The organism is Bacteroides sp. D22 (assembly GCF_000163675.1).
GTDB lineage: Bacteria > Bacteroidota > Bacteroidia > Bacteroidales > Bacteroidaceae > Bacteroides > Bacteroides xylanisolvens.
This window is the reverse complement of the sequence record NZ_GG774800.1, coordinates 205549-258178: the sequence shown is the minus strand read 5'-3', so window position 1 is coordinate 258178 and position 52630 is coordinate 205549. Positions and strand designations below refer to the sequence as shown.

At 41.9% G+C, this 52630-nt stretch carries 43 protein-coding genes, 1 tRNA gene and 1 pseudogene; 32 read left to right on the top strand and 13 right to left on the bottom strand.

Annotated features, from left to right (window positions below):
• The 12 genes from HMPREF0106_RS17155 to HMPREF0106_RS17210 form a co-directional block, all read left to right on the top strand.
• On the top strand, positions 1–189 hold a 189-nt coding region (locus tag HMPREF0106_RS17155; protein ID WP_009039460.1), incomplete at its 5' end, for a transposase domain-containing protein.
• 670 nt (positions 190–859) lie between these two features.
• Positions 860–1975: a hypothetical protein gene (locus HMPREF0106_RS17160; RefSeq protein ID WP_032851152.1), complete on the top strand. Its 1116-nt coding sequence runs from the start codon at positions 860–862 to the stop codon at positions 1973–1975.
• Complete coding sequence (locus tag HMPREF0106_RS17165) at positions 1968–3422, top strand: lipopolysaccharide biosynthesis protein (protein WP_009039457.1); 1455 nt, start codon at positions 1968–1970, stop codon at positions 3420–3422. Before HMPREF0106_RS17160 ends, HMPREF0106_RS17165 begins: the two co-directional genes overlap by 8 nt.
• A gap of 41 nt (positions 3423–3463) precedes the next feature.
• Complete coding sequence (locus tag HMPREF0106_RS17170; RefSeq protein ID WP_008775881.1) at positions 3464–4591, top strand: glycosyltransferase family 1 protein; 1128 nt, start codon at positions 3464–3466, stop codon at positions 4589–4591.
• A 28-nt stretch (positions 4592–4619) separates the two neighbouring features.
• Entirely contained in the window at positions 4620–5795 is a 1176-nt protein-coding gene (locus tag HMPREF0106_RS17175; RefSeq protein WP_008775882.1) for a glycosyltransferase family 4 protein, read from the top strand.
• Positions 5792–6544, top strand: a complete 753-nt coding sequence (locus HMPREF0106_RS17180; protein ID WP_008775883.1) for a glycosyltransferase family 32 protein — start codon at positions 5792–5794, stop codon at positions 6542–6544. The genes HMPREF0106_RS17175 and HMPREF0106_RS17180 overlap by 4 nt, the downstream gene beginning before the upstream one ends.
• An 18-nt stretch (positions 6545–6562) precedes the next feature.
• Positions 6563–7420, top strand: coding sequence for a glycosyltransferase family 2 protein (locus tag HMPREF0106_RS17185; RefSeq protein ID WP_009039456.1), 858 nt, complete (start codon positions 6563–6565; stop codon positions 7418–7420).
• A 27-nt stretch (positions 7421–7447) separates the two neighbouring features.
• Entirely contained in the window at positions 7448–8224 is a 777-nt protein-coding gene (locus HMPREF0106_RS17190) for a class I SAM-dependent methyltransferase (protein ID WP_008775885.1), read from the top strand.
• Positions 8208–9764, top strand: a complete 1557-nt coding sequence (locus HMPREF0106_RS17195; RefSeq protein WP_009039455.1) for a CotH kinase family protein — start codon at positions 8208–8210, stop codon at positions 9762–9764. Before HMPREF0106_RS17190 ends, HMPREF0106_RS17195 begins: the two co-directional genes overlap by 17 nt.
• A gap of 30 nt (positions 9765–9794) precedes the next feature.
• Positions 9795–11009 carry a glycosyltransferase family 2 protein gene (locus HMPREF0106_RS17200; protein ID WP_009039454.1) on the top strand — a complete coding sequence of 405 codons (1215 nt, stop codon included), beginning with the start codon at positions 9795–9797 and terminating at the stop codon, positions 11007–11009.
• Between the two features lie 70 nt (positions 11010–11079).
• Positions 11080–13737 carry an ATP-binding protein gene (locus HMPREF0106_RS17205; RefSeq protein WP_009039453.1) on the top strand — a complete coding sequence of 886 codons (2658 nt, stop codon included), beginning with the start codon at positions 11080–11082 and terminating at the stop codon, positions 13735–13737.
• Between the two features lie 45 nt (positions 13738–13782).
• The gene (locus HMPREF0106_RS17210; protein WP_009039452.1) at positions 13783–14880 is read left to right on the top strand and encodes an endonuclease/exonuclease/phosphatase family protein; all 1098 of its coding nucleotides are present in this window, start codon (positions 13783–13785) and stop codon (positions 14878–14880) included.
• A 47-nt stretch (positions 14881–14927) separates the two neighbouring features.
• On the opposite strand, the gene HMPREF0106_RS17215 is transcribed toward HMPREF0106_RS17210, so the two are convergent.
• Both HMPREF0106_RS17215 and ettA read right to left on the bottom strand, forming a co-directional pair.
• Positions 14928–18173: a TonB-dependent receptor domain-containing protein gene (locus tag HMPREF0106_RS17215; protein ID WP_004311593.1), complete on the bottom strand. Its 3246-nt coding sequence runs from the start codon at positions 18171–18173 to the stop codon at positions 14928–14930.
• 216 nt (positions 18174–18389) lie between these two features.
• Positions 18390–20081 (bottom strand): energy-dependent translational throttle protein EttA, encoded by a 1692-nt coding sequence (gene ettA, locus HMPREF0106_RS17220; RefSeq protein ID WP_004311592.1) that lies wholly within the window; start codon positions 20079–20081, stop codon positions 18390–18392.
• 121 nt (positions 20082–20202) lie between these two features.
• Here ettA and HMPREF0106_RS17225 point away from each other — a divergent pair.
• Positions 20203–20275, top strand: a tRNA-Lys gene (locus HMPREF0106_RS17225).
• A gap of 73 nt (positions 20276–20348) precedes the next feature.
• Here HMPREF0106_RS17225 and HMPREF0106_RS17230 read toward each other — a convergent pair.
• Complete coding sequence (locus tag HMPREF0106_RS17230) at positions 20349–22220, bottom strand: PAS domain-containing sensor histidine kinase (RefSeq protein ID WP_032851149.1); 1872 nt, start codon at positions 22218–22220, stop codon at positions 20349–20351.
• Positions 22221–22411: 191 nt separating this feature from the next.
• Positions 22412–23797 (bottom strand): GDSL-type esterase/lipase family protein, encoded by a 1386-nt coding sequence (locus HMPREF0106_RS17235; protein ID WP_008643879.1) that lies wholly within the window; start codon positions 23795–23797, stop codon positions 22412–22414.
• Between the two features lie 91 nt (positions 23798–23888).
• Here HMPREF0106_RS17235 and HMPREF0106_RS17240 point away from each other — a divergent pair, with 91 nt between their 5' ends.
• The 3 genes from HMPREF0106_RS17240 to mtgA all read left to right on the top strand — a co-directional run bounded on the left by HMPREF0106_RS17240 (position 23889) and on the right by mtgA (position 26841).
• The gene (locus HMPREF0106_RS17240; protein ID WP_008643882.1) at positions 23889–25241 is read left to right on the top strand and encodes an MATE family efflux transporter; all 1353 of its coding nucleotides are present in this window, start codon (positions 23889–23891) and stop codon (positions 25239–25241) included.
• 162 nt (positions 25242–25403) lie between these two features.
• Positions 25404–26120: an OmpA family protein gene (locus tag HMPREF0106_RS17245; RefSeq protein WP_004311588.1), complete on the top strand. Its 717-nt coding sequence runs from the start codon at positions 25404–25406 to the stop codon at positions 26118–26120.
• Positions 26098–26841, top strand: coding sequence for a monofunctional biosynthetic peptidoglycan transglycosylase (mtgA, locus tag HMPREF0106_RS17250; RefSeq protein WP_004311587.1), 744 nt, complete (start codon positions 26098–26100; stop codon positions 26839–26841). The genes HMPREF0106_RS17245 and mtgA overlap by 23 nt, the downstream gene beginning before the upstream one ends.
• 270 nt (positions 26842–27111) lie before the next feature.
• Here the strand turns inward: mtgA and HMPREF0106_RS17255 are convergent, their stop codons facing one another.
• Complete coding sequence (locus HMPREF0106_RS17255; protein ID WP_004300346.1) at positions 27112–27615, bottom strand: RNA polymerase sigma factor; 504 nt, start codon at positions 27613–27615, stop codon at positions 27112–27114.
• Between the two features lie 240 nt (positions 27616–27855).
• Here HMPREF0106_RS17255 and HMPREF0106_RS17260 point away from each other — a divergent pair, with 240 nt between their 5' ends.
• The 3 genes from HMPREF0106_RS17260 to HMPREF0106_RS17270 all read left to right on the top strand — a co-directional run bounded on the left by HMPREF0106_RS17260 (position 27856) and on the right by HMPREF0106_RS17270 (position 30104).
• Positions 27856–28416, top strand: coding sequence for a LemA family protein (locus HMPREF0106_RS17260; RefSeq protein ID WP_004311585.1), 561 nt, complete (start codon positions 27856–27858; stop codon positions 28414–28416).
• A gap of 45 nt (positions 28417–28461) precedes the next feature.
• On the top strand, positions 28462–29424 hold the full coding sequence (locus HMPREF0106_RS17265; protein WP_008643886.1) for a M48 family metallopeptidase: 963 nt from the start codon (positions 28462–28464) through the stop codon (positions 29422–29424).
• Between the two features lie 182 nt (positions 29425–29606).
• Complete coding sequence (locus tag HMPREF0106_RS17270; protein WP_008022096.1) at positions 29607–30104, top strand: DUF4251 domain-containing protein; 498 nt, start codon at positions 29607–29609, stop codon at positions 30102–30104.
• A 204-nt stretch (positions 30105–30308) separates the two neighbouring features.
• On the opposite strand, the gene HMPREF0106_RS17275 is transcribed toward HMPREF0106_RS17270, so the two are convergent.
• A complete protein-coding gene (locus HMPREF0106_RS17275; RefSeq protein ID WP_004311582.1) occupies positions 30309–30932 on the bottom strand; it encodes a trimeric intracellular cation channel family protein in 624 nt (207 codons plus the stop codon).
• A 92-nt stretch (positions 30933–31024) separates the two neighbouring features.
• Between HMPREF0106_RS17275 and wecB the strand changes: the two genes are divergently transcribed.
• The 4 genes from wecB to HMPREF0106_RS17295 all read left to right on the top strand — a co-directional run bounded on the left by wecB (position 31025) and on the right by HMPREF0106_RS17295 (position 37417).
• A complete protein-coding gene (wecB, locus tag HMPREF0106_RS17280; protein WP_004311581.1) occupies positions 31025–32110 on the top strand; it encodes a non-hydrolyzing UDP-N-acetylglucosamine 2-epimerase in 1086 nt (361 codons plus the stop codon).
• 366 nt (positions 32111–32476) lie between these two features.
• A complete protein-coding gene (locus HMPREF0106_RS17285; protein ID WP_004311580.1) occupies positions 32477–35053 on the top strand; it encodes a DUF5686 and carboxypeptidase-like regulatory domain-containing protein in 2577 nt (858 codons plus the stop codon).
• Positions 35054–35059: 6 nt separating this feature from the next.
• On the top strand, positions 35060–36331 hold the full coding sequence (locus HMPREF0106_RS17290; RefSeq protein WP_004316871.1) for a replication-associated recombination protein A: 1272 nt from the start codon (positions 35060–35062) through the stop codon (positions 36329–36331).
• Positions 36332–36460: 129 nt separating this feature from the next.
• Positions 36461–37417, top strand: coding sequence for a D-2-hydroxyacid dehydrogenase (locus HMPREF0106_RS17295; protein WP_008017346.1), 957 nt, complete (start codon positions 36461–36463; stop codon positions 37415–37417).
• Between the two features lie 248 nt (positions 37418–37665).
• Here HMPREF0106_RS17295 and cydB read toward each other — a convergent pair whose 3' ends face one another.
• Genes cydB through HMPREF0106_RS17310 form a run of 3 tightly spaced genes read right to left on the bottom strand, consistent with a single transcriptional unit; the run spans position 37666 to position 40646 of the window.
• Positions 37666–38808 carry a cytochrome d ubiquinol oxidase subunit II gene (gene cydB, locus HMPREF0106_RS17300; RefSeq protein ID WP_009039448.1) on the bottom strand — a complete coding sequence of 381 codons (1143 nt, stop codon included), beginning with the start codon at positions 38806–38808 and terminating at the stop codon, positions 37666–37668.
• 33 nt (positions 38809–38841) lie between these two features.
• Positions 38842–40389: a cytochrome ubiquinol oxidase subunit I gene (locus HMPREF0106_RS17305; protein WP_004313358.1), complete on the bottom strand. Its 1548-nt coding sequence runs from the start codon at positions 40387–40389 to the stop codon at positions 38842–38844.
• A 20-nt stretch (positions 40390–40409) separates the two neighbouring features.
• A complete protein-coding gene (locus tag HMPREF0106_RS17310) occupies positions 40410–40646 on the bottom strand; it encodes a DUF4492 domain-containing protein (RefSeq protein ID WP_008643891.1) in 237 nt (78 codons plus the stop codon).
• A 218-nt stretch (positions 40647–40864) separates the two neighbouring features.
• On the opposite strand from HMPREF0106_RS17310, the gene HMPREF0106_RS17315 reads away from it, so the two are divergent.
• From HMPREF0106_RS17315 to HMPREF0106_RS17350, 9 genes are all read left to right on the top strand, one after another.
• Positions 40865–42262: a TolC family protein gene (locus HMPREF0106_RS17315; RefSeq protein ID WP_009039447.1), complete on the top strand. Its 1398-nt coding sequence runs from the start codon at positions 40865–40867 to the stop codon at positions 42260–42262.
• Positions 42263–42308: 46 nt separating this feature from the next.
• Positions 42309–43529 (top strand): efflux RND transporter periplasmic adaptor subunit, encoded by a 1221-nt coding sequence (locus HMPREF0106_RS17320; RefSeq protein ID WP_009039446.1) that lies wholly within the window; start codon positions 42309–42311, stop codon positions 43527–43529.
• 48 nt (positions 43530–43577) lie between these two features.
• Positions 43578–44321: an ABC transporter ATP-binding protein gene (locus HMPREF0106_RS17325; protein ID WP_032851147.1), complete on the top strand. Its 744-nt coding sequence runs from the start codon at positions 43578–43580 to the stop codon at positions 44319–44321.
• A 177-nt stretch (positions 44322–44498) separates the two neighbouring features.
• Positions 44499–45719 carry an ABC transporter permease gene (locus tag HMPREF0106_RS17330; protein ID WP_004313364.1) on the top strand — a complete coding sequence of 407 codons (1221 nt, stop codon included), beginning with the start codon at positions 44499–44501 and terminating at the stop codon, positions 45717–45719.
• Positions 45720–45757: 38 nt separating this feature from the next.
• Positions 45758–46819: a sensor histidine kinase gene (locus tag HMPREF0106_RS17335; protein WP_008643898.1), complete on the top strand. Its 1062-nt coding sequence runs from the start codon at positions 45758–45760 to the stop codon at positions 46817–46819.
• Positions 46820–46915: 96 nt separating this feature from the next.
• Complete coding sequence (locus HMPREF0106_RS17340; protein WP_008775895.1) at positions 46916–47614, top strand: LytR/AlgR family response regulator transcription factor; 699 nt, start codon at positions 46916–46918, stop codon at positions 47612–47614.
• Positions 47615–47981: 367 nt separating this feature from the next.
• Complete coding sequence (locus HMPREF0106_RS17345) at positions 47982–49205, top strand: site-specific integrase (RefSeq protein ID WP_032851145.1); 1224 nt, start codon at positions 47982–47984, stop codon at positions 49203–49205.
• A gap of 97 nt (positions 49206–49302) precedes the next feature.
• Positions 49303–49473 (top strand): hypothetical protein, encoded by a 171-nt coding sequence (locus HMPREF0106_RS27415; RefSeq protein ID WP_004313367.1) that lies wholly within the window; start codon positions 49303–49305, stop codon positions 49471–49473.
• Between the two features lie 41 nt (positions 49474–49514).
• Positions 49515–49964, top strand: a complete 450-nt coding sequence (locus HMPREF0106_RS17350) for a DUF5053 domain-containing protein (RefSeq protein WP_009039443.1) — start codon at positions 49515–49517, stop codon at positions 49962–49964.
• A 299-nt stretch (positions 49965–50263) separates the two neighbouring features.
• Here HMPREF0106_RS17350 and HMPREF0106_RS17355 read toward each other — a convergent pair whose 3' ends face one another.
• The 4 genes and pseudogenes from HMPREF0106_RS17355 to HMPREF0106_RS28235 all read right to left on the bottom strand — a co-directional run.
• Positions 50264–50881 carry a hypothetical protein gene (locus tag HMPREF0106_RS17355; protein WP_009039442.1) on the bottom strand — a complete coding sequence of 206 codons (618 nt, stop codon included), beginning with the start codon at positions 50879–50881 and terminating at the stop codon, positions 50264–50266.
• Positions 50882–51006: 125 nt separating this feature from the next.
• Complete coding sequence (locus HMPREF0106_RS17360) at positions 51007–51516, bottom strand: hypothetical protein (protein WP_009039441.1); 510 nt, start codon at positions 51514–51516, stop codon at positions 51007–51009.
• Positions 51513–52091 carry an N-acetylmuramoyl-L-alanine amidase gene (locus HMPREF0106_RS17365; RefSeq protein ID WP_009039440.1) on the bottom strand — a complete coding sequence of 193 codons (579 nt, stop codon included), beginning with the start codon at positions 52089–52091 and terminating at the stop codon, positions 51513–51515. The genes HMPREF0106_RS17360 and HMPREF0106_RS17365 overlap by 4 nt, the downstream gene beginning before the upstream one ends.
• Positions 52075–52365 (bottom strand): annotated as a pseudogene (locus HMPREF0106_RS28235) (hypothetical protein); the annotation flags it as partial. The pseudogene HMPREF0106_RS28235 and the gene HMPREF0106_RS17365, both read right to left, overlap by 17 nt.
• Positions 52366–52630 lie beyond the last annotated feature (265 nt).

Here is a 52630-nt window from a genome sequence, read left to right as displayed (position 1 = left end):
ACTCTTTTCTCCGGTTCACATGAAGCGGCACATGCAGCGGCAATATTCTTTTCACTGATGGGATGTTGCAGGGAAAATAAGGTGAACCCAAAACTATGGATGCAGGACGTGTTGATTAGGGTACAGGAGAATGAAAGAGAAAAGAAAAACGACTACGCCGATTTACTGCCATTTAATTGGAAAGGATAAACAAGAAAGATAAATAAAGTCAAAAGCCAGACATGCTTCGTTTGGCTTTTGACTTTATTATAGCTTGGAGAGAAATACGGGCGAGGCCGAATGCTTACGCCCACGCATGTAAACCGTACAGCCTACACATATGGGCTGTGCATCACACACATGTGGGCTATAAACTTATCGCTGTTAAAGTTGGATTATTAAGCCATGATAATCGTATTTATACGGATTAATTACAACAAAAGCAAGCTATTTCATGCATATAAGACCTTTATTCGGCTATTTTGTAGATGACAGATAACCTGTTTTTGCTGGTAAAAGTATGATAGATACATTTTTTAAAGCCATCTATCATACTTATTCTTCTAATAGTAAGGAGACTATTAAAATGCATGATAGTATGATAGATGTTTTTTCACTATGTAGTATTTAGCTGAACGTTTTTCTGTGTCATCAACATTCACAACATTTGTTACCAGATAGTAAAAGCTCTGTTAAACGAGAAATGCCAATAAAGAAGAGGCTATACTCTTAAAATACAGGAAGCTTGGTGCGAACAAGAAGAAGAATGGTTCGTTCAAGGAGCCGAGCAATGAAAAGAAGATCAAAAAAAGATAGTTATTTTCATATCTTTCATTACCTTTGTGGCACAGCTTAGCTGTTCAAAATCAAAGGAAAAAACATGAATGAGAGTGAAGACACAAGCAATCCATCGGTAAAAGCACTCATTGTCTTTAGAGAAAACGGAGATACGGACAATTTGTTCGTACCAATTTTGTGCGATGCGATCAGGATGGCTGGCATTGACGTGCGATGTTCCACAAAAGAGTTTTGGGAGTCGGATACGGATTATGATATCATACATTTCCAATGGCCGGAAGAAGTTATAGGCTGGACATGTAGCAACCCCGACACTATTCGCCGACTGGAAGAACGTATCCGTTTTTTTCGTTCACGAGGAACACGGTTTATCTACACACGACACAATGTCCGTCCACATTATGCTAATGAAATCATAAGCCGAGCCTATGATATTATCGAATCGCAGAGTGACATCGTCGTACACATGGGGCGTTTCAGTCGCGACGAATTTCTCACAAGATATCCTGACAGCCAGAATACAGTGATCCCTCACCACATCTACCAATACACTTACAAAGAAGATATCAGCGTAGAACGCGCACGCCAATATCTCAATCTGTCGCAAGATGCATTCATTGTCACTGCCTTTGGAAAATTTCGCAATCGTGAAGAAATACGCATGGTGCTCGGAGCGTTCCGCAGCTGGAATGAGGAACGCAAGATGCTGTTAGCTCCACGCCTCTATCCTTTTTCAAGACACAACAACTATGGCAGGAATTTCCTCAAACGATGGATTTCAAGGGCCGGATATTATCTATTCATGCCACTGTTTAATCGCATATATAAACTACAGGCAGGAGCCAACGACGAGCTGATAGACAACTGTGACCTGCCCTACTATATGGCTGCTTCAGACGTGATATTCATCCAACGGAAAGACATATTAAATTCGGGTAACGTACCCCTTGCTTTCCTCTATCACAAAGTGGTGGTAGGTCCCAAAGTGGGAAATATCGGCGAACTGCTTTCCGAAACCGGTAACCCGACATTCAATCCCGACAACAAAAAAGACATCCTGCGAGCACTCGAAGAAGCCCGCCGGCTTGCCGCATGGGGACAAGGGGAAGTGAATTACACGTACGGCATGGAAAATATGAGCATCCACAAAGTGGGACAAGCATACGCACAAACATATAAACAAGCAATCAATGGCTAATAACATTAAGAGTCAATTATTTTCAGGGGTATTTTACACTGCATTGGCTAAATACAGCGGCGTCTTCATATCCCTTGTCGTAGCAGGAATACTGGCCCGCCTATTATCACCGGATGACTTCGGAATCGTAGCTGTCGCTACCGTAATCATCGCGTTCTTCAATCTTCTCACCGACATGGGAGTATCTCCGGCCATCATCCAACACAAATCGTTGACTAAAGATGATTTGTCGGATATTTTTTCATTCACCGTATGGACAGGTATCGGAATCAGTGTCTTATTCTTCGCTTCTTCGTGGATTATTGCCGATTATTACCAGAGCAATACTCTACGGACTTTGTGTCAACTGCTGTCTGTCAACCTCTTTTTTGCCTCTGCCACCATCGTGCCGGGAGCATTGTTCTACCGGAACAAAGAATTTAAATTCATAGCTATCCGTAGCTTCGTTATTCAAATCTCCGCAGGTGCAGCCGCCGTGACCGCTGCCCTTTGCGGAGCAGGACTATATGCATTAATTATCAACCCGATTGTATCCAGCATACTGATATTCGTTATCTCCTTTCAGCGTTATCCGCAACGGCTGCGCTTCACATTGGGGTTGACGGTACTCCGGAAGATATTTTCCTATTCTGCCTACCAATTCCTGTTCAACGTCATCAACTATTTCAGTCGAAATCTGGATAAACTACTGATTGGCAAATACATGGGCATGTCCGACTTAGGATATTATGAGAAATCTTACCGCTTGATGATGCTGCCTTTGCAGAATATCACACAAGTCATCACTCCGGTGATGCACCCTATTTTCAGTGATTTTCAGAATGACAAAGGAAAACTGTTAAGTTCTTACGAACGCATTGTTCGTTTTCTTGCCTTTATTGGTCTTCCACTTAGTGTACTGCTTTTCTTCACAGCAGAAGAAGTGACAATTATTATTTTCGGTAATCAATGGATGCCATCCGTACCTGTATTCCGGATTCTGTCACTCTCCGTAGGGATTCAGATTATACTTTCTTCGTCCGGTTCCATCTTTCAAGCGGCAGGCGATACACGGAGCTTGTTTGTGTGCGGAGTATTTTCATCTGTACTCAACGTGGCAGGTATATTGCTCGGAATCTTCTACTTCGAAACGCTGACAGCAGTGGCAAGTTGCATCGTGATAACGTTCACCATCAACTTTATACAATGTTATTGGCAAATGTACCGGGTAACTTTCCGAAGAAGTGCCTGGCCATTCATGCGTCAGCTTATTTCTCCATTGATAATTAGCACTTTGATAGTGCTAGCCCTTATTCCGATGCAATATGTACTGGAAGGAATGAATATTTTTGTGACAATTATTGCTAAAGGTATAATTAGTTTTATTATCTTTGGAGGATATATACAGGCTACGCATGAGTATGACATTATAGGGAAAGTGCGGAGTATCATGTGTAAGAGAAAGTAAATAGACAAAATAAACAATATACAGAGATTTATATATAACGAATGAAAGCCTTGTTCCTTATATTCCATGGCTTTGACAAAGCCAATGGAATTAGTAAGAAAATACATTATCAAGTGAAAGCCCTCAAAGAATGTGGAGTGGATGTTCGCCTGTGTCATTACGATATCACCGCTTATGGTGAACGCCGCTGGAAGGTAGATAACGAAGTCATTGCCGACTTTGGCACAGGAGCTGCCGCCAAAGTTTGGAAACGTGTCTATTATTCTCCTATTATAGAATATGCCCGCCGCGAAAAAATCGAACTGGTATATATCCGTTCCCATCACAACGCCAATCCGTTTACCTTACGACTGGTGAAACTGTTAAAACAGACAGGTGCCAAAGTGGTAATGGAAATTCCAACTTATCCATACGATCAGGAATACACTTCCCGGTCTATGAAATTTTATTTGCTCATCGACCGTTGCTTCCGACACCAACTAGCTAAACATCTGGACGGCATTGTCACTTTCTCCAACGCGGAAACGATCTTTGGAGGAAAAACCATACGTATCTCCAACGGAATAGACTTTGATGCCATTCCCATGAAGCAAAGCCAAAATGACACTTCACATGAACTGCATCTTATCGGTGTAGCCGAAGTACACTATTGGCATGGATTTGACCGCATGGTGAACGGAATGGCAGAGTACTACCGGACTAACCCCGATTATAAAGTATATTTCCACATCATCGGTCCACTATCCGGCGAACGGGAACGGGAAGAAATTCTGCCTGTCGTCCGCAACAATCATCTGGAACCGTATGTCATCATGCACGGACCATTACATGGTGAGGAACTGGATATCCAATTTGAAAGAGCAGATTTCGCTATTGGTAGCCTCGGACGCCATCGAAGCGGTATCACTTATATCAAGACACTAAAAAACCGTGAATATGCCGCACGGGGATTTGCTTTCACATATTCAGAAACGGACGAGGATTTCGATTCCATGCCTTATGTATGGAAGGTTCCTGCTGACGAATCGCCAGTAGACATCCCGGCGTTGGTTGAATTTCAGAAGTCATTGAAAACCACGCCACTTGAGATTCGCGAATCGGTCCGTCCATTATCATGGAAAGCCCAAATGCAAAAAGTAATTGAGAAGATAGGATTTAAGACACAGTAAATATAACCAAAGTTACAAACAATAGTTGATGAGCAAACAGATTAAAATAGCCTACTGCATTCCCTCTCTCTATTACCCCAGCGGTATGGAGCGGGTGTTAACGCTAAAAGCAAATTATTTTGCTGAACATTTCGGCTATGAAATACATATCATTCTGACAGACGGCAAAAACAAGAAGCCTTATTATGAACTTCACCCGTCTATCACCCTCCACCAACTGAATATTAACTACGATGAAATGTACGGGCGCACTTTGCCAAAAAGGATTCTCGGATATTGGAAAAAACAACGATTGTTCAAAAAGAGACTTAATGAATGCCTCTGCAACATCCGTCCGGATATTACAATCTCCCTCCTCCGCCGTGATATTAATTTCATCAATAAAGTGAAAGACGGGAGCATAAAAATCGGAGAAATCCATTTCAATAAATCCGACTACCGTGCATTCAATGACAATCACCTTCCCATGTTCTTGCAACGGATTGTGAAGGAACACTGGAGACGACAACTCATACGTCAATTGCGCCAACTGAAACGCTTCATCGTTCTTAGCCATGAAGATGCCGCTCAATGGACAGAGTTAAACAATGTAAGCGTGATATACAATCCACTTCCCTTTTACCCGGGAGTATCTTCCGACAATTCACAAAAACAGGTAATAGCTGTCGGACGATATGTACCGCAAAAAGGATTCGACCGCCTGATTCCTGCCTGGAAGATTGTCAGTGAACAACATCCAGATTGGACGCTGCGCATTTACGGAGATGGCATGCGCGAAAAACTACAACAACAGATTGACTCGCTTGGCATTTCATCCAATTGTGTTCTGGAGCATAGCGTACCGAATATTGTAGACAAATATTGCGAAAGTTCCATATTTGTCCTATCGTCACGGTTCGAAGGGTTTGGAATGGTTATCATTGAAGCAATGGCCTGTGGCGTCCCTCCGGTGTCATTCACCTGTCCCTGCGGTCCGCGCGACATCATTACTGACAGCAAAGATGGTCTATTAGTAGAGAATGGAGATATCGAAGGCTTGGCCGGGAAAATATGTTATCTCATTGAAAATGAAAAAGTACGGAAAGAGATGGGCAAACAAGCACGCATCAATGTGGAACGTTTCAAGATTGAACACGTGGCACAAGAATGGAGAGAGTTATTCGAAACATTAACAAAACAACCTTATAGCGATCAATTATCATGATACCAAAACTAATACACTTATGCTGGCTAAGCGGAGATCCTTATCCGCATAAGATACAGAAATGCCTGGACAGTTGGAAGAAGCACCTCCCCGATTATGAAGTTATGTTGTGGGACTGTAACCAATTTGATCTGAAAAGCAGTCTGTGGGTAGAACAGGCTTTTGCAACCAAAAAATATGCTTTTGCGGCAGATTACATCCGCATGTATGCTCTCTATCACTACGGAGGTATCTATCTCGACTCCGACGTAGAAGTGCTAAAAAGCTTTGACGAGTTTCTGAAACTTCCCTATTTTGTAGGAGCTGAAAATGCAGGTACTATCGAAGCAGCTATCATAGGAGCGGAAAAAGGATGCGACTGGGTAAAAGCTTGCTTGGATTATTATCAAAACAGAAAGTTTGTAAAAGAAGACGGACAAATGGATATCCGTATGCTACCGGAAATAATGAATGAGACGATACAGAAACTGAAACCTGTATATAATCTACCATCCGGAAGCAGGATTAATGAATTAGAAAAGATAGATATGCAGACGAAGGTATGTGTGCTTCCGTGTGAATACTTTTCTCCAAAAGTCTTCGATTCGCGACAAGTGATTTTGACCCCATATACGTATGCGATCCATCATTATCAAAACTCATGGTTCTCACACAAAGCATTTTTTTATTACCGTACAAGAACGCTCCTTATCAGAATATTCGGGTATCGGTGCGTCAGAAATATAGAGAGATTCTTACGAAAAAAATAATATAAATTAGATACAACTATGAACAAATGGTACAGTAAATATCTGCAAGTATACGAAAAACCGTTCTCTGAAGCTTCTCCGTCCATAGTTGAAGAAGTGCGCCAGAATATTGCAAAGTTACAAAGCAATAACCCAATTGTCACAGTGTCACTGATCGGGTATAATGAGGAAAAGCATTTACTTGCCTGTCTATGGTCTTTGAGCGAAATGCAATGTAAATATCCTGTTGAGATTATCGGTGTAGACAACGAATCGAAAGATCGGACAGCTGAGATTTTTCAAGCATGCGGAGTGCCTTATCATACGGAAACCCAGCATAGCTGTGGTTTTGCCCGACTTTGTGGTTTGAACAACGCACGGGGAAAATATCACATCAATATTGATTCCGACACAATGTATCCACCCAAGTATGTAGAAATGATGGTGGATGCTTTAGAGCGTCCGGGAGTGGTGGGAGTCAGCTCCTTATGGAGTTATATTCCTGACGAAAATCACGCACCGATCGGATTGAAAATATATGAAGCTGCCCGTGATTTGCATCTGTGGATGCAATCTTTTAAACGTCCCGAACTTAGTGTACGCGGTCTTGTATTTGCCTATCGCACAGAGTATGCTAAGCAAACAGGCATCCGCACCGATATTATTCGCGGCGAAGATGGATATCTGGCTTTACAACTTAAACAATTTGGTAAAATAGCATTTATACGTAATCGTAAAGCACGTGCAGTAACAGGATATGGAACGGTGGGGGTAGACGGAAGTTTATTCAACAGTTTCAAAGTGCGCGTTGTAAAAGGGTTGAAAGGTATGGGAGGTATATTCACAAAGAAAAAAGAATATAAAGATGAAGATAGCAATCTGATTAAAAACAAATAACTTTCACACACTCTAAAAAAGAATACTATGATTATCCGTAATCCGTATGACAGAGATGACCTGAATATCGGTAAGAAAGACAGGGTACTAGAAGTAGGGTCGGGACATAATCCGACTTACCGGGCTGATGTTATTGTAGAGCAGTATATGGAAACGAACTACCACCGATGCGGAAATCTTAAGATTTATCCACACCAGGATTTTATCAATGCAAACGGAGAAGTATTGCCGTTTAAGGATAAGGAGTTTGATTATGTGATTTGTAACCAAGTACTTGAACACGTTGAAAATCCGGCAGATTTTATTCGTGAACAATGCAGAGTATCTAAGAGAGGATATATGGAAACTCCTAGTCTGTTGGGCGAGTTTCTTTTTCCTAAAAAATCTCATAAATGGATTATCCTCTATCTGGATAAAAAACTAATTCTTTTTGAGAAATCGAGGATGCCGGGAAATTATGAAAATAATTATGGTGAACTGTTTCTGAATTATCTGCCTTATCAGTCGCTGACCTACAAACTGCTATGGCTCACCGAAGGAGACTTGATGCTAAACCGATGTGAATGGAAAGATAATATAGAATTCATCGTTAACCCGATTGATGAAAAATATACAGATTTCTTTACCAAACCGTGGAGCCGGCAGATGGTGGAACAGCTATATCCACGCAGAAGTGCAGTAAAAGAATTAAAGAAAGTGGGTAGCGCTCTCTATTATATGATAAAAAATAAAGTAAAAAATAAGACTCATAGACATGTTCCGATAACTTTGGAGGAATATATGAAAAATGAAAAGAAAAAATAATATGATATTCAATTTTGTCTTATCTAAAATGTATATAAGATTGGCATGTACTCTATCGATTGTACTATTGTCTAGCTCTTGCATTGATACAAAAAACAATTTGTTTGTTGACAAGGGGAATTTACTTTCGTTCAAATTTGAAAAAAAATTAAATCCTCAATTAGCAGAAGATATAGAACTACCTATATATACTAGTCATAATAAATTAACTTGGTATTTGGACAAACCCATTGATGCAAGCAACCTAATAGCCTCATTCAGTACAGAAAGAGGTAAATTATACATCAACAATAAAGAACAAAAAGACGGAGTAACCGCTAACGATTTCAGTGAAATCATCACATATACCTTTAAAGGAGATAATGGAGAAACAAAAGATTATCAAGTCCGATTGTTACCATATACAGGACTGCCAGTTGTCATAATCAAAACTAATGGAGAACACCCACTACTGGATCGGGAGAATTGGCTCACTGCATCATTCGAAATTAAAGGAATGAATCATTTTGAAGATTTCAAAGATTCTATTGAAGTAAAAGGAAGAGGAAATGGTACATGGAGATTTCCTAAAAAACCATTCAATGTGAAACTAAACAATAAATCAAGCATACTTGGAATGCCTAAACACAAAAGATGGAGCTTCCTCGCTAATTATAGAGATAGAACCTTACTTCGAAATGATGTCACATTTCATATCGGCTACATAGCTGACAACCTACAATGGACCCCCAAAAGCCAATTTGCTGAAGTAATCTTTAATGGTGAGTATCAAGGGAACTTCCAAGTTTGCGAACAAATCAGAGTTGACAAAAACAGAGTTAATGTTAAAGAATTAACAGCAGAAGATGTGGATGAGCCACAAATTACTGGTGGATATCTATTAGAATATGACTCATATTATGATGAACCTAACAAATTCAGGACTCCCATCAACAATTGGCCGGTCAACATAAAAGAGCCAGATGAAAAAGTGCTCAACAAAGCGCAACTTGAATACATAGAAAACTATACAAACACATTTGAAGCACTTCTTCAGGCTGGAGAATATGAACAAGTATACAACGAATATATCAATGTTGAGTCCTTTATCGACTATTGGATGGTACAAGCAATAGTTGGAAATAAAGAAATGGGATACATATATAGTGTATACTGCTATAAAGACCGCAATAAGAAATTGTATGCCGGCCCATTATGGGATTTTGACTATACTACTTTTACGACAGAAGCCGAGAATAATAATAAAAGTGCTGTCTGGTACAAATATTTATTCAAAGATCCTAATTTCAAAAGAAAGGTTGTAGAACGTTTCTGCCAACTTAAACCACAGTTAATAGGGATTGCTGATTATATCTCCGAAAAAGCAACTGCACTTTCTCTGTCTGAAAAGGAAAATTCAAAATTATGGCCACTCTCAAATCTTGATAGTACCATCATACCAAACAACGATGAAAAATTAACGTTTAACGAAGCAATCAGTCGAATGAGAAGTATTTATCTAAAAAGATTGGAATGGATTGAACAGCAACTAAATAATTAATTTTATAACTCTAATAAAGAATATACAACTATGAACGAAACCATTGCCCTCTGCCTTGAAATTATTTTCTGGCTTGCCCTGTTCATTGTGTTCTACACCTATCTGGGCTACGGAATTGTGCTCTACGTTCTCGTCAAGTTGAAAGAGCTTTTCGTGAAACCTGTGAAGCGTTCGTTGCCGGCATCGGACGCTGGTTTGCCGGAAGTTACCCTCTTCATTACGGCATTCAACGAAGAAGATGTAGTAGACGAAAAGATGGAAAACAGTCTTGAGCTGGATTATCCTGCGGACAAGCTGCATATCGTATGGGTGACAGACGGAAGCGACGACGGTACGAACGAACGACTGCAAACCCGTTGGCAGGGGAAAGCGACAGTACATTTCCAACCGCTCCGGCAAGGTAAGACGGCTGCAATGACACGTGGAATGACGTTGGTGGACACTCCGCTCGTTGTTTTTACGGATGCCAACACCATGGTAAACCGGGAAGCAATACGGGAAATCGTACTTGCTTTCCAAGATCCGAAAGTGGGCTGTGTGGCTGGTGAAAAACGGATCGCCGTACAGACCAAAGACGGGGCGGCTGCCGGTGGTGAAGGTATTTACTGGAAATACGAATCAACCCTGAAAGCACTTGATGCACGGCTCTACTCTGCCGTAGGAGCAGCAGGCGAACTATTTGCCGTGCGTCGTGAACTATTCGAAGCAATGGAACCGGATACGTTGCTTGATGATTTTATTCTTTCGCTCCGGATCACCATGAAAGGTTACACCATTGCTTATTGCACCAATGCTTACGCCATCGAAAGCGGTTCGTCAGATATGCGCGAAGAAGAAAAGCGGAAAGTGCGCATCGCTGCGGGAGGATTGCAGTCTATCTGGCGACTTCGTCCGTTGCTGAATCCTTTCCGCTACGGGATACTTAGCTTTCAATATACGTCGCACCGGGTATTGCGATGGTCTATTACTCCGTTCCTGTTGTTCACTCTCTTCCCGCTGAATATTGCGATTCTGCTGTTAGGTGGTTCCACGATATTTTACGGAGTGCTGCTTGCCATGCAGGTTCTTTTTTACGGGTTGGGATATTGGAGATATTATCTATCCACCAAACAGATAAAAAACAAGTTGCTTTTTATCCCCTACTATTTCCTATTTATGAATGTCAATGTGCTGAAAGGCATCCGTTATCTGAAAAAGAAAAAAGGAAGCGGAGCCTGGGAAAAGGCAAAGCGCGCTGAAAAGTAAAACAAATGCTATTATCTTTTGTTATCCTTACTATAAGACATTAGTCTCTATCATCTAATAAAAAACAGACATGAACAGAATATTACATGATGCGAATAACGCACAAAGAATATTGAAACTGACGGCAGATACAATGCTATTGGTTGACAGGCACGGAGTCTGCGTAGACATTGAGCCTCATTGTGATCTATGGTTTCTGCAAGAGGATATACTTTTAGGAAAAAATATATTTGAGCTTTTACCAGAATATACGAGAGAGAGGGTGATGCCCATCTTCCAGATTGTACTCGAAGAACAAAGAAGCATCAGCAAGAACTTCAAGTTGGTGCTGAAAGACGAAACTTTTTACTTCAAATGCCTCATGTTCCCTTATGACGGTATGGTGCTTTGTCAATATCGCGACATCACGCAAAGAAGCAACGTAAAAAGACAGTTGGAACAAGCAAATCTCACCCTGCGGGCTATTCAAAAGGTAGCCCAGATAGGACAATGGACGTACAATACGAAACAGAATATTTTTCATTATCTTGGATATACCGGTGTTTTGTGCGAGGAAAATGTGCAAAACCTTGCCATTGAGAAATATGTGGAACTGATTGTAGAAGAAGACCGTCAGAGTTTTATGGAATGGTGTCGGGTGAACGAAAGGGAGCTCAACATGGAGAGCATCAGCTACCGGGTCCGCCTGAACGGAGAAATCTTCTATATGCGTATCCAGACTTATCTGCGTGAACAGCGCTCCGACGGTAGTTTCAACATCGAAGGCTATATCCAGAACATCACAGACATACAGCATCGCAGAAATGACATCAATACACTGACTCATGCCATCAACAACGCCAAAGAAAGTATCTTTGCCGCCAAGCCCGATGGCACGATTATCTTCGCCAACCGTCGTTTCCTATACAATCATGGTATTTCAGAAAACGAAGACATCAGTCAATTAAAGATTTACAATGTCGCCGCAGATATGCCTACACAAGAGGCTTGGAACGAACGTTGCAAAGATGTCATACACGGTGGCAGCAGTAACTTTGTGGCCCATCACCCATCTAAAATCAATAAAGGAATATTGGCTTATGAAGGTACGATGTACAACGTGACCAATGATTCCGGAGAAGAAAGTTACTGGTCGTTTGCCCATGATATTTCCGAGAGGATTCGGTACGAAGCCCAAATCAAACGGCTCAACCAAATCATGGATACGACCATCAACAATCTCCCTGCCGGGATTGTAGTGAAGGAAATCAACAACGACTTCCGATACATTTACCGGAATCGGGAGGCCTACAACCGCGATCTTTATAAGAACGACCCTGTCGGCAAGAATGACTTCGATTTCTACCCGCCTATCGTAGCCGAAAAGAAGAGACAAGAAGATATCCAGGTGGCTACCACCGGAAAAGGTCTGCACTGGACTGCTGAAGGAAAGGACAGAAACGGAAACATGATTATCCTCGACAAACGGAAAATCCGGGTGGACGGTGACGAATTATCTTCGCCTATCATCGTCAGCATCGAATGGGACATCACGGAGCTGGAAATAATAAAACGGGAACTTCAATCGTCGAAAGAGAAAGCGGAAATGTCTGATAGCCTGAAGTCGGCCTTCCTCGCCAATATGAGTCATGAAATACGTACGCCGCTGAATGCTATCGTAGGTTTCTCGCATCTCATTGCCGAAAGCGATGATGCGGAAGAACGGAAGACGTATTATAACATCGTAAACGCGAACAACGAACGTCTCCTGCAACTTATCAACGAGATTCTCGACCTCTCGAAGATTGAATCGGGAACCATCGAGTTTTCCTTCGGACCGGCTAGTCTCCATAATCTCTGCCGGGAAGTGCACGATGCTCATATATTCCGTACTCCGCAAGGAGTAAGCCTTGTCTATGAATCCTCGGACGAAAGTCTGATGATTGAAACGGACAAGAACCGGGTATTCCAGGTGATTTCAAATCTGATTGGAAATGCTGTCAAGTTTACGAAGGAAGGAAGTATCAGTTATGGTTACAAACTGGTGGACAATCAGATTGTATTCCACGTAACGGATACCGGAACAGGAATTGAACCGGAGAAAGTGGGGCGTGTGTTCGAGCGTTTTGCAAAGCTGAACAATCATGCGCAGGGCACAGGATTGGGGTTATCTATCTGTAAGTCTATTGTTGAACGGCTCGGTGGAAAGATTTCCGTCAACTCCGAATTTGGCAAGGGGACGACGTTTACATTTACTTTACCATACACGATTGCAAATCCTGCAAATGTGGATTCTTCAAAGAAAGAGAATGGTGAAGGGAACATTGCTGGAATAGCATCTGCCGGGAAAACTGCAGATTCGAGTGTTGACAGTTCTGCAAATACACGGCACGCCTGTATTTTGGTTGCCGAAGATACGGACAGTAACTTCGACTTATTGGAGGCTATTCTAGGTAAAGACCATCAGCTTATACGTGCGCATGACGGAATGGAAGCTGTCACGATGTTCGATGAGGTGAAACCGGATCTTATCTTGATGGATATCAAGATGCCGAATCTGGACGGACTGGAAGCTACAAAAATCATCCGTGAACTGTCTGCCACTGTTCCTATTATTGCTCAAAGTGCCTTTGCATACGAACAGGACAGGAAAGCGGCTGAAGAAGCGGGGTGCAATGATTTTATAGCTAAACCAATAGCGGATGATAAATTGAAAGCAATGATTCATAAATGGTTGCTTCCTTCGTAGAGAGCTTAATCCCTCATGATACAACCAGCAAATAATTTAGATTAAATGAAAGCCTTTTACAGACTGTTTTATTACATATCCATCGTGCTGACCAGTATTTTGGCAGGAGTTACCATTGCGGGTGCTTTCGTAGGCAATGCCGCACCGGATAGTTTCAAATTTATGCCTTTCATCGGTTTGATACTGCCGATACTTTTATTGGCTAATCTTGCTTCTGCTATCTACTGGACGATTCGTTGGCGGTGCTGGGTTTTCATCCCTCTGATTGCTATATTCAGCAATTGGGGATATATGAGCTGTGTATTACAATCGCCTTTTTTCAGTCCGGCTTCGTCACCGATGGTTAAAATGAATGTATATACTCCGGGAGTGTTGACGGTTGCTACTTACAACGTCGATGCCTTTAACCACGAGCATACCGGCTACTCATGCAAGGAGATTGCTTCTTACATGAGAAATCTGCAAGCAGATATTCTCTGTTTTCAAGAATTTGGCATTAACGATGAGTTTGGCATCGATAGTATATCCGCAGCTCTTTCTAATTGGCCGTATCACTATATTCCTTCTTCGCCCGAAGGGAAGAATCTGTTGCAACTGGCTGTTTTCAGCCGTTATCCTATCAAGGAGGAGCATCTTATCATCTATCCTGATTCGAAAAATTGCAGTCTTGCATGTGATATTGAAATCAATGGTCGCACCATCCGCCTGTTCAACAATCATCTCCAAACAACAGAAGTAAGCCAGAATAAACGCAAACTGGAAAAGGGACTTCGTACGGATGATTCCCAAAGAGTGGAACATGCTGCCCTGGGACTTATCGACGGCTTACATGAGAATTTCCAGAAACGGGCCGTACAAGCTGATCTTCTCAAGCAACTGATAGCCGCCTCCCCCTATCCTACTCTAGTCTGCGGTGACTTTAACTCTCTGCCGTCTTCGTATGTTTATCATACTATAAAAGGTGATAAGTTGCAGGATGGTTTTCAGAGGAGCGGGCATGGGTATATGTATACTTTCAAGTACTTCAAGCATCTGTTGAGAATCGACTATATTCTCCATTCACCGGAACTGAATAGCACGGATTACTTCTCGCCGGATCTTAATTATAGCGATCATAATCCGGTGGTGATGAGGATGAAATAAAAAAGATGCTCCGTTTATTGAACGAAGCATCTTTTTATATAAATATTCTAGAATGTAAACTTAACGCCTAACTGCATCTGCCATGCACTACCTGTAGAAGCAGTATAATCCCATTTAGAATTTTTCTGGAACACCTCGCGAGAAGATGCATTCATCTGATAAGTAAGAGGTTCTCCTACCTTACTTGCTGTTTTTAACAACCTTACATTATCATAACTCTGCAAACCGCAAGAGCGATAAGCCCCCCACTTCGAATTTAATAAGTTACCAATATTCAACATATCAAGACTTACTTGAATACCGTACTTACGGCTACCAATCTTAGCATAAAAATCCTGTGCTATCTTCATGTCAAAACGGTGAATCCACGGTTCTAAAGAAGAAGCACGTTCTACATACTGCCCCTTGTGATCATTCAAATAAGAGTCATTATTTACATAGTTCCAAAAATCTTCTTGTTGGTCTACCGCCGAATAAGTCACATTATTTTGTTTATCTTTAATATCCACAAATGTCATTTCTTCTTTAGAAGCAGGCACATACATCAAATCGGAATAGTTTCCGTCACCGTTCATATCATTAGAATAGGTATAAGAAAAACGTCCTTGTTGGTAACCTGTATAGAACAAAGAAACAGTCGTTTTCATATTCGCATAAGCAACTTCATAAGAAGCATTAGCTATCAAACGATGCGGGGTAGAAAATAAAGAATAAGAGACACCCGGATCATTCAATGAATTAACTGCAACATTATTCTGCCATACTGAAGCCGCCGATGAACCTGGATTTGCCGTCATATCTTTAGCCATTGTATAAGTGTACCCAAATGAACCTGTAAAGCCAAAATCAAATTTCTTCGTTAATACTGCATTAAAAGAATATTGATAACCTTTTTCATCCCCATTAGTCAACTGTATAACGGTTTTCGTCTTAGGATTGTCATAGTAATTATTCTTAGTCCAATATACACGTCCCGGTTGTTCATTATAGGTTCCAGAAGGGGCCTTTTCGTTCATATTCTTCTGAACAACATTATATATATCACGTGTATACATAGCACCAACAGAAAGCATAAATCCATAAGGTAACTGAAACTCTGCATTTACATTACTACGCCAAACTTGAGGCATTTTAAAATTCGGATCCACATAAGCTATAGCACCGGGGACCTCATTTCCCGGAGTTGATGGAAACATATCCGGATTTTGGGTAAGAGTTTCTTTATAATTTGGATTAAAAGCAAAGTTTGCCGGTAATTCCGAAGTCTCAAATTCGACCATATTTTGCATCTGACCTGCATTTGTCGGTTGGTTAGTGAACCATACAAATGGTAATAACCCTGTAAACAAGCCTGTACCTCCAGTCAAAACAATAGAACGGTCACCTTTTATATCCCAATTAAATCCTAAACGAGGAGATATTAACAATTTACTTTTCGGCCATTCGGATACGTCAACATTCGTTCCATTAAATGACTGTTCTTTGATAGCCGCATTCCCTAACAAATCATCAAAATATAACGGTAAATCAAAGCGTAATCCATATGTCAATTTTAAATTAGGTGTAATAGAATATTCATCTTGTGCATAAGCTCCCAACATACCAAATGTCAGTTCAGCTCCCGGAGCGTCTTTTCCATTATATCCATAAGTAATGCCATACAGCATCGGTTTTTCTCCCGTCATAAAATCGTCCATTGAAGCATAACGATAATATCCATAAGGAGCACGTAAATATGAATTCATGAAATACTGTCTTTCAAATGTTGCACCGGCAGTTATCAAATGGTTTCCTTTATTAATAGTTACATTGTCAGTAACACTAAATACATTATTCTCGACATCATTAAAAGGAGTAAACAATTCTGTACCCAATGTCATATACTGCTTACCGTCCTTGTAAATATCAACCATTGGAAACGCATCTCCCTTAGTTGTACGAGAATCTCGGATATGGGTATAAGTCACTAATAATTTGTTTTGTACTGAGGAAGAAAAATTGCTATTCAACTCACCGGAAAGAGACGTTACAATATTTCTAAAACCATAGTTGGAATTTCCAAATGCAAATGCATCAACCCCATAACGGTTTGAATTAGCTTTAGTGATTACCGAAGAGGTTGAACTAATACTAGCATCATTTTCTGATTTCACTGTGTTAAAACGTAATGACAGTTTATGACTTTTATTAATATTCCAATCCAAACGAGCCATAAGCTTCCAATTTTTACTCTCGAAATCATCAAATTTATCATAACTTCCCGGATCATATCCATATTTATCCTTTACAAAATCACTTATTGTCTTCAAATCCTTTATCCAAGTTCTAGAAATATGATTTTGATTATCCCCACTTCCACCTTCTTCTTGACTAGGAGTCCACAAAATACCAGGGCTAGTACTATTTTCTAATTCTCCATTTACAAAAAAGAATAGTTTATTTTTTATTATCGGAGCTCCTAATGTAAAGCCATACAAACTGGATTTATAACTTTCCACATTAGGAACGTCAACATCGTTAATAGATTTTCCTATAAAATTCTTTGGTTTCTGATATGTATAAACTGTTCCCTTTAATTCGTTTGTACCACTCTTGGTTACAGCATTAATAGAAGCTCCCGTAAAATTGGAATACGTAACACTATAAGGAGAAACATTAACGCTAATTTCATCAATTGCATCAAGTGAAATAGGCTGCGCATCTCCACCCGGCAAATTATTAGTACTCAAACCAAAATTATTGTTCAAAGCTGCACCATCCACAGTTATTGTATTATAACGTCCATCACGTCCGGCAAAAGAATTACTGCCACCCGCATAAGGAGAAAGTTTAGTAAAGTCAGTAATACTACGATTAATAGTAGGCAATGTCGTTAACTGACGCTCACTCACATTCGTTACAGTCCCCATCTTCTCTACTGTTTTCTGTGCTGTTACTATAACTTCATCCAATAATTCAGAACTTTCCTTTAAAACTACATTTAAAGTGTATACTTCTCCTAACGATAAATTTACACCTTTATAAATAGCAGTCTGATAACCAACATAAGAAACTTCAACTTTGTAAGGACCACCGGTACGCATACCTTGCAAATTAAATTGACCACTGATATTAGTCACTGTACCATAACGTGTACCTGACGGCTCGTGGATTGCAACCACAGTCGCTCCAATGATAGGTTCATCTTGTGCTGTAACCTTACCACTCATACTAGAAGTGGTAACCTGCGCACTAACGGTAGCAATGACCATGAGCATCGCCGCTACTAAAAAAGATCGCATTCTCTTTAACATAAATGTAGTTGATTAGTTAATATAAATTGTTTGCTTTTAAAAACTGTGCACAAATATAATTAATAATATTTAGAACTACATTACGATTATACTACAATTTTTTAAGAGAGATAAACGTTTTCCCTTGTTATAAAACGATAAAGGCTCTACAATATTTGCAGAGCCTTTTATTTTGAAACAGAAAGCATTATAAATGCTTCAATCTATTACTTTATACTAGTCAGTCATTAACTTTCTATAACGAACGCGTTTTGGTTCTTCATTTCCCAAACGTTTCATTTTGTTTTCTTCATATTCTGAATATGAACCTTCGAAGTAGAATACATTGGAGTCTCCTTCAAAAGCAAGGATATGTGTACAGATACGGTCGAGGAACCAACGGTCGTGCGAGATAACTACTGCACAGCCGGCGAAATCTTCCAAACCTTCTTCCAAAGCACGCAGAGTGTTTACGTCGATATCATTGGTAGGCTCATCGAGCAACAGTACATTACCTTCTTCTTTCAAAGCCATCGCCAAGTGTAAACGGTTTCTTTCACCACCGGACAATACACCGCAGAGTTTTTCCTGATCGCCTCCGGAGAAATTGAAACGGGAAAGGTATGCACGCGCATTCACGTCACGTCCACCCATGCGGATCAACTCATTACCACCGGAAATTACCTGATATACGCTCTTATTCGGATCAATATCTCTGTGTTGCTGGTCTACATACGCCACCTTTACAGTCTCTCCTACTTCAAATTCTCCTTTATCCACTGTTTCCAATCCCATAATCAGGCGGAACAATGTCGTCTTTCCCGCACCATTAGGGCCAATCACACCGACAATACCATTAGGAGGAAGCATAAAGTTCAAATCGTCAAACAACAATTTATCACCGTATGCTTTAGCCACATGTTTGGCTTCAATGACCTTATTACCCAGACGGGGACCATTCGGAATAAAGATTTCAAGTTTCTCTTCTTTCTCCTTCACGTCCTCATTCAGCAATTTGTCATAAGAGTTAAGACGTGCCTTACCTTTCGCCTGACGGGCTTTCGGAGCCATGCGTACCCATTCCAACTCACGTTCCAGTGTTTTACGACGTTTGCTGGCGGTCTTTTCTTCCATTTCCATACGTTTGGTCTTTTGTTCCAACCAGGAAGAGTAGTTACCTTTCCAGGGGATACCTTCACCACGATCCAGTTCAAGAATCCATCCGGCAACGTGATCGAGGAAGTAACGGTCGTGCGTCACAGCAATAACCGTACCTTCATATTGTTGTAGATGTTGTTCCAACCAATCGATAGACTCTGCATCCAAGTGGTTGGTAGGTTCGTCCAGCAAAAGCACATCCGGTTTCTGCAGCAACAAACGGCAAAGAGCTACCCGGCGACGTTCACCTCCGGAGAGATTTTCTACCGGCTGATCTTCAGGCGGACAACGGAGAGCATCCATCGCACGCTCCAACTTGCTATCCAGATTCCATGCATCAGTTGCATCAATGATATCTTGCAATTCACCCTGGCGAGCAAAAAGAGCATCCATCTTATCCTGATCCTCATAATACTCCGGTAAACCAAATTTCTGATTGATCTCTTCGTATTCTGTCAGTGCGTCAACAATGGGTTGCACACCTTCCATCACTACTTCTTTTACTGTCTTTGTGTTGTCTAAATAAGGTTCCTGTGCCAAATACCCCACGGAATATCCCGGAGAAAACACCACTTCTCCCTGAAAGGATTTCTCCAAACCGGCGATGATCTTCAATAACGTTGATTTACCAGAACCGTTCAAACCGATAATACCGATTTTCGCTCCATAGAAAAACGACAGGTAAATGTCTTTCAGCACATTCTTATTAGGAGTGAATGCTTTGCTCACTCCTACCATTGAGAAGATAATTTTTTTATCGTCAGCAGCCATAATGTATGATTATATATTGTTGATAATGGCACAAAGATAAGAAAAATGTTTGAATTCTTTTGGAGTTATAAAAAAATGTTCTACCTTTGCACCCGCATTCGAAAGAAAGCACTGAAGGATTGATTCGCTAGCTCAGCAGGTAGAGCACAACACTTTTAATGTTGGGGTCCTGGGTTCGAGCCCCAGGCGGATCACGAAACATAAAATTAATCCCTTGATAATCAGTCGTTATCAAGGGATTTTTATTTTAATATTCTTCACATATACTTATTCTACAAGCATAGAGCGACACGGTAATTCGATTATAAAAGTAGTACCTATCCCCAGTTGGGAATCGACTAATATCCGCCCGTTCATCTTCTCGACGATCAGTTTGCAGATAGGTAAGCCCAGACCGGCCCCTTGAGCAAAGGAATCCAATTTCTCAAACCTTTCGAATATCTTTTCAAGCATATTCTGCGGGATGCCCCGACCGGTATCTTTAACACCGATTCTGACAGATTGGTGGTCTACCTCATAGAAGACTTCCACATGTCCGGTGGTAGTGTTCTTTAAGGCATTCGAAAGGAAATTACTCAAGATCTGTTTGATACGCAATTTATCCAGTTCTACCAAAGAATCATGTGCCGGATAGTTGGTCAGAAGTTCAACGCCGGATGGTACTTGATGAGCATACTCCGCTACACTCTCGTCAAGAAGCTCGGTAAGGTTAACCCAGTCCGGACGCAATTCCAGATAACCGGATTCTATTTTAGAAAGATCAATTACATCATTAATCAGATTTAATAATAGTTTGTTGTTATGTCCAATCAGAGAATTATATAGTTCCTTTTCCGCTGCACTTTCCGTACTAGTCAACAGGCTTGAAAAGCCGACAATAGCATTTAAAGGAGTACGGATTTCATGACTCATATTAGCCAGGAAAGCAGACTTTAACCGATCGGACGCTTCAGCTTTATCACGTGCCTTGACAAGCATTTCTTCTGTCCTTTTCAGTTCTGTGATATCATAATTGATGCTGATAATTTCGATAATCCGGTCTTGCGGGGCATATTTCTTTACTAACAGATTGACATGCGTCCATGTGTATGTGCCATCCTCCCTAAGGACACGCATCTCTTTGCTAAGTTGGGTGGTAAGTCCCTTTCGTGCGTCGTCCAAAAAACGAATCAACAAGGCACGGTCATCGGGGTGGAAATGCCGGTATGTGCCAAAGATGTCGGACAACGGAGTTTCATCCGCTTCACCCACATTTCTGTACCAGCTTTTTTGGGCATAGCCGTGTCCACTCAAAATATTGAAGTGGGCATAACCGACCTTGGCATAATCACCGACCAGTTCAAAGAACTCCTCAAACTCCTGAATCTTATTATAGGCTACCGTTGTTTCTGTCTTATCCGCATTAATCAATAGATAGTTTATTGGCTGATGCTCACTATTATATAATGTAGTCACTTTAGTCATCAGATCAATCGTACCCTGTTTTTGGGTATTCTGATAATACGATCCGACCTTCGAGAAGTCATAACGGAAAGTAAAGTCGGCATCTTCATTTTTCTTCAGCCGTTCTTTCATTTCTTTCGGAAAAATAGGATTATCAAAAATATTGATACCCAATACGTCTTCTTTCTTCTCTATATGAAACATTTCTAATTCCTTATCGTTCAGATCCACCAATACCCCATCCATATCATATAACTCGATACCAATAGGCAAATACTTGAAAATGTTAGATAAGAGACGCTCACTGTATTGCAAAGCTTGGTAAGCAGATGCCATATCAGGACCATCTTGCACTTCGGATATACCATAAATGATTTCGTTTCCGCCTTCATCCGTTTCTTGAAAGCATACCTTGCTACGTACCCAAACAGATCCTTTCACCGTATCAAGCAAATACACCACCTCCGGCCATTGATACACACCAAAGGAATGAAAAGTTGCAGAATGTTGCTCCTCTTTCAGAATACGTTTATTGAAATCTTCAAAACTGATAACTCCGGTCTGATCCAGACCTAATAACTCTACTATAAAGTCAGAACATTCATAATTCGCAGTTGATAAATTGGCTTTCCACCATCCCATATTAGCGTTAGCCATCAACTGCGAGAAAAAGGTAAAATCTTGTAGTCTATTCATAACGCTATTTATCATTTTATTATTTTTCGGGCGCAAAATATAGATTAGCGACAAATCTAACTTTCAGAAAGACACTTTTTTAGCATATTATAAGAAGATTATTTGTGATTAAACTAAAAAATTTCCGGTTGAAACTTTCTCTAAAAGAGATTATTTCAACCGGAAATTTTACAATCGTCAAGTTCCTTATTTTACTTTTTCAAGGACTGATAAACAGCTTTTGCCATCACTTTAGCCCCTTCTTCATTCGGATGGATCTTATCCGGAAACAATTGGGGCATTCCGTCCATTGCTGCGTGAAGATCGATGACAGACAAGTTATTTTTCTTGGCAACCTTCTTTATCATCGGAATGATTTGTTTAGAGATGATATCATCGTTGATATTATCACCGGTCTGATAGGCTTTAGAAGGATAACAAAGATAAATCTTCGGTTGAGCTGGCAGCGCTTTGAAAGCATCGACCATTGTTTGCAGATCTTTCGTGAAGTCGGCCTTATATTTCCAGTTGAATGATTTACTGTCATTCGTACCCAACTTGATAACAACGATATTAGGATTGAAAGCCAGCGCATCCTGATAAGCTTTTTCATTCATATAAGGATGATCGCCCTTGTTCAGCAGAGTGCGGGCACTGACTCCGAAATTCTTTACCCAATAAGCCTCTCCCAACATACGGCTCAACACGGCCGGATAACTGTCACGATCACGATTCTTGATACGTGCTCCATACGTAATACTATTTCCAATGCAAGCTACACGGATAGCATCTTTATGAGGAACTTTGAAACTACGGAGCCAAGACGTCAGTTCGTCCAACATTTCATTCTTATAGAGGAAACCCTCGCGAATTCCCCATCCATGTCCGCCGGAAGGGTAAATATGAAGTACCGAAGGAACATTGTTCTTGTTCAGCGCCAAATAATAATTAACTCCGTTAGCAGGCGGAACGACTTTATCATCATCACTATATACGATAAAAGCACGCGGTGTATCTTTCGTCACTTGCTTTTCATTAGAATATTCAAGTTCCAATTCAGCAGAAGCATCTTTTCCCAAAAGGTTGTCGTGAGAGCCCCTATGGGTATAAGATTTATCCATCGTAATCACAGGATAAAAAAGAATCTGAAAGTTCGGACGAAGTTCGGGCTTAGCATGAGTGGCAATGGTAGAAGCCAGATGTCCACCGGCAGAAGAGCCCATGATACCAATGTCATTCGGGTTCAAATTCCAGACATTGGCACTGTCACGCACCAATTTCATTGCTGCTTCAGCATCCGAAATGGGTAATGTACGATCACCGTTCGGCATCCGGTATTTTAGCACAATCAATGCAATACCTTGTTTATTAAAGTAGGGAGCCCAATCACAGCCTTCGTGTTCGAATGCCAAATGTGAATATCCACCTCCCGGACACGCAACCACAGCACGCCCCGTTGCCAGTTCCGGCGCAGGAAGGAATACGCGAAGTGAAGGTTGTTCAATATCAAAAGGTTTCGGAACATTTTGCGCTACCACTCGTGAACCAGCAAAAAAGAGAAGCAGCAAGATAAAAATAGTAGAAAATTTCTGTTTCATAGTATCTATGTACTTTGATTAATGAATAATTAGATGCGCGAAGATAGTAATTTTGCGTATCTTTGCAGCCCATTTTGATTAGAAAAATTATATGCAAGGAATAAAGAATCTGACACAAGGCCCTATCAATCGTCAACTGTTTAATCTGGCAATGCCGATCATGGCAACGTCGTTTATCCAAATGGCATATAGCCTCACAGATATGGCGTGGGTAGGACGACTGGGAAGTGAAGCCGTAGCCGCCATCGGTTCTGTCGGAATCCTGACCTGGATGTCCGGTTCTATCTCCTTATTAAATAAGGTGGGATCTGAAGTGAGTGTCGGACAATCCATCGGTGCGCAAAGCCAGGAAGATGCCCGCAGTTTCGCGTCTCATAACATCACGATTGCTTTGATTATTTCCATCTGTTGGGGCACACTCCTTTTTATATTTGCAGAACCTATCATACGCATCTATGAACTCGAGGATCATATTACGGCCAATGCCATCCAATATCTGCGGATTGTTTCTACCGGATTACCTTTTGTCTTCCTCTCCGCCGCCTTCACCGGAATTTATAATGCAGCAGGGCGCAGTAAAGTCCCGTTCTTTATCAGCGGCACAGGATTGATACTGAACATCATTCTGGACCCGCTCTTCATTTTCGGTTTCGGGCTGGGAACCAATGGTGCGGCATACGCTACCTGGATTGCGGAAGCAAGTGTTTTCCTGATTTTCGTTTATCAGTTGCGTTGCCGGGATGCCCTGCTTGGCGGTTTCCCTTTCTTCACGCGGCTAAAGAAAAAATATACACGGAGAATCTTTAAACTGGGATTGCCCGTAGCTACTTTGAATACGCTATTTGCTTTCGTCAATATGTTCCTTTGCCGCACCGCCTCGGAACAGGGAGGGCACATCGGACTGATGACTTTCACCACCGGAGGGCAAATTGAAGCAATCACCTGGAATACCTCACAGGGATTCTCCACCGCTCTAAGTGCCTTCATCGCCCAAAACTACGCCGCCGGACGAGTGGAACGGGTACTTAGAGCCTGGTATACGACTTTATGGATGACGGGAATCTTCGGTACATTCTGCACATTACTATTCGTTTTCTTCGGGAATGAAGTTTTTGCCATATTCGTCCCCGAACAGGCGGCCTACGAAGCCGGAGGTGTGTTCCTCCGTATCGACGGATATTCGCAACTTTTTATGATGCTCGAAATCACCATGCAGGGAGTATTCTACGGCATCGGACGCACCATCCCTCCTGCCATTATCAGCATCAGTTGCAACTATATGCGTATTCCGCTTGCCATCCTGTTTGTACGGATGGGCATGGGAGTGGAAGGAATCTGGTGGGCAGTCTGCATCACCACGGTTGCCAAAGGGTTAATTCTTTTGAGTTGGTTCATTATTATTAAAAAGAAGTGTTTGAGTATTCCTTCAACGATAAAAGGATAATTATCATTTCCCTTTATTAACAAACAAAGGGGCTCGTCCGAGTTATTTTAACTTAAAAAGTACACGCTTGCCAAATAATATGTATCTTTGCATTGTTATTAATAATGCGAAGTGATTCGTATAAAAACATTTTTTATAAACCAATTAAAAAACATCAACATTATGAACAAGATGAAATTTATGGTTCTCTTCATGAGTATTGCCATGATATTTGGTAGCTGTGGAAGTATGAACAACACTGGTAAAGGTGCTGCTATCGGTGGTGGTTCGGGTGCTGCACTAGGTGCGATCCTGGGAGGTGTTATCGGTAAAGGTAAAGGTGCTGCTATCGGTGCTGCTATTGGTACGGCAGTAGGTGCAGGTACAGGTGCTCTTATCGGTAAGAAGATGGACAAAGCAGCAGCAGAAGCAAAACAAATTGAAGGCGCACAAGTAGAACAGATAACAGACAACAACGGATTGCAAGCCGTGAAAGTAACATTCGACTCGGGTATTCTTTTCACTACCGGTAATGCAAATCTAAGTGCTGCTGCTAAATCTGCTTTAAGCAAGTTTGCCAACAATGTGCTCAACCAGAACCGGGATATGGACGTGTCTATCTACGGATATACCGACAACCAGGGCTGGAAGAACAGTACTGCTGCACAAAGCCAGCAAAAGAACCTGAACTTATCACAAGAACGTGCGCAAAGTGTGTCCAGTTACTTGTTGAGTTGCGGTGTTTCCACCAATCAGATCAAGAGTGTACAAGGAATGGGTGAAAGCGATCCCGTTGCAAGCAATGACACTGCTGCCGGTCGCGAACAAAACCGTCGTGTAGAAGTATACATGTACGCAAGTGAGCAAATGATTAAAGATGCACAAGCAGCTACTCATTAAAAAATTACTGCGCTATACGCGCAACCTGCTGATTTTCTTCTTTGCATCAACGCTACTGGCAGTGATTATTTATCGTTTCATGCCGGTTTATGTAACTCCGTTGATGGTTATCCGAAGCGTTCAGCAAGTTTTTTCAGGAGATAAACCCACGTGGAAGCACACGTGGGTTTCTTTTGATAAGATATCTCCCAACCTGCCGATGGCGGTCATAGCCTCCGAAGATAACCGTTTTGCCGAACACAACGGGTTCGACCTCGTAGAAATCAAGAAAGCGATGAAAGAAAACGAAACACGCAAACGGAAACGGGGAGCAAGCACCATCAGTCAGCAGACAGCCAAGAATGTGTTCTTATGGCCGCAATCGTCGTGGGTACGCAAAGGGCTCGAAGTCTACTTTACGTTTCTCATCGAACTCTTCTGGTCGAAAGAGCGAATCATGGAAGTCTATCTCAACTCTATAGAAATGGGAAATGGCATCTACGGCGCACAAGCAACCGCAAAAAATAAGTTCGGAACAACAGCCGACAAACTGACCCGGGGACAATGTGCACTCATCGCCGCCACCCTCCCCAACCCGATACGATTTAACTCGGCGAAACCTTCGTCATACATACTAAAACGACAAAGTCAGATATTACGGCTAATGAATCTGGTTCCTAAATTCCCACCGGAAGAGAAGGCCGTTGAAAAGAAAAAAAGCAAAAAAAAGAAAAGCAAATAACAAGAAAGAATTTATAACCTAGTTTAATTTACGATTAGACGAATAGGTGATTTACGATTAGACAATTTACGATGTACGATTGAAATAACTTTTGGAATTATAAGTACTTATCTTTGCATAAGTATCTCCTCATTCACAATTCAAATTTCAATCGTACATCGTAAATCGTTTAATCGTAAATAAAATTAGGTTATAAAAAAGGAAGGAGCAATGAGAATCTATCTCTTTGCTCCTTCTGCTAATAAGCTTGTTTGTATGCGCTATCCTCATTTATACAAAATCTTTCAATTCCTGTTGTAAACGTTGACGTGTGAAGAATATGCGGCTCTTCACTGTGCCTAATGGTAATCCTAATTTCTCTGCGATTTCGCGGTATTTAAAACCAGATACGTGCATAGAGAAAGGAATCTTATACTCCCGGGGGAGTGCGTTGACGATGCGGTGCATTTCTTTCAGGTCGTAAGCACCTTCCGTACTTTCAAATCCTGAATCTTGTGGCAGATTTAAGTGATAATAATTATCGGTTGTGTCAACAAAAGTTTGATCGCGTACTATTTTACGGTAGTTATTTATAAAGATGTTACGCATGATAGTGTACATCCATCCTTTGAAATTTGTATCCGGAACATATTTCTCCTCATTGTCTAATGCTTTTAAAGATGTTTCCTGCAATAAGTCATTTGCTTCTTCACGGTTGGCCGTCAATTTATAAGCAAAACGAAGCAACTCTTCCTGTACTCCAATTAAATCTTTTCTGAAACTTAAACTTTTCATACTTTAATGGTTTTATGGTTAATATTTCGTTTTTCTCGATGTTTGCAAGTTTAAAGGTATTTTGCTTATCAAGCAGGGTAGGATCCGTTATTTTTTAGGGTGAAATTCTATCAATTGACAGATTTTGGGTGCTTTCTGACAGTTTTTAGGTGGTATTAGCGAAATTTACCCCCTACTACTTGGTTAAAAGAACCAAATAGATTACTTTTGATTTTATATTATTAAATAAAACAAAAAGCTATGACCATACTTATTATTGTAGGGATTATTGTATTGCTGGGCATCTTCTTTGCTTCCATGTACAACTCATTAGTGAAATTGAGAAACAATCGTGAAAATGCGTTCGCCGACATCGATGTACAGTTGAAACAACGCCATGATCTCATTCCCCAACTGGTAGACACCGTGAAAGGATATGCCGCACACGAAAAGGAAACGCTCGACCGGGTGATTCAGGCACGTAACGGTGCAGTCGGCGCAAAAACGATTGATGATAAGATAGCTGCCGAAAACCAGTTAAGCTCTGCTCTTGCAGGATTGAAAATCACTCTCGAGGCTTATCCCGATTTGAAAGCTAATCAGAATTTCCTGCAATTACAGGAAGAAATTGCTGATGTAGAGAATAAACTGGCTGCTGTCCGCCGTTACTTCAACTCGGCAACCAAAGAATATAATAACGCCGTACAGACATTCCCATCGAATATAGTAGCAGGAATGACCGGATTCCAAAGAGAAATCATGTTCGACCTAGGGAAGAATGAACGTGCGAATCTGGATCAAGCACCTAAAATAAGTTTCTAAACTCATTATTCACACCGTCCACTCAATTACAAAAGTTGAACACGCATGCAATACGTCGGAATCCAAACACAGCAGAGCCGGAATAATCTGCGCTCTGCGTTTCTACTGTTCCTGTTTCCCTGTCTCGTGGCAGCACTCCTCTATTTATCCTGCTACCTGTTGGTTCTTTTTGGATACGGAAAGAGTATGGAAATAGAAATAATGCCAATGGTCAATCATTTCTTCCTCTCTTCATTGCCATACACCATGGGAATCGTAATCATCTGGTTTCTGATTGCCTACTGGGCTAACACAAGCATTATCAATTCTGCCACCGGTTCCAAACCGCTGGATCGTATAGAGAATAAACGCGTTTACAACCTGGTAGAAAACCTATGTATGTCGCAAGGCATGAAGATGCCGAAAATCAATATCATCTATGACAGTTCTCTGAATGCATTTGCAAGCGGCATCAATGAACGTACATACACTGTTACCCTCTCGGAAGGTATCATCAAAAAACTGAATGATGAAGAACTGGAAGCAGTGATTGCGCATGAGCTAAGTCATATCCGCAACCGTGACGTGCGCTTGCTGATAATATCCATCGTCTTTGTCGGTATCTTTTCCATGCTGACAGAAATCACCCTATATACCATCACACACATACGTGTACGCAGCAACAGCAAAGGTAGTGGCGGTATTTTTCTTTTCATTCTACTCGCTTTAGTGATAGCCGCCATCGGTTATCTTTTCTCAAGCCTGATGCGTTTTGCCATTTCACGCAAACGCGAATACATGGCAGACGCGGGATCGGCAGAAATGACAAAGAATCCGTTGGCACTGGCCAGCGCTCTCCGCAAAATATCGGCAGATCCTGCCATCGAGGCAGTAGAAAGGAAAGACGTGGCGCAATTATTTATACAGAATCCTAAAAAGAAATCGAAAAGTATATTCAGCGGAATCAACGGATTGTTTGCCACTCATCCTCCCATTGAAAAACGAATTGAAATACTGGAACAGTTCTAAAAGCCTGTTCTAATTTTCTTCCCAAGCGTTTTTATTCAAAAGTTGATTATGCCCTTAATTGGTCTAAACTTATAAATAACAGGGATTTCTGTTTAATTTTCATTAAAGGAAACAGAACTATCCCTGTCTTTTTCTTATATTTGGTTGTTATACATATATACATCAACCTAAATACAACTGATATGAGAACGAAGAAACAAATCTTTATGCTGTTACTAGCCTTGCTAGTAGGCATCCCTACCCTTTCGGCTCAAAGTAAAAAGGAAAAGAAAGAACAGAAGAAAGAAGCCGTAAAGAAGCTGATTGAATCTGAAAACTACAAGATAGATGTCAACACCGCCATGCCGATGCGCGGACGCTCCATCCCTTTGACATCTTCCTACTCACTGGAAATCAGAAACGATTCGGTCATTTCTTATCTGCCTTATTATGGACGGGCTTACAGCATCCCCTATGGCGGAGGCGACGGGCTAAATTTTAAAGCTGTGCTCAAAGAATACAGTATGGAAATGGATAAGAAAGGAAATGCCGTCATCGAGTTTATCGCACGCAATCCCGAAGACAGGTATGAATACAGAGTCAAAGTATTCCCCAATGGTTCGGCAAGCATTGATGTCAATATGCAAAACCGTCAGTCCATTAGTTTTCAGGGGGAGCTGTATATAAAGGAAGAGAAGTAAGAAGTAAGAAACAAAAAACAAGTAAGAGAAACGGGCTAAATAATTTTGTATTATTAGCGTGGATTGCACGGATTACACGGTTGTTAGAATGATGATTACCATACAGCAACCGTGTAATCCGTGCCTAATTTTATAATATAAACTATTAATTCTTAGCTATCCGATAGAAACAAGATGAACACATTCACTCGGGCAATATCTTTTTTATTCTTCCGGCTCTTCCCCACCTTTTAATATAGGCAGGCAAATGTGATATTTTACAGCTAAGATGCGAGTCAGAAATACGGCTGATCCGCCAATCAACTGACAAGCGTAGGACTCCATACCTGCGAGATCGCAAATCCAATATGCAATACCGCCTACGACGCAAGCCATTGCGTAAATCTCCTTTCGGAAGATAAGAGGTATTTCATTGATAAATACGTCACGAATCACCCCACCGGCCGCTCCCGTAATGCTACCCATGATAATCGCCACCCAGAAAGGATACCCCAAAGCAATGCTCTTGCCTACACCTACCACGGTAAACAGTGCCAGACCGATGGTATCAAAAATGAAGAAAGTATTATTGAGCCGGATGAGCCAGCGTCCGAAACAGATGACCCATAACAAAGCCAGTCCTGTACAAATCAGATAGATAGGGTCAGTCATCCATCCCGGTGTCACGTCGAGCAGTACATCACGGATGGTACCGCCGCCGATAGCCGTAGCAAGTCCTACCACATAAGCGCCGAACCAGTCGAAACGTTTCGCCGAAGCTAGCCGGATACCACTAATAGCAAAGGCAAATGTGCCTATAAAATCAAGAATTTGAACGAATGTGGGCATATATTTGTTATTTTGTATGCAAAGTAACGAATAAATTCCGTAAGAAAATGTACTTTTGCTTCACGAATTAAACCGAATTAGGTAGAAACAATATGAAAATAACAATTGTTGCGGGGGCACGCCCCAATTTTATGAAGATAGCTCCCATTACACGCGCTATTGAAGCCGCACGGGCGCTGGGTAAAAGTATCTCTTACCGACTGGTTTATACCGGGAGGAAAGACGATACGAGTCTGGATGCTTCTCTCTTTTCGGATCTCGACATGAAAGCTCCTGATGTATATCTGGGAGTGGAAAGCAGTAATCCAACGAGTTTGACAGCCGGAATCATGGTAGCCTTTGAACAAGAACTGACGGAAAATCCGGCACACGTAGTCCTTGTGGTAGACGACTTGACCGCAACCATGAGTTGTGCCATCGTTGCCAAGAAACAAGGTATCAAGGTAGCGCATCTCGTAGCCGGAACCCGTTCTTTCGATATGAAAATGCCGAAAGAAGTCAACCGCATGATTACAGACGGACTATCCGACTATCTGTTCACAGCCGGCATGGTTGCCAACCGCAACCTGAACCAGACAGGAACGGAAAGCGAAAACGTATACTATGTAGGTAACATTCTGATTGATGCCATCCGCTATAACCGGAACCGCTTGCTCAAACCGATATGGTTCTCCGTCTTGGGACTGCAAGAAGGAAATTATCTCCTATTTACTCTCAACCGTCGTGTATTACTCGGCAATAAGGAGAATCTGCGTCAGTTGATGAAAACAATCATCGACAAGTCCGCCGGTATGCCTATCGTTGCACCGCTACATACCTACGTACGTAATGCCATTAAAGAGTTGGACATCGAAGCTCCGAATCTCCATATCATGCCGCCGCAAAACTACCTGTTCTTCGGTTATCTGATAAACAAGGCGAAAGGAATCATAACAGATTCAGGAAACGTAGCCGAAGAAGCGACCTTCCTAGGTATTCCTTGTATCACACTCAACACGTATGCCGAACATCCGGAAACGTGGCGCATGGGAACCAACGAACTTGTCGGAGAAGATCCTGCCCTGCTTGCCAAAACCATGGATACACTGATGCACGGTGAATGGAAACGTGGCGAACTTCCCGAACGTTGGGACGGACGTACCGCAGAGCGTATTGTACAGATACTTACGAGCAAATAACATTTACCCGGCATGTTCCATTCCGTTTCCCGGCATGGGACTGTTAGTTTCACGCCTTGAAACTAATAGTTTCACACCGAGAAACAAAGTGTTTCACACCGAGAAACCAACAGTTTCATGCCGGGAAACAAAAAGTTTCAAGGGTCGAAACAAAAAGTGCCCTACAACGGGAGCAAAGGTTTCAAATACCGGAACCGGGAGAACGAAATGCGGAAATGCCCTTATCAAAAGGATTAACAGCGGGATGTTCCTTGAATTATCGGACGATATATGCTTGTAAACAACCAAAAACGATGGGTAAAAAAAGTTATATATTCTGTTATCCTTAGAGTTATTTGTTAACTTTGCAGCCCTACTACGAACGTTATGATACAACGATATAACAAAATACTTATACTGTTCTTACTCGTATTGGTAGCTTCCAATGCTTTTGCGCAGCAAATTAAAGGGGTAGTCACTGATTCGATTACCCACGAGCCATTGATGTATATCTCTGTTTACTATCAGGAGAAGAGAGATATGGGAACCATCACCAATATTGACGGAGAATACAGTCTTGACACCCGCAGAAACGGAGGAACACTGGTGTTCTCCGCTGTAGGTTATATCAGTAAAACGGTTCGGGTTGGTTCCAACAATCAGACAGTGAACGTTAAGTTAGCTCCGGATAATGTGCTCCTGAACGAGGTTGTCGTGAAACCTCAAAAGGAGAAATATTCCCGCAAAAACAATCCGGCAGTGGAATTCATGAAGAAGGTAATCGAACACAAAAAGGCACAAGTCCTCGAAGTGAACGAGTACTATCAGTACGACAAGTACGAGAAGATGAAAATGTCTATCAACGACCTCACACCGGAAAAGCTTGAAAAAGGTATCTACAAGAAATATTCATTCTTAAGAGATCAGGTGGAAGTGTCGGAAACAACCAATAAGTTGATTCTCCCTATTTCCGTACAGGAAACGTCCTCGCAAACCATCTACCGCAAAAATCCCGAAAACAAGAAAACGATTATCAAAGGAAAGAACTCCAATGGTATAGAAGAATTTTTCTCTACGGGAGATATGCTCGGTACCGTACTGAAAGACGTATTTGCCGACATCAATATCTACGATGATGATATCCGGTTGCTTCAGCAGCGTTTCGTCAGTCCGATCGGTAACAATGCCATCTCATTTTATAAATATTATCTGATGGATACATTGATGGTAAACAAACGCGAATGTGTCCACCTTACTTTTGTTCCGCAAAACTCGCAGGACTTCGGATTCACCGGCCATCTGTATGTATTGAACGATTCTACATACGCCGTTCAGAAATGTACAATGAACCTGCCTAAAAAGACCGGAGTCAACTTTGTCAACCGCATGGACATCACGCAACAGTATGAGCAACTGCCCAACGGCAACTGGGTATTGGCGGATGATGACATGACCGTAGACCTTTCCTGGAATTCCAACAAAACAGCAGGTGGATTGCAGGTGGAACGAACCACGAAATATAGTAATTATAAATTCGATCCTATTGAACAACGACTGTTCCGGTTGAAAGGCAGCGTGATAAAAGAAGCGGATATGCTCTCGAAAAGCGATGAGTACTGGGCGAGTGTCCGTCAAGTACCATTGACAAAGAAAGAAAGTTCGATGGATGTATTCGTCAACCGTCTCGAACAGATTCCGGGATTCAAATACATCATCTTCGGAGCGAAAGCACTGATTGAGAACTTTGTAGAGACAGGAAGCAAAGAGCATCCGAGCAAAGTGGACATCGGCCCTATCAACACCATGATTTCGAGCAATTACATTGATGGCACCCGTTTCCGGTTGAGCGGTATGACTACGGCTCATTTCGACAAGCACTGGTTCTTGAGCGGATACGGAGCGTACGGTCTGAAAGACGAACGCTGGAAATATAGCGGAACGGTGACTTATTCGTTCAACAAACGCGATTATGTGGTTTGGGAGTTCCCGAAACATTATCTTTCGGCAACGTACAGTTATGACGTAATGTCTCCGATGGACAAATTCCTGTTTACGGATAAAGATAATATCTTCCTGTCGGTCAAGACAACGACAGTAGACCAAATGTCGTATATGCGCGACGCCACCATTAATTATGAACTCGAAACGCTGACCGGATTCGGAGTGAAAGCCATGTTGCGACACCGTAACGACGAGCCTACCGGCAAACTGGAATATTTGCGTAATGATGCCGCACAAACCCGTGTGCACGATGTCACGACTTCCGAAGCAAGTCTGACGCTACGTTACGCGCCGGGCGAATCATTTGTCAACTCCAAGCAACGCCGCGTGCCTGTGTCGCTGGACGCTCCTATCTTTACGCTCACTCATGCCATGGGTTTCAAAGGAGTATTGGGCGGGGATTATAACTTTAACCGCACGGAAGCAAGTGTGTGGAAACGTTTCTGGCTCCCGGCTTCCTGGGGAAAGATTGATTGCAGCGTGAAAGCAGGTGCAGAATGGAACACAGTTCCTTTCCCGTTGTTAATCCTGCCGGAAGCCAACTTGTCCTACATCACCCAGCGCGAAACGTTCAACTTGATTAATAACATGGAATTCCTGAACGACCGTTACGCTTCCATGTCATTATCATACGACATGAATGGAAAACTCTTCAACCGTATTCCTCTTATCAAGAACCTGAAATGGAGGGAAATGTTCCGTGTACGTGCTTTGTGGGGAACATTGACGGACAAGAACAATCCGTTCAAGAGCAACAATCCCGATTTGTTCCGTTTCCCGACACGCGACGGTAAGTTCACCAGTTTCGTGATGGACCCGAAAGTGCCGTATGTCGAAGCAAGTGTAGGTATCTACAACATTTTCAAGTTGCTGCACGTTGAGTATGTACATCGTTTCACTTATCGTGATAATCCGGGTATCAACAAAAACGGTATCCGCTTCATGGTATTAATGGTATTCTAAAAAATTATGCAACCACTAGCAGAACGGTTACGGCCAAAGACTTTGGATGATTATATCGGTCAGAAACATTTAGTTGGACCGGGGGCTATCTTGCGGAAAATGATTGACGCAGGACGCATCTCTTCGTTTATTCTTTGGGGACCTCCCGGAGTGGGTAAAACAACCCTTGCGCAAATCATTGCCAACAAACTGGAAACCCCTTTCTATACGTTAAGTGCCGTGACTTCCGGTGTGAAGGATGTGCGCGAAGTGATAGAACGTGCCAAGAGCAACCGCTTCTTTTCACAGTCCAGCCCGATTCTGTTTATCGATGAAATCCATCGGTTCAGTAAGTCGCAGCAGGATTCTCTGTTGGGAGCGGTAGAGAACGGAACAGTCACGCTGATTGGCGCAACAACGGAGAATCCGTCGTTTGAGGTCATCCGCCCTCTCCTGTCCCGTTGCCAGCTTTATGTGCTCAAATCTTTGGAGAAAGAAGATTTATTGGAACTTCTGCAACGTGCCATCACCACGGATGCCGTATTGAAAGAACGCAAAATTGAATTGAAAGAAACAACTGCCATGCTGCGTTTCTCCGGTGGAGACGCCCGCAAGCTGCTTAATATATTGGAACTCGTTGTGCAATCGGAAACGGAAGAGACTGTCGTCATCACCGATGAAATGGTGACCGAACGGTTGCAACAAAATCCGCTGGCATACGACAAGGATGGAGAGATGCATTATGACATTATCTCCGCTTTCATCAAGTCTATTCGTGGCAGTGATCCCGATGGAGCGATCTACTGGCTGGCCCGTATGGTGGAAGGAGGCGAAGATCCTGCTTTCATTGCCCGCCGACTGGTGATTTCGGCCGCCGAGGACATTGGTTTGGCAAACCCGAACGCACTGCTTCTCGCTAACGCCTGCTTTGAAACATTGATGAAAATCGGCTGGCCCGAAGGACGGATTCCTTTGGCTGAAACAACGATTTATCTGGCTACCAGTCCGAAGAGTAATTCGGCATACAGCGCGATCAATGACGCACTGGAGTTAGTCCGTTCAACCGGCAATCTGCCTGTCCCCTTGCATCTGCGCAATGCTCCGACCAAACTGATGAAGCAACTGGGCTACGGACAGGAATATAAATATGCACACAGCTATGAAGGTAACTTTGTCAAACAGCAATTCCTTCCGGACGAACTGAAAGACAAACGGATATGGCAACCGCAAAACAATCCGGCAGAGCAGAAGCATGCCGAACGGATGATACAGTTGTGGGGAGACAAATTCAAGAAATGATATTTTTCAGACACAGATTACGCAGATGCTTTATTTTTTAGAAAACGTGAAATCCGTATAATCCGTGCCTATAATATCAATATGTTGTTAAGAAAACACGTATAACTTATTATTAATATTGAAATTGAAATGAAGATTGTAGTTTTAGACGGCTTTGCCGCCAATCCCGGAGATTTATCCTGGGAAGGTATGAAAGTTCTTGGAGAATGTACAATTTATGATCGTACAGCTCCGGAAGAGGTATTAGAACGTGCAGCCGGTGCAGAAGCAATTCTGACTAACAAGGTAATCATCAATGCAGACCACATGGCTGCACTGCCCGAACTGAAATATATCGGTGTATTGGCTACCGGATACAACGTGGTAGACACAGCTGCTGCCAAAGAACGGGGAATCGTCGTTACTAATATTCCTTCATACAGCACCGCTTCCGTTGCTCAAATGGTATTTTCGCATATCCTGAACATCACTCAACAAGTGCAACACCACTCCGAAGAAGTGCACAAAGGCCGTTGGACAAACAACAAAGATTTCTGTTTTTGGGACACTCCGTTGATGGAACTTCGGGATAAGAAAATCGGTCTGGTAGGATTGGGAAACACCGGATATACCACAGCGCGTGTTGCTATCGGATTCGGTATGCAAGTGTACGCATTGACTTCTAAATCTCACTTCCAGTTGCCACCGGAAATCAAAAAGATGGATTTGGATCAATTGTTCAGCGAATGCGATATTATCAGTTTGCACTGCCCGCTTACACCGGATACACGCGAAATGGTGAATGCACGCCGTCTTGCCATGATGAAGCCGACAGCCATCTTAATCAATACCGGTCGCGGACCGCTTATCAACGAACAAGATCTTGCAGATGCTTTGAACAGCGGTAAGATTTATGCAGCCGGCGTAGACGTGCTTTCTACCGAACCGCCTTGTGCCGATAATCCATTGCTGACAGCAAAGAACTGCTACATCACTCCGCACATTGCCTGGGCAACCATAGAGGCTCGCGAACGTCTGATGAATATTGCAATCAGCAATCTTCAGGCTTACATTTCTGGCAAACCGGAGAATGTAGTCAATAAATAATTAGCATTAGTGTAATTCATAACGAGGGTGTCATAATGCCCGAAGTGTTTAGGCACACACGTTAAGTATAAAATATATAAAAAGCTCCCCTTATTTTATCTCTCTACCATGACTTAGAGTGATGTTAAATAAGGGGAGTTTATTTGTTCCGACTAGAATCTCTATTTCAAAATTCTATATGGACAATGTATGAGTGTATGGACAAAATTATTAATACACAGACAAAAGACTAATATGCAAATGATATATTAGTATGAGTGTCCTCCTTCATCCATTTCTTTCTCGGTAATCTTATGCCGGTCGATGCTACGCCAAGCGTAGAAAATATAAGCAATCACGAACGGAACAAGAATGGAAACATAAGCCATTGTTTTCAGTGTAAATTCACTGGAGCAGCTATTGGCTAATGTCAATGAGCTTTGCAGGTCAGTGTATGACGGATAATAGGCAGTGTTGTTGTACCCTGCTACCAGTAGCAAAGATAAAACAGTCAGCACCGTACCGATTCCTGCAAACCAGATACCTTTATCAAAAGTCTTTTTAAGCAATGTTTTTCCGATACCGAAAAGAACCAGTACCACTCCAATCAGGAATAAAGCCAGCACTACCGGCATTTCGATAAAGTTTGTGAGATACTTGTATGGCTGCATATAAATTTCCTGCGTTTCCGGGTTAACGGCAAAGCCTTCGGACACCAATGTACGAATGACAAACGACAAAAAGAATACAAGGAACAAGACTGTGTTATTGCGTACTGCGCGACGACATTTGTCGGTCAGTTCTTTGTCATCAATATTATTAATGAAATAGAGTGATCCCAATACACGGGCAAGAAAGAAGACAGCCAATCCGAGAATTACATTCCAGATATTCGTCAACGCATCCAACCCGTGCCAGCCATTTCCCCAATGACTGATTACCGGCATTATAGTGTCTGTCATATTGGCCTTATTAATATAGAAATCAGAACCGGTGAAGAAAGTAGCCACCGCCCCGCCAAGTAACACAGGACCCACTACCCCATTAATCACCAAGAAAGTCTGATATGTCTTTTTACCTAACAGATTTCCTGCCTTACTCTGAAACTCATAACTGACAGCCTGCAATACAAAACTGAAAAGTATAATCATCCAAAGCCAATAAGCACCACCGAAACTGGTACTGTAGAACAACGGGAAAGAAGCAAAGAAAGCTCCTCCAAACGTCACCAACGTAGTAAACGTAAACTCCCACTTACGCCCGGTAGAATTCACCATCATCTTACGATGCTCTTCGGTTTTACCCAGACAGAACAATAATGAATTACCTCCCTGCACAAACAATAAGAACACGAGTATGGCTCCCAGCAAGGAAACGACAAGCCACCAATATTGTTGCAAAAATATATACATAAGTTTCAAGTATTAAGTAATAAGTATTAAGTATTATGCGTCCGGTCCTTTCTTGATAGCTTTCACCATAATTCCGACACCTGCAATCAGCATCACTGTAAACAGGAGCAGGAAGATAAAGAACGTAGTTTGCACGGAGCTTACATCCAGTTTGGAGATAGCAGCCATCGTAGGCAACATATCACGGATAGCCCACGGCTGACGACCACATTCGGCAACCACCCATCCGGCTTGTCCGGCGATGTAACCCAAAGGAATTGTCAGCAGAGCAATCCAGTGCATCCAGCGCATCTTACTCAAATCCTTTTTATAGATAAAGAAAAGAACGACTATAAAGAACAGGATGAAATATCCGCCCAAGATTACCATTATACGGAATGCGTAGAAGTTGAGAGGAACATTCGGAACCAGTTGGTTCACGTCTTTGATATATCCGTAGCCAAAATAGGGAATATTTTCCTGCAATACATTATATGCAATCTTTGCATCCTCCTCGTGTCCGGCACTCTTTGCAGCACGATAGGCAGCTAATGCGCCGATAGCCGTTTTACCACGTTCTATCTTCTCGGCAGCAGAGAGAGCCTTCGATCCGTCTTTCAACTGATACCCACCTTCGATGATATTCGTAATGCCCGGAACGTAACCGTCCACATTACGCTCGGCAAGGAAAGAAAGCATACTCGGGATTTCAAAACGGAAGAGGAAAGGATCTTTCCCATCGTTGTAAGTCTTCTTTTCAGGGTTCAATACTCCTATTCCGACCAGACCGACATTCGTTCCGCCTTCATACAGACCTTCCACTGCTGCCAGTTTCATCGGTTGTGTCTGGGCAATCTGATAACCGGAACCGTCACCCGTCCAAACAGAAAGCAACGATGCTACCAATCCGAAGATTGCACCAATCTTGATACTGGCCAGTGCAAACTCACGATTTCGTTTCTTCAGCAAGTACCAACAACTGATACCGACCACAAAAATAGCACCCAACACCCAGCCGGACAATACCGTGTGGAAGAACTTATTGACTGCTACAGGCGAGGTAGCCACCGCCCAAAAATCAACCATCTCATTACGGACAGTGTCAGGATTGAATTCCATGCCTACCGGATGCTGCATCCATGCGTTGGCAACGAGAATCCACCACGCAGAAATCGTAGCTCCCAATCCTGTCAGCCAGGTGGAAGCCAAGTGGAAACGTTTACTTACTTTTCCCCATCCGAAGAACATAACCGCGATAAACGTAGCTTCCATAAAGAATGCCAGAATACCTTCAATAGCCAACGGAGCACCGAAGATATCCCCTACAAACCACGAATAATTGCTCCAGTTCGTACCGAATTCAAACTCCAGAATCAACCCCGTTGCCACACCGATGGCAAAGTTAATACCGAAAAGTTTCATCCAAAACTGGGCAGTCTTTTTCCAAAATTCGTTGCCTGTTTTATAATACAGCGTCTCCATGATTCCCATCACCACTGCCAGTCCAAGTGTGAGGGGAACAAAAATCCAGTGGTACATGGCTGTCATCGCAAATTGGGCTCTCGACCAATCGATCAGCGAGGTGTCAATACTTTCAATCATAATCCTATGTAGTTTAAGAGTTAAAAATCAGTAGATTTATCGGGGATGGCACGTTCTATCAGTTCATTTCCCACGTATGTACCTTTATCGGCATCCGTTGGGTGGTCGCCGAGGAAATCAGGGAAAAAGAACATTTTGAGGATGAAGAACATGACGAATAATTTCAGCAAAATAATAACCCATAGGGTACGTCCTAAGGTCATACTACGGAAACCATCCAAATAGAAGTTCCAGATCGTAAGCAGTGTATTCTTCATATGTTTACGTTATAATTTGTAATGAGTACAAATATACATTTTTTATAATTAAAACAAACAAGTAGTCAAAAAAGTTGCAAGATTTGTCGTGTTTTTCTTCAAAAACCTACCTATCGACAGAAAAAAATCATTTAACGGCGAAATAACGTCATCCGTCTATCGTTTTTGCGGCATATATAATATGTACGTACCTTCGCTAACAGTAAATCAATAGAAGTATGAATATGATAAATGTAAGAAGATTGACAGTGATGACATTTCTTGGAGCAGGTATGCTGTCCGGCATATCTGCCCAGGTTTCTCCGCTGCAAGTCGATACGCTGAAAGAAACGAAAATCCCGGATCAATGGGACTTGCAGTCATGCATCGACTATGCAAAGGAACAGAACATTACAATTCGTAAGAACCGGATCACTGCGGTCAGCACGCAGATTGATGTGAAGACAGCTAAAGCTGCCTTGTTTCCCAGCCTTTCGTTTTCTACCGGCCATCAGGTGGTGAATCGTCCGTATCAGGAGACAAGTAGCCGGGTGAGCGGTAGCGAGATTATCAGTAGCAACAGCAAAACGAGCTACAACGGTAATTATGGACTGAATGCTTCGTGGACTCTATATAATGGTAATAAACGACTAAAAACGATCCAACAGGAGAAGTTGAATAATCAGATGGCCGAGCTGGATGTGGCGACTTCCGAAAATAATATTCAAGAGTCCATCGCTCAAGTATATATCCAGATTCTTTATGCAGCCGAATCTGTGAAAGTAAACGAAAACACCCTGCAAGTTTCCATTGCGCAGCGCGACCGAGGACAGGAACTTCTGAATGCCGGAAGTATTGCCAAAAGCGACCTCGCGCAACTGGAAGCACAGGTGAGCACCGACCGATACCAACTTGTCACAGCGCAAGCCACTCTTGAAGATTACAAATTACAACTGAAACAACTGCTCGAACTGGATGGGGAGAATGAAATGAACATCTACCTCCCTGCCCTGTCCGACGAAAATGTACTGGCTCCGCTGCCTACCAAAAGAGATGTGTACATCAGCGCATTGAGCCTTCGTCCGGAGATTGAAGCGAGCAAACTGAATGTAGAGGCTTCTGAACTGGGTATCAATATCGCTAAATCGAGCTATTTCCCTACCATCAGCCTTAGCGCAGGAATCGGAACCAACCATACCAGCGGCAGCGACTTTACCTTCGGAGAACAAGTGAAGAACGGATGGAACAACTCTATCGGACTGTCTGTCAGTGTGCCTATCTTCAATAACCGTCAAACGAAAAGTGCCGTACAAAAAGCTAAATTGCAGTACGAAACGAGCATGTTATCCTTGCTTGACGAACAAAAGGCACTGTACAAAACCATTGAAAGCCTTTGGCTGGATGCCAACAGCGCGCAACAGCGTTATGCTGCCGCAAACGAAAAGCTGAAAAGTACACAAATCAGCTATGAGTTGATTAGCGAACAGTTTAATCTGGGAATGAAGAATACCGTAGAACTCCTTACTGAAAAGAATAATTTGCTGCAAGCACAGCAGGAACAGCTTCAGGCTAAATATATGGCTATACTGAATACGCAGTTGCTGAAGTTCTATCAGGGAGATCAATTAGCTTTATAAAGAGTATAAAATCAGCATTATAAATAAGTAAAAGCATAATAAACGAATGAAAACGAAAAAGATTATTCTAATCGCCGTAGTAGTCGTTGTGGTTGTAGGAGCAGGAATATGGCTCTTTGCCGGTTCACCCGCCAAACACAAAGTGACGTACGCCACCGCTACTATCAGTAAAGGCGATATTTCAAATTCGGTGACTGCTACCGGAACGATCGAACCGGTGACAGAAGTAGAAGTCGGTACGCAGGTGTCCGGTATCATCGACAAAATTTACGTAGACTACAACTCGGAAGTAACCAAAGGACAACTGATTGCTGAGATGGACCGCGTCACATTGCAAAGTGAACTGGCCTCACAGCAGGCAACTTACGATGGTGCGAAAGCTGAATATGAATATCAGAAAAAGAATTATGAACGCAGCAAAGGCTTGCACGAAAAGTCATTGATTAGCGATACGGACTTCGAACAGGCACTCTACAATTATCAGAAAGCGAAAAGCAGCTATGACAGCAGTAAGGCATCGCTCGCGAAAGCGGAACGTAACCTATCTTACGCTACCATTACTTCACCGATTGACGGAGTTGTTATCAGCCGTGATGTAGAAGCAGGACAAACCGTTGCTTCCGGATTCGAAACTCCGACTCTGTTCACCATTGCTGCCGACCTGACACAAATGCAGGTAGTAGCCGATGTGGATGAAGCGGATATAGGCGGTGTAATGGAAGGTCAGCGTGCCAGCTTCACGGTAGATGCTTATCCGAATGATGTATTCGAAGGTGTGGTTACACAGATTCGTTTGGGCGACGCAAGCAGTACGAGCAGCACGAGCAGCACTACCACCGTAGTTACCTACGAGGTAGTCATCTCTGCCCCCAACCCCGACTTGAAACTAAAACCGCGTTTGACGGCTAATGTCACGATTTATATCCTTGACAAAAAAGACGTATTGTCCGTTCCGAACAAAGCCTTACGATTCACACCGGAAAAACCGCTGATCGGTAAAAATGACATCGTGAAAGATTGCGAAGGCGAACATAAACTTTGGACGCACGAAGGAACTACATTCACCGCTCATCCGGTAGAAGTGGGAATCAGCAACGGCATATCCACCGAAATTATCAGTGGTATTCCTGAAGGGACAAAGGTGGTAACAGAAGCTACTATAGGTGTAATGCCCGGTGAAAACATGGGCCCTGAAGGAAATATGGAAAATGGTGGAGAAAGAAGTCCGTTCATGCCGGGCCCTCCGGGAAGTAAGAAGAAAAAATAATTATTCAATGTGCCAATAACGAATTGGCGCATTAGCACATTATTTACAATGAAAAAAGTAATTGAAATACAAAATATCAAACGTAACTTTCAGGTAGGCGACGAAACCGTTCACGCATTGCGGGGCGTTTCGTTCAATATCAATGAAGGGGAGTTTGTCACCATCATGGGTACTTCCGGTTCGGGAAAATCCACGCTGCTTAATATATTAGGCTGCCTGGACACCCCGACAAGCGGAGAGTATCTGCTCAACGATATTCCCGTACGTACGATGAGCAAGCCTCAACGTGCGGTACTAAGAAACCGGAAGATTGGATTCGTGTTCCAAAGCTACAACCTGTTGCCTAAAACAACGGCTGTGGAAAATGTGGAACTACCGCTGATGTATAACTCTGCCGTCAGTGCTTCCGAACGTCGCCGACGTGCCATCGAGTCTTTACAGGCCGTAGGATTGGGGGATCGTCTGGAACACAAATCCAACCAGATGTCCGGCGGACAGATGCAACGGGTAGCCATTGCACGTGCCTTGGTCAACAATCCGGCAGTGATTCTTGCCGACGAAGCGACCGGAAACCTCGATAGCCGTACTTCCTTCGAGATACTTGTACTGTTTCAGAAACTTCATGCAGAGGGACGTACGATTATCTTTGTGACACATAATCCCGAACTTTCGCAATATAGCAGCCGGAATATCCGGCTGCGTGACGGTCAGGTTATAGAAGATACGACCAATCCCAAAATTCTGTCTGCCGCCGAAGCACTGGCGGCATTGCCAAAGAACGACGAGGATTAATTAATGTGATAAGGAGTAATGAAGTTATAAGAAGCAATTCATGTGATAAGGAACAATGAAGTTATAAGATGATATGCTTAGAGCATCACGCCAACATTTTACAGTCTCATAACTTTATAACCTTATAATAGCCTTATAATTTCATAACTCCATTAATAACTCCATAACTTTATAAACATGAATGGAACTAATTTATTAAAGATAGCTCTCCGGGCATTGGCGAACAATAAGCTGCGTGCTTTTCTAACCATGCTCGGTATCATTATCGGTGTTGCTTCCGTCATCACGATGCTGGCTATCGGACAAGGTTCGAAGAAAAGCATCCAGCAGCAGATTTCCGAGATGGGATCGAACATGATTATGATTCATCCGGGAGCCGATATGCGTGGAGGTGTCCGGCAGGACCCGTCTGCGATGCAGACCTTGAAGCTAGCCGACTACGAGGCCTTGCGCGATGAGACCAGTTTCCTGTCTGCCATCAGTCCCAATGTCTCGTCATCGGGACAGCTTATTGCCGGTAACAACAACTATCCGGCTTCGGTGAACGGTGTCGGAACAGAATATCTCGATATTCGCCAACTGACTGTTGAGAACGGAGATATGTTTACAGAAGCTGACATACAGAGCTCGGCCAAAGTGTGCGTGATTGGAAAGACCATAGTCGACAATCTGTTTCCGGACGGAAGTGATCCGGTTGGTAAGATTATCCGTTTCAACAAAATACCTTTCCGTGTAGTAGGAGTGCTCAAAGCAAAAGGGTACAACTCTATGGGACAAGACCAGGATGCCGTAGTGCTTGCACCATATACCACCGTGATGAAACGTCTGCTTGCCGTTACGTATTTGCAGGGAGTGTTTGCCTCTGCCCTCACCGAAGATATGACGGACTATGCAACTGACGAAATCAGTACAATCCTCCGCCGCAACCATAAACTGAAGGCTTCGGATAACGATGATTTCACCATCCGCACCCAACAGGAATTGAGCACGATGCTCAACTCAACCACCGATTTGATGACTACCCTGCTTGCTTGCATCGCAGGTATTTCGCTGGTAGTGGGTGGTATCGGGATTATGAATATCATGTATGTATCCGTTACGGAGCGTACCCGTGAAATCGGTCTGCGTATGTCTGTCGGCGCACGCGGGGTCGACATTCTAAGTCAATTCCTCATCGAAGCCATCATGATTAGTATCACGGGAGGTATCATCGGAGTGATTATCGGCTGCGGAGCCAGCTGGATTGTCAAGAGCGTAGCGCATTGGCCTATCTATATCCAGCCGTGGAGCGTATTCCTCTCCTTCGCAGTATGTACAGTTACAGGAGTCTTCTTCGGATGGTATCCGGCTAAGAAAGCAGCAGATTTAGATCCGATAGAAGCCATCAGATACGAATAAAATGGATAATTACCAATAAAAGAATTATCTTTGTCTTTATGAAACAAACCTTTACATCCGCACGTCGTCCCCTAGAAGTACTGATACATATTATCAGCTGGGGGATTATGTTCGGTTTCCCGTTCTTCTTCGTCGAACGTGGGAACGGGAACATTAATTGGATGGCTTATACACGCCACCTTGCCGTACCACTCTCTTTCATGATTGTGTTCTACGTGAATTATTTCATTCTTGTGCCGCGCTATCTTTTCCAGAGTCAGGCCAAAAGATATGTGGTCTACAATATTATCTTTTTATGTGCCATCGGTGTGTTGCTTCATCTCTGGCAAAGTCTGACGTTCGATCCGTCATTCGCTCCCAAATCAAAAAGACCAGGGATGCCTCCGGGATGGTTGTTTTTCCTTAGGGATATGTTGAGTCTCGTATTCACTATCGGACTAAGTGCCGCTATCCGCATGAGTGCCCGATGGACACAGAATGAAGCTGCCCGAAAAGAGGCGGAACGGAATCGTGCGGAAGCGGAACTGAAGAACCTGCGAAACCAACTGAACCCTCACTTTCTGCTGAATACGCTGAATAACATCTATGCATTGATTGCATTTGATTCGGACAAGGCGCAACAGGCAGTTCAGGAGTTGAGCAAACTGCTTCGTTATGTGTTATATGATAACCAGCAGACATACGTTCCTCTCTGTAAGGAGGTCGATTTTATCCGCAATTACATCGAACTGATGCGCATCCGTCTGTCCGCCAACGTGCAAATGATTACTAAATTCGATATTCAGCCCGACAGTCAGACGCTCATTGCCCCGCTTATCTTTATCTCTTTGATAGAGAACGCTTTCAAGCATGGCATCTCCCCTACTGAATCGAGTTTCATCAGTATTCATATTTTGGAGAATGATAAGGAAGTGATTTGTGAAATCCGCAATAGTAATCATCCTAAGACAGTGGAGGATAAGAGTGGATCGGGCGTGGGATTGGAACAAGTCAGCCGTCGGTTGGAGATACTTTATCCCGGAGCTTATACGTGGTTGAAAGGCGTCTCAAAAGACGAAAAGGTATACGAATCGAGATTGAGTATCAAGATTAGAGAGTAGAAAGAAAAACGTTCAGTATAAAATGTCAAGTACCAATGTTTAGTATAAAGCGTCAAGTACAAGATTTTGGATATAAAACTTTAGATATAAAATAGTATGATGTTACGTTGTGCAATCGTTGACGATGAGCCTTTAGCTCTTAGCTTGTTAGAGAGTTATGTGAGTAAGACTCCGTTCCTGCAACTTGCAGGAAAGTATTCCAGTGCGGTTCAGGCGATGAAAGAATTGCCGGGCGAAGAGGTCGACCTCCTGTTTCTGGACATTCAGATGCCGGAGCTTAACGGTCTGGAGTTCTCGAAGATGGTAGATCCGCATACCCGTATTGTGTTTACCACCGCTTTCGGACAGTATGCCATCGACGGTTATCGTGTCAACGCACTCGATTACCTGCTGAAACCAATCTCATACGTTGATTTCCTGCAAGCTGCCAACAAAGCTCTCCAATGGTTCGAACTCGTGCAGAAACCGGAAGAGATAGACAGTATCTTTGTGAAAAGTGACTACAAACTGGTACAAGTGGACTTGAAGAAAATCATGTATATCGAAGGACTGAAAGATTACATCAAAATATATACGGAAGACGCTCCCAAACCTATCCTGTCACTGATGAGTATGAAAGCCATGGAAGAGCTCTTGCCATCCAGTCGTTTCATACGTGTGCACCGCTCCTTCATCGTACAGAAAGATAAAATACGTGTGATTGACCGCGGACGTATCGTGTTTGACAAGACATATATTCCTATCAGCGATAGTTACAAGCAAGTTTTTCAGACTTTTCTTGACGAAAGGAGCTGATTATTCATTATTTTATCGGTAAAAAAGTGATTTTTGTCGATTATAGTTTGCCAAAATCCGTTTTATATCTACCTTTGCAAAGAACAGAAAGGGATTGTGAAATTCCAAGAATAGAATAGTTTAGTTAAGTCTAGTTTAGTTTTTGTGTTGATCGGAAGCCTGCGAGCGAGCATGAGCTTCCGATTTTTATTTTATTGATATACAGCATATTAAAAGCACAATCGAACTATTTTTCTTATCAATTAGTAGTCTATATTAGAGAACAAAAACGTCACTTTTGACGCTATAAAATGGTCGGATTATGGTCGGAAAATTCCCCGATTAGAATCTGATTATAAGCAAATTACAATAGGATGTTAAAAAAATAATGGTCGAAAACGCCATTTTTACCCTAAAAACACAAATTATGGCTACATTAACATTGGTAATAGTTCCCGCAAAGAAGTTATCAGACGGGACACACAAAATAAGAATTCGAGTCGCACACAACTCTGAAACGAGATTCATCACCACGGATATAGTGGTAAGAGAAAACGAGTTTAAGAACGGGAAAATAGTACACCGTCCAAACAAAGAGTTTCTCAATACGAAATTACAACAGCTATACAACCTTTATTTCAAGCGATACATGGAACTGGACTACCCCGATTCACTCACGTGCACGCAATTAGTCAAAATGATAACTAACCCGTTAAACGGAGAGAAGCACCGTAAGTTCGAAGATGTCGTGGATGAATATCTGTCCCAAATAGATGAAGAAGAACGTACCAAGACATACAAACTCTATCGGCTGGCCACAAACAAGTTTATGCAATTCATCGGGAACGGTTCTCTCATGGAACATATTACCCCTATCAGAATGAACCAGTACATATCATGGCTCAAAAAGACAAAGCTGTCAAGCACCACAATTAACATCTACATAACCCTGCTAAAGGTTATCATTAACTATGCTATAAAGATGAGATACGTCACCTACGATATCGACCCTTTCATCACAGCCAGAATTCCATCAGCTCAAAAGAGGGAAACGCAAATCACCGTCGAAGAACTCAAGACAATCAGGGATGCCAATTTAGAGCATTACAATCTCAACGTCACACGGGACATTTTCATGCTTACTTATTATCTTGCCGGCATGAACCTAGTAGACATACTAGCATACGATTTCCGGACGGATGAAATAAACTACATCCGGAAAAAGACCAAAAACACCAAAGAAGGGGACTCCCTGATTTCCTTTTCCATTCCCGAAGAAGCAAAGCCCATTATAAAAAAGTATATGAAAAAGAATACAGGGAAAATCATATTCGGGAAATACAAGAACTATACCTCCTGCTATAACCTGCTGGCCAGGAAAATCAGTCAATTAGGCAAGGTGGCAGGAATCAGGCATAAATTCACCCTATATTCAGCCCGCAAATCTTTCGTCCAACATGGATATGACCTGGGAATTCCTCTTAGTACACTGGAATACTGTATCGGGCAATCAATGAAAGAAGATAGACCAATCTTCAACTATGTCACAATAATGAGAAAACACGCTGATAAAGCAATCAGGGAAATACTTGACAACTTGAAAAATGAATAATCACATATAAAATAAATCACTAAGAATTTGCATAATAACCAAATGCTTATTATCTTTGTAGTGTCAAATAAGAGTTCTTAATTTTAATGTTTAACTGATGAAAGATGAAGAAAAAAAAGAATTAGAACAAGAGTATGAGAATTTAAAACTTCTCGCTTCATTTCACGAGGCCTATGGGGTTCCTGAAAATGCCAAAGAACGGGAAGCGCTTATAAATGACATACTCGATCGGATGAACGAAATCCAAGAGAAATTAAAAAAGTTGTAATTAACATCCCTCCCTTCGGGGAGGGACAAACATTAAAAGCTATGGTAGATTGGAATGATTGCCTGCCAACAAAAGAAATGCAGGCTGACTTTGAAAGATTCAAAGAACTAAAAACCACAGAAGAAAAAGAAGCTTTCAAAAAGGAAATGCAGGATAAATATAATAAACTACCGGAAGCCCAAAAGGAAGCCTACAAAAAAGCATCTGAAACTGGGCTAAAAGCAACGGTAAACGCCTGCAATGATTATATAGAAAGAGCGGAAGAAGCCATATTACGTGATAAACTTGGAGAATTGCCCGAAGCAATCTCATTCAGTTATATTGCAAAGAAATATTTTGGTAAAAGTAGAAACTGGCTATATCAGCGTATTAACGGGAATATGGTCAACGGGAAAAAGGCTCGCTTTACTGACAATGAACTCAAAACGTTCCTGAACGCTTTGAACGATGTTAGCGAAATGATTCATCAGACATCATTAAAAATCAGTTAAGCTCTTATTTGACACCATCCCTGCATTTGAGCCGATGCAGGGATTTTTATTGCTTTATCAAAAAATAGTAGTATCTTTGCAACATCAAGATAATACGGACATAATTCGGATTATTTTGGTTTGACTTTGGTGAGGGGGTGGTTCCCCTCACTTTTTTTATATCCTTACCGAACTTTTCAATTATATATTAGTACTATCTTATGTAACCCTTCCAAGGAGTTTGATTGTGTGCTGTTGATAGGGAGGGCTACAAAACAAAGAGGTAGCTATTCGGCTACCTCTTACTCATATCATTATTTCTATTTATTATCAGCTTTCTGTTTTGCATTATCTACTACAGAAATAATTTCAAAATGCAACTTCATTATTTCATTATATTGCTCCTTATCTTTAGGTATATCAATATATTTAAGATTATTAATGATAGGGTATATCATTTCAATACAGTCATCAGTTTGTAGAAAATGAGACATTTCTGAATATAACTGCTGATATCTCGCAAGCAAAATATCTCCAGGTGTTGAATATAGATTATCACATACAATTGAACTTACTCGTGCCGCAAATCCAAGCAATGTTCCTCTTTCTACTACAGATAAAATACCAAAAGCATTTGCTACTCCAACTCTTGCTGTATGAAGATTACCAGTAACAGATTGTTTGTATGCCTCAAGCTCCGCGCGTTGTTTTTCTACCTGCTCCACTTGCTTTCTTACTTCACGTAACTCAAGGAAGTTAGCGATTTGGAAACCAACAACAATCGTTACACAGATTCCAATTAATGAGGCTATAATACCAATGAAAGCATCAGTTGTTATAGTACCATTATTTTTAATATTTCCCCAAAATGTTAAAGCAATACACGCTATATTTGTTGCAATAGAGATGGTTACAATTATAATGTTTCTTTTATTCATATTCTTTTTCAATGCATAATACAGTTACTCAAACGCAAATATAGTAAAATATTTATTCTATATTTAATATTAGTGACTTTTTTGCAAGACACTCTATACAAGTAAATCTCTATACAACAAGTGCATTACTTGTTTCTATAACCATAATGCAGAAAAATAATTATTAATAAGCCAACAATAGCACAATACAATTTACCTTTATATATATCCCACCAAGAAATCTCTACTATCTTCTCTTTCAGATTCAACATAACATCAACTTTACCATTTAACGAATCCAACCTATTAGAAAACTGTTTCAAAGCTAAAGATAATGTTTCATCTATTTCCATTCGTTCTTGCTCTCTCTTAGATGCAGTAGTAGTACTTTCTTTTATAGGATATTGTTTCCCGATTGAATCAGGAGAAGAAAAATAAACTGTTGTATTTTCAATCTTCAAATCACTCAATTTGTCAGTCGTAATCTTCGTTTGTTTACTTACATCAGTTCTTAGCGACTCAACAGCATTTCGAAGGAACTGAAATTCTCCCCTATAATCCACCTGTTTTTGCATTCCAATATTGCGAGAAGTCTTACATGAAGCAAACCATATTCCTAATGTTAAGAACATGGTTATATAGATTAGCATTTTCATACTTTCAGATATTTACAAATTCCTTTCACATGAAGAGAAACAATAGTCCGTTTCCCCTCCTCTGACAGCAGGAAATCCACATCTTCTTTGTTATCCTGAAACAGATTCTCCGTCAGAACAGCCGGACACTTCGTATGTTTCAAGATATAAAAACTACTCTCCTTATCTGGATCACCGTCTGCCATATCCTTCCGTATTTTCATTCCAAACAAACATTCTTCAGCAGTAGCATACAGACAGTCAGCCAGCTTATCGGCTTTTGTCTGTCCCACACTGGTCCATGCTTCCCAACCACGTGCTTGCATCCAATTTAAACCATTACCGGCTGCATTGCAATGGATAGAAATAAGAATTGCTTCAGAAGTCTTATATTCATTCACTCGCCTACAACGTTCTGACAAAGGAACATCTATTTCCTCTTTCACAACCAGTTCCGCATCAATACCTAATTTACGCAATTCAAATACTACACGCCCAGCAATTTCACGGGTATAGGAGTATTCCCTTAACCTGCCATCTGGAGAACACTTACCCGGAGTATTGCTACCGTGACCGTTATCAATCAATATTTTCATATCTTTCCTCTTTATCTAGTTCGTTTTCGATTCTATCAATAATTCCTTGTACATGTGTAGGCGTAGCCCGCTTAAATTCAAAACGTATTACATGGTAAATTATACGAAACCCTTTGTTTCTAGGATAAGCAATAATCAGATTCTTAAATGCGTTCTGAAGATATACATAAGAAAATACATACGTAATAGTCTTAATAACTAACAATGAGTTCTCACCGTCTCCTATCAAGCTCATAAAGGAGAAGACTACCTCAATGATTATAAGACCTAAAATCCGCAACTATCATCCAATACACGATTAAGGGTAGATTTATGAGTCGTTAGTAGCAGCTTTCAGTAAAAAGCAACAGCACAACATCAATATGTAGCCACCATCCCCTTACCCCACGATGCGACTTGAGGTAATACGCAGATTCTAACCGGAAAGAAAGGATTCTTATCCGAATTCTGTTTTGAAAGGTCTTGCATAAGCCCGGTTTTCTGTATAGATATTCAGCACGTATTGCCTTGCTGTCATGATCCACTTGGCAGGTACGGAG

Excerpts from the sequence above, each read along its gene's own strand:
- HMPREF0106_RS17160 (WP_032851152.1), top strand. The coding sequence starts at position 860 with ATGAATGAGAGTGAAGACACAAGCAATCCATCGGTAAAAGCACTCATT.
- HMPREF0106_RS17165 (WP_009039457.1), top strand. The coding sequence starts at position 1,968 with ATGGCTAATAACATTAAGAGTCAATTATTTTCAGGGGTATTTTACACT.
- HMPREF0106_RS17170 (WP_008775881.1), top strand. The coding sequence starts at position 3,464 with ATGAAAGCCTTGTTCCTTATATTCCATGGCTTTGACAAAGCCAATGGA.
- HMPREF0106_RS17175 (WP_008775882.1), top strand. The coding sequence starts at position 4,620 with ATGAGCAAACAGATTAAAATAGCCTACTGCATTCCCTCTCTCTATTAC.
- HMPREF0106_RS17180 (WP_008775883.1), top strand. The coding sequence starts at position 5,792 with ATGATACCAAAACTAATACACTTATGCTGGCTAAGCGGAGATCCTTAT.
- HMPREF0106_RS17185 (WP_009039456.1), top strand. The coding sequence starts at position 6,563 with ATGAACAAATGGTACAGTAAATATCTGCAAGTATACGAAAAACCGTTC.
- HMPREF0106_RS17190 (WP_008775885.1), top strand. The coding sequence starts at position 7,448 with ATGATTATCCGTAATCCGTATGACAGAGATGACCTGAATATCGGTAAG.
- HMPREF0106_RS17195 (WP_009039455.1), top strand. The coding sequence starts at position 8,208 with ATGAAAAGAAAAAATAATATGATATTCAATTTTGTCTTATCTAAAATG.
- HMPREF0106_RS17200 (WP_009039454.1), top strand. The coding sequence starts at position 9,795 with ATGAACGAAACCATTGCCCTCTGCCTTGAAATTATTTTCTGGCTTGCC.
- HMPREF0106_RS17205 (WP_009039453.1), top strand. The coding sequence starts at position 11,080 with ATGAACAGAATATTACATGATGCGAATAACGCACAAAGAATATTGAAA.
- HMPREF0106_RS17210 (WP_009039452.1), top strand. The coding sequence starts at position 13,783 with ATGAAAGCCTTTTACAGACTGTTTTATTACATATCCATCGTGCTGACC.
- HMPREF0106_RS17215 (WP_004311593.1), bottom strand. The coding sequence starts at position 18,173 with ATGTTAAAGAGAATGCGATCTTTTTTAGTAGCGGCGATGCTCATGGTC.
- ettA (WP_004311592.1), bottom strand. The coding sequence starts at position 20,081 with ATGGCTGCTGACGATAAAAAAATTATCTTCTCAATGGTAGGAGTGAGC.
- HMPREF0106_RS17230 (WP_032851149.1), bottom strand. The coding sequence starts at position 22,220 with ATGAATAGACTACAAGATTTTACCTTTTTCTCGCAGTTGATGGCTAAC.
- HMPREF0106_RS17235 (WP_008643879.1), bottom strand. The coding sequence starts at position 23,797 with ATGAAACAGAAATTTTCTACTATTTTTATCTTGCTGCTTCTCTTTTTT.
- HMPREF0106_RS17240 (WP_008643882.1), top strand. The coding sequence starts at position 23,889 with ATGCAAGGAATAAAGAATCTGACACAAGGCCCTATCAATCGTCAACTG.
- HMPREF0106_RS17245 (WP_004311588.1), top strand. The coding sequence starts at position 25,404 with ATGAACAAGATGAAATTTATGGTTCTCTTCATGAGTATTGCCATGATA.
- mtgA (WP_004311587.1), top strand. The coding sequence starts at position 26,098 with ATGCACAAGCAGCTACTCATTAAAAAATTACTGCGCTATACGCGCAAC.
- HMPREF0106_RS17255 (WP_004300346.1), bottom strand. The coding sequence starts at position 27,615 with ATGAAAAGTTTAAGTTTCAGAAAAGATTTAATTGGAGTACAGGAAGAG.
- HMPREF0106_RS17260 (WP_004311585.1), top strand. The coding sequence starts at position 27,856 with ATGACCATACTTATTATTGTAGGGATTATTGTATTGCTGGGCATCTTC.
- HMPREF0106_RS17265 (WP_008643886.1), top strand. The coding sequence starts at position 28,462 with ATGCAATACGTCGGAATCCAAACACAGCAGAGCCGGAATAATCTGCGC.
- HMPREF0106_RS17270 (WP_008022096.1), top strand. The coding sequence starts at position 29,607 with ATGAGAACGAAGAAACAAATCTTTATGCTGTTACTAGCCTTGCTAGTA.
- HMPREF0106_RS17275 (WP_004311582.1), bottom strand. The coding sequence starts at position 30,932 with ATGCCCACATTCGTTCAAATTCTTGATTTTATAGGCACATTTGCCTTT.
- wecB (WP_004311581.1), top strand. The coding sequence starts at position 31,025 with ATGAAAATAACAATTGTTGCGGGGGCACGCCCCAATTTTATGAAGATA.
- HMPREF0106_RS17285 (WP_004311580.1), top strand. The coding sequence starts at position 32,477 with ATGATACAACGATATAACAAAATACTTATACTGTTCTTACTCGTATTG.
- HMPREF0106_RS17290 (WP_004316871.1), top strand. The coding sequence starts at position 35,060 with ATGCAACCACTAGCAGAACGGTTACGGCCAAAGACTTTGGATGATTAT.
- HMPREF0106_RS17295 (WP_008017346.1), top strand. The coding sequence starts at position 36,461 with ATGAAGATTGTAGTTTTAGACGGCTTTGCCGCCAATCCCGGAGATTTA.
- cydB (WP_009039448.1), bottom strand. The coding sequence starts at position 38,808 with ATGTATATATTTTTGCAACAATATTGGTGGCTTGTCGTTTCCTTGCTG.
- HMPREF0106_RS17305 (WP_004313358.1), bottom strand. The coding sequence starts at position 40,389 with ATGATTGAAAGTATTGACACCTCGCTGATCGATTGGTCGAGAGCCCAA.
- HMPREF0106_RS17310 (WP_008643891.1), bottom strand. The coding sequence starts at position 40,646 with ATGAAGAATACACTGCTTACGATCTGGAACTTCTATTTGGATGGTTTC.
- HMPREF0106_RS17315 (WP_009039447.1), top strand. The coding sequence starts at position 40,865 with ATGAATATGATAAATGTAAGAAGATTGACAGTGATGACATTTCTTGGA.
- HMPREF0106_RS17320 (WP_009039446.1), top strand. The coding sequence starts at position 42,309 with ATGAAAACGAAAAAGATTATTCTAATCGCCGTAGTAGTCGTTGTGGTT.
- HMPREF0106_RS17325 (WP_032851147.1), top strand. The coding sequence starts at position 43,578 with ATGAAAAAAGTAATTGAAATACAAAATATCAAACGTAACTTTCAGGTA.
- HMPREF0106_RS17330 (WP_004313364.1), top strand. The coding sequence starts at position 44,499 with ATGAATGGAACTAATTTATTAAAGATAGCTCTCCGGGCATTGGCGAAC.
- HMPREF0106_RS17335 (WP_008643898.1), top strand. The coding sequence starts at position 45,758 with ATGAAACAAACCTTTACATCCGCACGTCGTCCCCTAGAAGTACTGATA.
- HMPREF0106_RS17340 (WP_008775895.1), top strand. The coding sequence starts at position 46,916 with ATGATGTTACGTTGTGCAATCGTTGACGATGAGCCTTTAGCTCTTAGC.
- HMPREF0106_RS17345 (WP_032851145.1), top strand. The coding sequence starts at position 47,982 with ATGGTCGAAAACGCCATTTTTACCCTAAAAACACAAATTATGGCTACA.
- HMPREF0106_RS27415 (WP_004313367.1), top strand. The coding sequence starts at position 49,303 with ATGAAAGATGAAGAAAAAAAAGAATTAGAACAAGAGTATGAGAATTTA.
- HMPREF0106_RS17350 (WP_009039443.1), top strand. The coding sequence starts at position 49,515 with ATGGTAGATTGGAATGATTGCCTGCCAACAAAAGAAATGCAGGCTGAC.
- HMPREF0106_RS17355 (WP_009039442.1), bottom strand. The coding sequence starts at position 50,881 with ATGAATAAAAGAAACATTATAATTGTAACCATCTCTATTGCAACAAAT.
- HMPREF0106_RS17360 (WP_009039441.1), bottom strand. The coding sequence starts at position 51,516 with ATGAAAATGCTAATCTATATAACCATGTTCTTAACATTAGGAATATGG.
- HMPREF0106_RS17365 (WP_009039440.1), bottom strand. The coding sequence starts at position 52,091 with ATGAAAATATTGATTGATAACGGTCACGGTAGCAATACTCCGGGTAAG.